The organism is Lentzea sp. NPDC092896 (assembly GCF_044754905.1).
In the GTDB taxonomy this organism is placed as follows: Bacteria; Actinomycetota; Actinomycetes; order Mycobacteriales; family Pseudonocardiaceae; genus Lentzea.
On record NZ_JBIVPX010000017.1, the window covers coordinates 1 to 57,671 of the forward strand.

A 57,671-nucleotide genomic window follows, 5' to 3' on the forward strand; every position below is an offset into this window, starting at 1 on the left:
CGCCGTGCTCGCCTCGCAACTGCGCAAGCCCACCCACGACAACGAGACCGGCTGACGCCCTAGTCCAGGGGAACTCGCCACGTCACCCGCGTGCCACCACCGGGTTCCTCGCCGACGGTGAGCGTTCCGTTCAGCCCGGCCGCGCGCTGTTCGAGGTTGCGCAGTCCGCTCCGCGCGACTTCCAGCGGCATCCCCCGGCCGTTGTCGACCATGGCGATGATCAACGCGTCGCCCGCCTCGACGGTCAGCGTCAGTTCCGTGGCGTGTGCGTGGCGCAGTGCGTTGCTCACGGTCTCGCGGACGACTGCCTCGGCGTGCTCGCCGATGTAGTCGGGCACCAGGCTGTCGATCGTGCCCGACATGCGGATCGCCGGGCTCAGCTCGGCGTCCTCGGTGATCTCGGCGACGATGGTGAGCAGCCTGCGCCGCAGCCCGGTGTCGCCGGAGTCCGCCTGCAGGTCGAAGATCGACGTGCGGATCTCCAGCACCGTCTGGTCCAGCTGGCTCACCGCCTTCGTCACCCGCCTGCGCGCCTCCGCGTGGGTCACCCAGGTCAACGCGCCCTGCAGGCTCATGCCGGTGGCGAACAGCCGCTGGATGACGTGGTCGTGCAGGTCACGCGCGATGCGGTCGCGATCCTCCAGCACGTCGACCAGGCGCTTGGCGCTCTGGTTCGCGGCGAACTCGATCGCGACCACCGCCTGATCGGCGAACGACGCCAGCAACGGCATCAGGTCGGCGCCGAACGGAGCGGCGTCCTTGTCCCGGACGGCGAGCAGGACACCGGTCACCGTGGTGCCGGCTCGCAGCGGCAACACCACCGCGGCGCCCGTCTTCGCGGGCAGGTCGCCCAGCTGGTCGTCCACTTCCTCGATCAACGCCGGTGCGGCCGTCTCCAGCACCTGCGCGAGCACCGGTGTGTCGGAGGAGAAGGCGTCGGGCACGGTCTCGTTGCCCGCGTACGCCGCTCTGCGGAGTTCCTTCCCATCGCGCATCAGCACCACCGCCCACGACGCCGACGCCAACTCCACGGTGCGTTGCGCGATCAACCGCAACGCGTCATCAGCCGTCGCGCCGGCGAGGAGCTGAGCGTTGATCTCCGCGGTCGCCTCCAACCACCGCTCGCGCGTCCGCGAGCGTTCGAAGAGGCGGGCGTTCTCCACCGCGACGCCGGCCGCTGCCGCCAGCGCTTCCAGCACGACCTCGTCGTCGGCGGTGAAGTCACCACCGCCGATCTTCTCGGTCATGTACAGGTTTCCGAACACCTCGTCCCGCACCCGCAGCGGAGCGCCGAGGAAACTGTGCATCGGCGGGTGGTTGGGCGGGAAGCCGACCGACGCCACATGCGCGGACAGGTCGTGCAACCGGATCGACCTCGGGTCCTTGATCAGCAGCCCGAGCAGGCCCTTGCCCTCGGGCAGGTGACCCATGTGCGCGCGGGTCTCCGGGGCGATGCCGACGTAGACGAACTGCGACAGGTTGTGCCGCGAACCGAGCACACCCAGCGCACCATAGCGGGCGCCCACGAGCTCCACGGCCGCCTGCACGATGCGCTGCAGCGTCGAGTCCAGCTCCAGCCCGGCACCGACCGCCAGCACCGCGTCGAGCAGGCTCTGCATCTTGTCCCTGGTGGACCCGATCTCAGCGAGCCGGTCGCGCATCTCGTCGAGCAGATCGTCCAGCCGCAACCCGCCCAGCAGACTGCGTGGCGGTGGGTCCTGAGGGTCGCCCATGGATCAAGCCTTTCACGGGGTCGCGGCAACACCAAGCAGTCCCGGCGAGGTCGGGACCTTCGACGGTGGGACCACCCGGCGGTTGCGCAGAAGGTGGAGCGAACAGGAGTTCCACCGGCAACACGACGGGGTGAAGGACATGGCCGAGGTGACCGCGGCGCTGGGACTGGGGCCCGAGCAGGTCGAGCGGGTGCTGAAGGCGGCCTCGCTCGCGCCGTCTGTGCACAACACCCAGCCGTGGCGCTTCCGCGTCCGGCCCGATCGCATCGAACTGCACCCGGACACCTCCCGCAGACTGGCGGCGACCGATCCCGAGGACCGTGAACTGCGGCTGTCGTGCGGCGCGGCGCTGTACAACGTGCGGCTGGCGTTGCAGGACATGGGAGTGCGCCCGCTCGTGACGATGCTGCCCGGTCAGGACGCGCCCGGCGCGCTCGCGATCGTGCGCAAGGGCGGCACGATCAAGCCCGACGACGAGAACAGGGCGCTGCTCGACGCCGTGCCCCACCGGCGCACCAACCGCCATCCGTTCCACGAGGCCCGCGTCGACTCTCGTCAGCGTCACTCCCTGGTGCGGGCGGCCGAGCTGGAACGCTCGTGGCTGCACGTGGTCACGACCCCCGAGGGCCGGGCCCAGCTCAAGCGACTCGTCCAGCGGGCGCACCAGATCCAGCTGGGCGACGGGGACGTGCAGGCGGAGCTGGCCGCCTTCACCGGCCCCCGCCCGGACGCGGCCGACGGCGTGCCACCCGCGTCGGCGGGGGTCCGGCCGGCGCCACAGGACGAGTGGACGTTCCGCGACTTCCGCGGCCCCGAACGCCACCAAGGCAAGGACTACGAGTCCGACCCGCTCGTGGTGGTGCTCTGCTCGTTCTACGACGGTCCGCTCGGCGAACTGCAGGCAGGCCAGGCACTGCAACGCGTGCTGCTCACCGCGACCACGCACGGGCTGTCCGCGTCGTTCCTGTCCCAGCCGGTCGAGGTCCGGCCCGTCCGCGACGAACTGCGGCGCTCGCTCGGCGGGATGCTCGTCCCGCAGACGGTGCTGCGCCTGGGGTTCAGCACGCCGGTCCCCGCCACGCCACGACGCCGCGTGGCCGAGCTCCTGATGGACGCCAAGGATCGCGCCGGGTGCTAGGCCACTCCATGCCCTGTCCGGATCACCACGTAGAAGCCCCCGAACGAGGAGCACGAGATGTCGAACGCCGACCTGGAGCTCGTCGACGCGTACTGGCGAGCCGCCAACTACCTGTCGGCAGGCCAGATCTACCTGATGGACAACCCACTGCTGACCGAACCCGTGGCACCGGAACACATCAAGCCCCGGCTGCTCGGCCACTGGGGCACCACGCCGGGCCTGAACTTCCTCTACGCGCACCTCAACCGGATCATCCGCGACCGTGACCTCGACATGCTGTTCGTGACCGGCCCCGGCCACGGCGGCCCCGCGTTGCTGGCCAACACGTGGCTGGAGGGCACCTACAGCGAGACGTACCCGGACGTGCCGCGCGACGCCGTGGGCATGCGAAGGCTCTTCCGGCAGTTCTCCTTCCCCGGCGGCGTGCCGAGCCACGTCGCGCCCGAGGTGCCCGGCTCCATCCACGAGGGCGGCGAGCTGGGTTACTCGCTGGCGCACGCGTTCGGCGCGGCGTTCGACAACCCCGGTCTGATCGTCGCGTGCGTGGTCGGTGACGGCGAGGCCGAAACCGGACCGCTCGCCACCAGCTGGCACGCCGGCAAGTTCCTCAACCCCCAGAGCGACGGCACGGTGCTGCCGATCCTGCACCTCAACGGCTACAAGATCGCCAACCCGAGCCTGCTCTCCCGCATCCCGCACGACGAGCTGGACGCGTTGTTGCGCGGCTACGGCTACGCGCCGTTCTACGTCGAGGGCGACGACCCGGAGGTGATGCACGCCCGCATGGCCGAGGTGCTCGACCAGGTCTTCGACGAGATCAACCGCATCAAGAGCAGCACAGACCGGCCGAGGTGGCCGATGATCGTGCTGCGCAGCCCGAAGGGCTGGACCGGTCCGTCCGAAGTGGATGGCGTGCCGGTCGAGAACACCTGGCGCGCGCACCAGGTCCCGCTGGCCGGTGTGCGGGACAACCCGGACCACCTGCGGCAGCTCGAGGAATGGCTGAAGAGCTACCGGCCAGAAGAGCTGTTCGACGCCGACGGCACGCCCCGCGCGGATCTGAACGCCCTGGTGCCCCTTGGCACGAAACGAATGGGCGCGACCCCGCACGCCAACGGCGGCCTGTTGTTGCGCGAACTGAAGATGCCCGGCATCCGCGCACACGCAGCCGAAGTCATCAAGCACGGCTCCACGCACTCCGAACCGACCAGGGTGCTCGGCCGCATGTTGCGCGACGTCATCACGCTCAACGCCGACGCGCGATCGTTCCGGATCTTCGGGCCGGACGAGACGGCGTCCAACCGGCTCGACGCCGTGTACGAGGTGACCGGAAAGCAGTGGCAGGCCGAGACTCTGCCGGTCGACGAGCACCTGGTCCACGACGGCCGCGTGATCGAGGTGCTGTCCGAACATCTCTGCCAGGGCATGCTGGAGGGCTACCTGCTCACCGGCAGACACGGGCTGTTCAACTGCTACGAGGCGTTCATCCACATCATCGACTCGATGTTCAACCAGCACGCCAAGTGGCTCAAGACCCACAAGAAGCTGGCATGGCGCAGGCCCGTCGCGTCGCTGAACTACCTGCTCAGCTCGCACGTGTGGCGCCAGGACCACAACGGCTTCTCCCACCAAGACCCCGGCTTCATCGACCACGTCATGAACAAGAAGGCCGAGGTCGTCCGCGTCTACCTGCCACCGGACACCAACACGCTGCTCTCGGTCGCGGACCACTGCCTGCGCAGCAAGGACTACGTCAACGTCATCGTGGCCGGCAAGAACGAGACACCGGACTGGCTCGACGTAGACGAGGCGATCCTGCACTGCACCCGCGGCGCGGGCATCTGGGAGTGGGCCAGCAACGACGACAGCATCGAGGAACCGGACGTCGTACTGGCCTGCGCCGGCGACGCCCCCACCGTCGAGGTGCTCGCCGCCACGAAACTCCTGCGCGAACACCTGCCGTCACTGCGAATCCGCGTGGTCAACGTCGTGGACCTGATGCGCCTGCAGCCCGACACCGAACACCCGCACGGCATGCCCGACCGCGAGTTCGACGCGCTGTTCACGGCGGATCGGCCGGTGATCTTCGCCTACCACGGCTACCCGTGGCTGATCCACCGCCTGACCTACCGCCGCACCAACCACCACAACCTGCACGTCCGCGGCTACAAAGAAGAAGGGACCACGACCACGCCGTTCGACATGCTCGTGCTCAACGACATGGACCGCTACCGCCTCGTCATCGACGTCATCGACCGCGTCCCCGGACTCGGCCCCAAAGCGGCCCGGCTGCGCCAGCACATGCAGGACCAACGCACCCGCCACCACAACTGGATCCGCGAGCACGGCGAGGACATGCCCGAGATCCGCGACTGGACCTGGCAATGAACGTGCTCGTGGTGAACGCGGGCTCTTCCAGCCTCAAGCTCCGGGTGCTCGGCGAGGACAACACAGTCCTCGCCGATACCACCGTGGAACGCTGGTCAGGAGAGATGGGCCCGCTGGAAGACTTCCTGCGCGGCGCACCGCCCGTCGACGCCGTCGGTCACCGCGTCGTGCACGGCGGCTCCGCCTTCACCACCGCCACCGCGATCGACGACGACGTGCGTGCCCAGATCGACGCTCTCATCGGGCTGGCGCCGCTGCACCAGCCCCGCGCGCTCGCCGGCATCGACGCGGCGCGCCGGTTGCTGCCCGACGTGCCGCAGGTGGCGTGCTTCGACACCGCGTTCCACACCACGATGCCCGCGTCCGCCACGACCTATGCCGTTCCCGCGTCATGGCGGCGCAAGTGGGACCTGCGCAGGTACGGGTTCCACGGCCTCTCCCACGCCTATGCGTCCCGACGAGCCGCTGAACTCGCCGGTATGCCCGGTGCCAGGGTCGTGAGCTGCCACCTCGGTTCCGGTGCGTCGCTCGCCGCTGTCGCGAATGGACGGTCAGTGGACACGACTATGGGTTTCACCCCGTTGGCGGGCCTCGTGATGGCCACCCGGAGCGGTGACGTCGACCCCGGCCTCCTGGTCTGGCTGCAGCGAGCCGGGCTGACGCTGGACGAGCTCGAGGACGGACTGGAACACCACTCCGGACTCGCCGGGCTCTCCGACATCGGCGGTGACCTGCGGGATGTGCGCCAGGCTGCGGAGAACGGTGACCAAAACGCGATTCTCGCGCTCCAAGTGTACGTGCACCGGTTACGTCAGGGCATCGCGGCGATGGCGGCTTCGTTGGGAGGGATCGACGTGCTCGTGTTCACCGGCGGTGTCGGCGAGCACGACGCCGCGTTGCGCGCGGACACCACCGCTGGGCTTGCCTTTCTCGGCACCGGTCCGAGCAGCACCGCTGTGGCGGTCGTGGTCGTCGCGGCACGAGAGGACGTCGAGATCGCCACCCAGACCCGAACGCTGCTGAAGGAAACGAGCTAGAGGAGGGATGACCGTGACCAGACCGGTGGTCGTGGGACTCGACGGATCGAAAACCGCAACACACGCAGTGCAATGGGCAGCCGAAGAGGCGGCCAGGCGCAAGACCGGACTGGTGATCACGCACTCCTGCGTGCTGGTTCCGGCGCGCACGCTCGACCTGATCGCGCCTGCCGAGTCCTACGCCGACAGTGTTCTCGACGAAGGCAGGCAGTGGCTCACCGAAGCAGCAGCGACAGCGCTGAAGGCAGGTCCTCAGATCGACGTGAAGACCGAACTGAGCGCCGGCAACGCGGCGGAACAACTCATCGGCCGTTCCGCGTCGGCCGATCTGCTGGTGGTGGGCTCACACGGCCAGGGAGGCTTTGCCGGCCTGCTAGCGGGTTCGACCGCAATCGCCGTGACTACGCACGCGCACTGCCCCGTCGTCGTGATTCGCAGTACCGAACCGGATCCGCCCTCGAGCGCTCCCGTCCTCGTAGGTGTGGACGGATCACCCGCCAGCGATGCGGCTCTGGCGTTCGCCTTCAAGGCGGCCGCACTGCGCGGTGTCGCACTGCACGCCGTGCGGACGTGGTGGGACCTCACCGCCGAAACCGCGTGGCAACGCGGTCTGACCGCAACGAACCTCGCGTCGATCGAGGCCGCGGAACAACGGCTGCTGGCCGAACAGGTCGCGGAGCATTCGGTCGCGTATCCCGATGTGCCCGTGCAGCAGCTCCTCGCGCGCGATCGCCCCGCTCGCACTCTCGTCAAGCACTCGGCGAACGCGCAGCTGGTCGTGGTCGGCACTCGAGGACGCGGTGGTTTCCGCGGTCTGTTGCTCGGATCGACCAGCCAAGCACTGATCCATCACGCACATTGCCCAGTCGGCGTAGTTCCGCTGGCACAACAGTGATTCAAACGATCGGGACGTGAAGAAGGCGAGCGCTCGATGAGCACACTCAGATCAACCAACGCGACGCGCCCGCTGCGGGCGTGGTGGACCAACGGGGTCTCGTGGTCGCTCGCCCTCGTCCTCACAGCGGCGACGCTGTACGGCCTCTTCTCCGACCGCGCATACCGGCTGGACCGCACACCACATCTCGAGTCGATGGCGCAGGACGTCCTCACGTTGGCGATCGTGCCGATCCTGATCTGGGCAGGCCGCCACAGCAGTGCTGGATCGCTGCGCGGGCACCTGCTGTGGCTCGGACTGCTCGGCTACATCGCCTACACGTACCTGATCTACGCCTTCGGCGTACCGCACAACTCAGCGTTCCTGCTCTACATCGCGGCGCTCACGCTGTCGCTCGCCGCACTCATCGACGGCATAGCGCGAATCGATGTGCGCAAAGTGCCTCTCAGCACACACGTCGGCGTCGGCTGGTTCCTGATCGTGATCGGTCTCGCGTTCGCCGGCTTGTGGCTCTCCGACATCGTGCCGACCATCGGGGGTGGTCTGCCCGGCACGCTCAACGTGGGCGAGCTGCCGTACCCGGTCTACGTCGCCGATCTGGCCTTCGCGCTACCCGCCGTCATCGCGACAGGTGTCGCACTCGTCCGCGGCCACGTGGCCGCGCCCGTCTTGGGCGCGGTCGTCCTGGTCAAGGTGCTGACCATGGGCCTCGCCATCTGGGCGATGGCGATCGCCTTGCTCGTCAACGGCCAACCGCCCAACTGGCCCGTCGCGGGATTGTTCGCCGTGATGATCACCGTGTGTGCGACCGTCCTCTGGCGAGGCGCCCGAGAACTGGGAACCCCTGCTCCCGGCTGGCTTCGTCCCTCCCTCTGGAACTGAACGAATTCCTCGACAGCGCAAGGCATTGCGCACTAGCCAGATGAGGACGTTGGTCCCTGAAATTCGAACAGCTCAGAGCGCAACGTTGAACCATGAGAACCGAACTGGCCGCGCGCGACCTCTGGCAGTCGTGGTTCCGCTGGACCACAGCAGGTGAGTTCGCGGGGTTCCTCACGCCGGCACTCGCAGGCGCGCTCAGCTCGTCCCCGCAGCTGCTCGTCCTGGCAGGAGTGGTCGAGGGCGCAGTGCTCGGCGCGGCACAAGCCGTGGTGCTGCGCCGCGTCGACCGCACCATCCCCGCACGCGGCTGGATCGGCGCCACCGCACTGGCAGCGGGATTCGCGTGGGCGATCGCGATGCTCGCGGTACACAGCGGCGACCGGCTGAACACACTCCCTCTCGCCGTCGTACTGCCCATCGCCGCTGTCGCAGGCACCGGCGTGCTGCTGTCGCTGGGAACCGCGCAATGGTTCATCCTGCGCAACCACTTCCCCAACGCCCACTTGTGGATCTGGGCCAACACCCTGGCGTGGGGCGCCGGTCTGCTGGTGTTCACCGCTGTCGCCACTCCCCTGTGGCAACCAGGCCAGTCGACCGAACTCATCGCTCTGATCGGCGCCTTGGGCGGCCTGCTGATGGCGGCCACGATGGCAGCCATCACGGGCTCGGCACTCACCCGGCTCTTGAGGAGAGCCTGACATGGGCGCCAAGGCGAAGCTGATCGCACATCCGTGGATCACCCTGTTCATCGCCGCGATCGCAGTGTCCGCGTGGGCAGGGGTCGCCGGATTGGGAACGGGAACAGTCGAACTCGGACCTGTCGTCACAGCGAGGCTGCCGTTCCACAGCAGCACCGTCGCCGCTACCGCACTGAGCTTAGTCGTCGCGCTACCGATGTCACTGGCTGCGTGGTTGTGCGGAGCAAACCGTCCACAATGGAGATTTGCGGCCGCGGGCGCAGGAGCGCTCCTCGTCGGATGGATCCTGGTCCAGGTCACGATCATTCGCACGTTCAGCTGGCTCCAGCCGGTGATGGCGTTGGCAGGACTCGCCGTTCTGGTCTGTGCGGCCACCGGGACCAAGGTCCTCACTCGGAAGCGACTTTCCTAACTGCACCCTCCCGGGCCTGAACGCGCAAGCTCAGAGGTGATCGGGACACGGACAGCCGATGCGCACTCCGGTTCCGCCCAGCACCCATCGTCGAGGAGACACCTGTGCTTTCAGCTGCTTCGGCCGCCGTGGTCCGCGCGACCCTGCCCGTCGTGCGCGACCATGCCGCCGAGATCACGGCCGAGTTCTACCCGTCGATGTTCGCCGCACACCCGGAACTGCTGAACCTCTTCAACAGCGGCAACCAGGCCAGCGGCAAGCAGCAGATCGCACTGGCATCCGCAGTGATCGCCTACGCCCAGCACCTGCTCGACGGAACACCGTTCGGCCCGATCGCGGAACGCATCGCCCACAAGCACGTCTCGCTCGGAGTTCGGCCCGACCAGTACCCGGTCGTCGGCGAACACCTCATCGGCGCCGTGGCCACCGTGCTTGGCGACGCCGTGACACCGGAGGTCGCGGCCGCATGGGACGAGGTCTACTGGTTGTTCGCGGTGTCGCTGATCGCCGCCGAGGCACGTCTGTTCCAGACCGCGGGCGTCACCCCGGACACGTTGTGGCGTCCCTGGCGCGTGGCGAAGCGCGACGACGAGGCGGTCGACACCGTGTCGTTCACCCTGGTGCCCGACGACGGCGGTCCGGTACCGACGTTCGAACCAGGCCAGTACGTGTCCATCGCGGTCGACCTGCCGGACGGACACCGGCAGCCACGCCAGTACTCACTGTCGCAGGCGCCCGGCCGCAGCGAACTGCGGATCACCGTACGACGGGTTCGCGGTGCCGATGGCGCCCCAGACGGTGCGGTGTCGAACTTCCTGCACGACCACGTGCACGCCGACGGCACCCTGCTGATCGGTCCTCCGGCAGGTGAGGTCACGGTCGAGCACGGCGACCGTCCCGTGGTGCTGATCAGCGCCGGCATCGGCATCACCCCGATGTTGTCGATGCTCGACCACATCTCCGCCGCTCAGCCGGAACGCACGATCGTCGCTGTGCACGCGGAAGACTCAGCTGAGCGGCACGCTCACCGTGCGGAGTACGCCCGCCTCGCGGGATTCCAGCACCTGACCTGGTACGAGAACGGTGACGACGACGGGCGGGCCGGCCGCATCGATGTCGACGCGATCCCGTTGCCAGCAGACGCCATCGCGTACCTGTGCGGCCCGATCCCCTTCATGCGGGACATGCGGGCAGGACTCCTGCGCCGTGGCGTGCACTCCGACGACATCAAGTACGAGGTCTTCGGACCAGGCATGCTCTAGGGAGGAGCGCACGTCATGACGGTTCTCTCATGCTCTGGCCTGAGCCGCCGGTTTGGCGAGGTCCTGGCCGTCGACGACGTGTCGTTCACCGTCGCCGAAGGCGAGACCTACGGGTTGCTCGGCCCGAACGGCGCGGGCAAGACCACCACGATCTCGATGATCACCGGTGTGCTCACGCCCGACGCGGGCGAGGTGCTCGTGGCGGGACAGCCGATGTCGACACGGGCAATCGCCGCGAAACGGCTCGTCGGCTACGTCCCGCAGGAGCTCGCGCTGTACCCGGACCTGAGCGGACGGGAGAATCTGCGGTTCTTCGCGAGCCTCTACGGTGCCAAGCGGTCTCGTGTCGACCACGTGCTCGACGTCGTGGGTCTGAGCGAACGCGCCAATGATCTGGCACGCGAGTACTCAGGTGGGATGAAGCGGCGGCTCAACGTGGCCATCGGGCTGCTGCACGAGCCGAAGCTGCTGGTGCTCGACGAGCCGACCGCCGGCGTCGATCCGCAGAGCCGCAACCAGATCATGGACAACGTGCGCGCGCTCGCCGCGGACGGCATGGCGATCCTCTACACCACGCACTACATGGAGGAGGCCGAGCGGCTCTGCGACCGCGTCGGCATCGTCGACGCGGGTCGTCTTGTCGCTGAGGGCACGCAACGCGAACTGGTCGAGCGGCTGGGCGAACGGGACCGGATCTCGTTGCTCCTGGACGGAGACCTCTCGCACGCCGCCACCTTGCTCGGTGCGGTTCAGCACGTCCGCCAGGTGGCCACGCACGGACAGGGCATCGAGCTTGTGGTCGACGACGCGCGCGAATGCCTGCCCGTGGTGCTGGCGGCGATCTCGTCCGACGGCGTCGTGGTGCGGTCCGTCGAGGTGACCGAACCCGACCTCGAGACCGTTTTCCTGCACCTCACCGGCAAAGCGCTGCGGGAGTGACCATGCGCCACGCACTGCTGATCGCCGCGCGAGACCTACGCGAACGGGCACGAGACCGGACGGCCTACGTCCTCGCTCTCGTTCTCCCGCTGGGGCTCGCCGGCATCTTCACGCTCATCCTGGGCAACGTCGGCGGCAACAGCGAGTTGTTCCGCTACGCCGTGGTGGACTCCGACCGTGGTCTGATCGCCCAGACCTTCACCGGCGAGGTCCTTCGGGGTGCCACCGACTCCGGAGCGATCGAGATCCGGACGGTGTCCTCCGACCAGGAGGCCCGCTCGCTGGTGGACAAAGGTGAGGCGACGGCAGCGTTCCTCTTGCCTGCCAGCCTGACCGAGGACGTGCTCGCGGGCCGTGCCGCGCGGATCGAGGTCGTCGGCGATGTTGACGCGCCCACCGGCACTCAGGTGGCGCGGTCACTGGCGCAGGCTTACATGGACCGACTCACCGCAGCGCGCCAGGCCGTCGCCACGACCCTCCACTCCGGAGTGATCGCGTCGCCTGAAGCACTTGCCGCCGAGGCCGCCGCTTCCCTGCCACGCGTGGCCATCACGCAGGACACCACGACCGTCAGGCAGCTGGACGCGAAGACCGGCTATGCCGCAGGTATGGCGGTGTTCTTCTTGTTCTTCGCTGTGCAGCTGGGCGTGACCGGCCTGCTGGAGGAACGCCGCCTCGGCACGATGGCGCGGTTGCTCGCGGCACCGGTACGGCGGTCGTCGATCCTCGCGGGCAAACTGCTGACCAGTGTGGCGATCGGCGTGCTGAGCATGACCGTGCTGATCGTGGCGAGCTCGTTCTTGATGGGTGCGCGCTGGGGAAATCCCGTGGGCGTGGCTCTGCTCGTGGTCTCCGGTGTGCTCGCCGCGACCGGGGCGATGGCGGTGGTCGCGGCGATGGCGAAGACCGCGGACCAGGCCGGTGGCTGGCAGGCGGTCGTCGCGATCGTGCTCGGCTCGCTGGGCGGCGCGTTCTTCCCGGTGGCACAAGCAGGAGGGGTCCTGGAGACCCTCAGTCTGGTGGCACCGCACCGGTGGTTCCTCCGCGGCCTCGCCGACCTTGCGGGCGGCGACGTCACGGCCGTGTTCCCATCGGTCGCTGCCATGACCGCGTTCGCCGCGGTCACGTGCGCGACCGCCGTGTTGCTGTTCCGGAAGGCGGTGCAGACGTGAAGGTCTGGTCGATCGCCTGGATCAACCTCCGGCGCGCTCTGCGTGACCGCACCGGGCTGTTCTTCCTCGTAGCGCTGCCTTTGCTGCTGGTGTTCATCATCGGCGCCGCCTTCGGCGGTGCGAGCACGCCGGTGCTCGGCGTGGTCGGCCAGGCCGGCGCGCTGAGCACGGAGTCCGGGATCCGGGTCAGGGACTTCGCGAACGAGGCTTCTTTGCGCACCGCGGTGGAACACGGCGAGGTCAGCGCCGGCCTCATCCGCACCGCGGAGGAGACGCCCCGGCTGCTGGTGCGTCCCGACCGCACCGGGCAGCAGTTGCAGATGCTCGTCACCACCGTGCTGACGCGAGAAGCCAACCGGCTCGCGGTGGGCGAGTTCGTCTCCTCGCACACCGGGCTCGACCGCAGCTCTGCACTGTCCTTCGTGGACTCGACCCGCGTGGAACCGGTCGACGTGAGCGTGACGACGACCGGCGAGGCGCTGTTCCCCGAGGGCTACTCGGGATTCGACCTGGGCGCGGCCAGCCAGCTGATCGTGTTCACCTTCCTCAACGCGCTCACCGCGGCGGCCGCCCTGGTCGAGACCCGCACACTCGGTGTCACCCGGCGCATGCTCGCCACTCCCACCCCAGCGCGGACGATCATCGCGGGCGAGGCGCTCGGCCGCGTGGCGATCGCGTTGCTGCAGGGCCTCATCGTGATCATCGGTTCGGCGTTGCTGTTCGGTGTGCGGTGGGGCGACCCGATCGGGGCCGCCGCACTCCTGTGCGCGTTCGCGCTCGTGTCCGGCGGGGCCGGGCTGCTCCTCGGGGCGCTGTGCCGCACGCAGCAGCAGTCCACGGGCGCGGGCATCCTGCTCGGGCTGGGCCTCGCCGCGTTCGGCGGGTGCATGGTGCCGATCGAGTTCTTCAGCCCGACCCTGCGCACGGTCGCGTTCGCCACCCCGCACGGCTGGGCGAACGACGCGTTCGCCGTGCTGACGCGGCACGGCGGCAACCTGCTCAACGTGCTGCCGCACCTGGGTGTGCTGCTGGGGTTCGCGGTAGTGCTGTTCACGCTCGGCGCGTGGAGGCTGCGCCGCGCCGTGACGACATGAAGTTCAGTTTCCGGCGACGGACGGTTCCCTTGCGGCGCTGAGCAAAGCGGCCAAAGCATCCTGAACCGCGGTCGCGAGCACGTCGACATCGGGAGTGCTGTCGCGGTCAGCGGTGATGCCGACCGCCAGCCGGTCGGTGTAGGACAGGACGGCGATCCCGGTCCGGATCCGGACGGCGATCGGAACGTAGGGCAGGATCTCGAGGATCCGGCGTCCGAGCACCCGCAACGGCTTCCGCGGGCCGGGCACGTTCGTGGTGACCGTGACGATGCTGCGCTGCGGCAACCCGGCACCGAGACGAACACCCCAGGCCAGCGGTGCGAACGGCTCGTGTCGCGCGAGCTCGGTCAGCGCGTGCCCGGTCTCCGCCTCATGCCCCTTCTTGAGTGAGGCGAACCGCTCATGCACCATGCGCAGCGCCTCGACCGCGCTCTCCAACTCGACCGGCAGGAACCCCAGCCGCAGGCTGACCTGGTTGTCCAGCCGCCGATCACCGCGCACCGACACCGGAACCATCGTTCGCACGCTGTCCCGCGCTGGATGTTCACCACGCTCCAGCATGACCGCCCGGTAGGCCTGGCTGACCACGGCCAGCACGACGTCGTTCACCGTGACGCCGAACGCATGGGCCACTTCCTTCACCTCAGGCAAGGACGCACGCACGACGCGGTAGAGCCTGGGGGACCCGATGTGGCCGGACAGCGATGAGGGGCGCACCGGCAACAAGGACCACGCGAAGGACGCCAAGCCGCCGGCGATCGCCAGCGGCGCCCGCACGAGGTTGCCCAGCAACGACAACAAGCTCATCTCGTGACCACTGGTCGCAGGTTCCGGCACGGGCGCATCGCCGTACATGACGTCGTAGAGCATCGTGCCGCTCAAGCCATCGGCCATGCAGTGGTGCAGCTTCGTCAGCACAGCCCACCGGCCGCCTTCGAGACCTTCAACGACCCAGCTCTCCCACAGCGGCCGGTCGCGATCCAGGCGCTGACCCATGATCCGCGCGACCAGCGCGCACAACTCCGCATCGCCTCCCGGCGCGGGCAAAGCCGTCCGGCGCACGTGATAGGTGAGGTCGAAGGACGGATCGTCCTGCCAGACGGGTGTGCTCAGATCCAGCGTGGCGCGCACGACCTTCTGCCGGACTCGCGGCAACACCGGCAACTTCGTCCTCATCAGTGCGAGGAACTCGTCGTGACTCGGCGCCGGCCCCTCGGCCACCGCCACCGAGGCGATCGCGAGCGACGCGTGCGGGTCGGCGTCCTCCAGTTCGAGGAACGCGGCGTCCAACGGGCTGAGCTCGTCCATCCACCCAGTGCAGCACCGGAAGTGCCGCCAGCACACGGCCCGGTGTCCCGCTGTCACCGAGCACTTCGGCCCTGCCCGTGACGCGATGGAACCCGCATCGTCATTGACGTCCTGAGCCGCGGAGGCGTCGACGAGCTCACGAAGAATCCCGACCTGGCGCAGACTCGCGTGTGGGGTGCCAAACATGGCTCAAACGGTCTTGACCTGCAGATCAAGCGGCTGCAGGTTCGTACTCGTTGATCAAGCCGCCGAGCACGCGCCGACGACGTACGGATTTGCAACCTGGGTCTCCGGTCGGATGATCGGTCGTGGCGCGGTGTGCTGCAGCGCTCGGTGTGGTCGCCGGTGGTTGTAGTGGGAGACGTAGCGGTTCAGCGCTGACTTCAGGTGACGCTCATTGATGATCAGCAGTCGGTCGGTGAGCTCTCGTCGAACAGTGCCGACAAAGCGTTCCGCGTAGCAGTTGGCCCGCGGACGTCGCGGTGGGATCTTCACAACGTCGATGCCGGCGTCCGCGAGAACGGAATCGAACGACACCGTGAACTGACCAGCCCTGTCACGAACCAGAAACCGAAACTTGTCGGCCGGCCGTCCAGCTCCACGGGGAAGTTGCGGGCCTGCTCGTCGACCAGTCCGGCGACGGTGAGAAGCCTGGTTGGCGCCTGGCGTCCGTGCACGCCGCCACCGATCTCGATGGCACGCCACCGACTGCGGGGATCGAGTCGGTCACCGGCTGTGCTTGAGGAAATGACGAGTCATGTCGAACATCGAACTCGTCGCGGCCGTCGCCCTCGGCGTGGCGATCGCAGTTGTATGTCCAACGCTGTACCGGTACGTGCGCAAGCAGTTTCCTCCGGAAGCCGACGGCGCGTTGCTGCCCACCTGGATGACTGCTGCGCTGACGAAGTACGGTGCGCTGTTCGTCTTCAGCTTGCTGACCGCGGTGGTATTGATCGGGGTCTACCGCACGGCGAATCCGGACACCGTGTTCGGCTTTGGGGAGGCCGTAGCTCTGGGGTTCGGCTTCGAGGCCAGTCTGGAGAAGTTCGTCTTCCCGAAGACCGACAGCGGGTCACGAGCCGCCAGTGACTCTTCTGCGGCCGCTCCGCGCCGAGTCGGCCCGACCGAACTGGGGAAGTGACGTCCCTGGCGATGGTCAGTGGTGGCCAAGGCGTTGGTCGTGACTGACCAGCCCTGGTGTTGGGAACCGTTGTGGCCAGATCGCCAAACGCAGCTCCGCCCTGCTCGTGCGTGGCGTCCTCGAACGCGACCATGGCTCGGTCGACCTTCCCGCGGACCGGCTCGGCCAGCTCACCCTGAGATGACAGCGTCAACCCGTCGAGATGACCATGTCATCAGCTTGCGCCGCGCACCCACCGTCCGGACTGCACCACGGCCATCGGCGGGGTGCCGACAGGCCCCGGCCCCAGCAGCAGAAAGTCGGCCGGTCCGCCCACGCGCAACTCCCCCGCACCCGGTCGTCCGCCCGGGATCAGGCGTGCCGGGTTCCTGGTCGCGAGGTTCAGGGCCGCGGCCGGGGTGAGCGAGGTGTTCGCGGCGACGTTGCGGACACCGTCCAGCAGGGTCGCCGCGGCTCCCGCGAGCAGATCGCTCCCTACTTCCGACAGGCGCAGGTGTGCGTTCAGCTCCACCTCCGCGCCCACAGCGGTGCGGTAGCGGCCCGCTGGCCGGCCGCCTATCTCGGTCGTGTCCGAGACGAGGAAGGCGCGGCCCGGTCCCTTCGCGCGGAGCATCACCTCCAGCGTGTCGAACGGCAGGTGGTGGCCGTCCGCGATGAGACCCGCGCTCAACCGGTTGTCGGCCAGCTGCCGCCAGATCACGTTGGGGTGCCGGGGAAGTGTCGTGGAGATCCCGTTGCCCAGGTGTGTGGAGAGGGTGGCGCCCCCGTCCACGGCCGCCGTCACCTCGTCCGGGGTGGCGTGCGTGTGTCCTATCGCGACGGTTATGCCGCTGGCCACGATTTCGCGCACCAGCGTGGGAGTTCCCTCGCCGTGCGGGGAGATCGTGACGATGCCGACGGGGCCCGCCCGCTGCCAGCGGGCTACCTCGGCGGGGTCGAGCGGGCGCACGAACGTCGGGTCGTGCACGCCCCGCGCTCCCTGCCGGTCGGAGATGAACGGGCCTTCCACGTGCGTGGTCGGTACAGCGCGGGCGACCACGGGATCAGCGTCGCGGGCTTGGGCGACACACCGCAGGGCGTGGGTGATGCGGTCCTCGCTCGCCGTGATGATGGTCGGCAACCACGTGGTGACGCCGTGCGACGCGAGCAGGTGCGACAGCCCGACGATGGTGTCCGGCGTTACGGTCTCGGCGTTCACGTCGAGGCCGTTGTAGCCGTTGACCTGGAGGTCGACCAGACCCGGTGCCAGCAGCGGCAGGTCGGACTCGGTGTCGATCGGGCTGATCGACGTGATGACGTCGTCCCGCCAGGACACCCGCACGGCACCGGTGGCGGTGCGGCCGGCCACTTCGGACGGTTTCACAGCTGCGGCACCCTTCCCCTGACCCGCTCGGCGGCCCGTGCGTTGTGCGCGTCGCCTCCATCGGTGTAGCTGGACCTCCACACGGTCGTCCCCGGTGCCCGTTCGACCGCGGCGGCGAACACCGCGTGCAGCACGAACGAGTTCAGCACCGTCGACACACCACCCATCTCAACACCAGGTGCCGCGCAGAGCACGACGTCACCGGGCGGAACGTGCGTGTCGATGTGCACGTCGGCGTGAGAAGGCAGATCACCCGCACGGGCCGGGTGGCCCGACGGCAGTCCCGACGCAGCTGCCCGCGACGACAGCGCGATCACCCGCGCGCCCTGTGCCCGGGCCGTCGCGGCCGCACTGACGCAGGCCGCGTTGACACCGAACGCGTTCACGACGACGAGCAGGTCACCCTCGGCCAGACCGGCCACGACCGACGCACGGCCACGCTCGCGTTCGGTCGCGGTCGAGCTCAGCGCACCACCGAGCAACGACGTGCCGGGGTCGACGAGCGGGGCGATGTTCACCGGGCAGCCGGCACGGTAGAAGACGTCCTGGACGGCCAGGGCGGAGTGTCCGCCGGGGCCGTGGACGTGCACCAGGCCGTCACGGCGCAGTTGCTCGGCGACGAGCGCGGCCGCTGCCGCGATCGACTCCGCCTCATCCTGGACGATCGCGTCAACGGCCGCGCACAACCGGTCCGCGTACGTCCGCAGGAGCGGGGTCATCGCGGATCGGATTCCGCGTCGACGTACAGGATCACGTCCGGGTGCGTGCGCAGGGCCGTACCGGGGTGCATTGGGCCGATCGGCTCGTGCAGCGTCTGCCCCACCGCCGCCCGCTTGGCCCGGCCCGGCACGGAGGCGATCACGACGCCCGCGTTGAGCAGCCTCGGGATCGTCACGGTGACAGCGGTCGCGGGGACGTCGCCGAACGTCGCGAAGTGCCCCTCCTGGACCTGCTGCGTGCGGCTGGTCTCGTCCAAGGTGACGACGCGGGCACCACGTGGGTCGTCGAAGTCCGCGGGCGGGTCGTTGAACGCCAGGTGCCCGTTCACGCCCAGGCCCAGCAGCACGAGGTCGAACGGCTCGTCGCCCAGCAGCGCCTCGTACCGCGCTGCCTCGGCCTCCGCGTCACCGGACGGGTCGATCGCGTGCAACACCGCGCCGGGCAGGTGCCGCACGAAGTTCGTCGTCAACCACGTCGCGAAACCCTGCGGCGCGCCCGGAGGCAGCCCGACGTACTCGTCCATGTGGAACAGCTCGACACGGGTCCAGTCGACGTCCTCCCTGGCGAGCGCGGCCAGGGTCGCGCTCTGGCTGGGCGCCGCCGCGAGCATCACCCGTGCCGTGGCACGCTCCGCGAGAACGTCGCGCAGCACCCGGCCCGCGTGGGCGCCGGCGCGCTCGCCCATCTCCTCGCGCGTCGGCGCGCCGACGACCGTCATCGAACTCTCGGCCCTGATGGGCATGGACCCTCCGTGTGGTAGCAATGGCACGTGGACTTGTGCAAACGTTTGAACACCAGCGCGCGGCTGGCGATCGTCGGGCTCGACAGCTCACGTCCCGCGCGGCTGCGGGCATTCCTCGGCGACTCGGTGCCGCTGGTCGAGCCGCTGGACGCGGGCGGACTGGCCGGGCAGGTCGACGCGGTGCTGCTGTGCACGCGGGACGGCCGTGAGCACGCGGCGCAGGCGTTGCCGCTGCTCAGGGCGGGTATCTCGGTGTGGGTCGACAAGCCGCTGGCCACCCGCGAGGACGACGCGCGGGCCATGGTCGACGCGGCCCGGACCGCCGGAGTGGTGCTCGCCTGCCGTTCCGGCCTGCGCGACGCGACCGCGACACGCGAGACCGCGGGGTGGCTGCGCAGCCAGGAAGGACCGGTGGTCGTCACGATCGAGGGCCCGGCCGACCCGGACAGCCCATACGGAGGACTCGCGCACTACGGCATCCACCACGTCGAACTGGCCTGCGAGATCGCCGTACGACCGTTGGCCGTGCACAGCACCCGCGGCACCAAGGCCCGGCTCACCGGCGAGAGCCTGGCCATCGACCTGGTCTTCCGCCGCGACGCCGCCGGCTTCAGCATCACCGCCGACCGGAAACGCCAGGTCGAGACCCCCGCCACCTACCTGGAGGACCAGGTCGCCGACTTCCTCCACGCCGTGGAGCGAGGACTCGGCACCAGTGACCCGGAGGAGCTCGTCGGGCCGGTCCGGTTGCTCGAACGCCTCCTGGGCTGACCTCATCGCAGCACCTCGGCCACGGCCGCGACGGCGGCGCGCGAAACGATCCCGAACGCGTCGACCGCCGGCACGCTGACCGAGGGTCCGGACACTCGCAGGTCTGCGGCCGCACAGGTGGAGTTGACCACCGCCACGACGTCTTGACCAGCGGCGCGAGCACTGCGGACGGCCTGGGCGAACGCCTCGGAGTCGCGTCCGCCGTCCACGGGCAGCGGGCAGGTCACCGCCACGACCGCGACTCCTGGCCGGGTCAGCGCGCCGGGCTCCTCCGGCGGAGCCGCGACGTGAGCGGCATCCAGCCGGACGGCCACCTGTGCCGCCAGCTCGCTGTCCCCCACCACCACGACCGGCCCTGCAAGTCGGCTGGCCTGCGCGTTCACCGTTCGCGCCCGCTCGGGGTCCTCCCAGTCCGCACCGGCGTCGAGCGAGCGGCAGAGGTCGAGGTCGATGCCGTGCCCGCGGTGCAGGCTGAGCCACGTCCGGGCGTGCAGCAGCCGCGTCACGGACCGGTCGAGCTCGTCGTGGTCCAGCACGCCGGCCGACAGCGCCTCTTCCAGCACGTCCAGCAGGGCGGGCACCTCCGCCGCCGGGCACTTCACGTTGGCCACGTCCGCCCCCGCCGCCAGCGCCATCACCGCGGCGTCGGCGGTGTTCCAGCGCCCCGCGATCGCCCCCATCCGCAGCGAGTCCGTGACGATCAGCCCGTCGAAGCCCAGGTCCTCGCGCAGCCACACCCGGTTGACCAGCGCAGACAGGCTCGCCGGACCGTCCACGCCGAGCGCGGGCAGGGCCACGTGCGCCACCATGACCGACGCGACCCCGGCGGCCACGGCGTCGCGGAACGGCGGCAGGTGCAGCCGTTCGTGGTCCTCGCGGGTCCTCGCCAGCACGGAGGACTCGGAGTGGGTGTCCTGCGCGCTGTCCCCGTGTCCCGGGTAGTGCTTCGCGGTCGCCAGCAGGCCGCCCGACTGGTAGCCCCGCACCTGGGCGGCACCGAGCTGACCGGCGCGTTCGGCGTCGACGCCGAACGCCCGCACGCCGAGGATCGGGTCGTCCGGGTTCGTCAGGACGTCGACGCACGGGCTGAACGTCCAGTGAAACCCGACCGCCCGCGCCTCCCGCGCCGCGGCCTCCGCCACGCGCCGGGCGAGTTCCGCTGATCCGCTGAACCCGACACCACGCGGATACGGGAAGTCCGTGCCGCCTCCTCCGAGCGTGTAGCCGATGCCGGACTCGAGGTTGGCTCCCACGAGCACGGGCGGAACGCCCAGCTCAGCGCACAGGTCGCCGACCTCGGCGTGGTAGCGGCCCGCGCCGGACACCGAGATCGAGGTCAGGCCGTGCAGCACGCCCACACCGGCGGCGAGCGCGCCCCGCACCGCGTCGTCGGGACAGCCTTCGCCGGTCTGACCGGGCAGGACGACGAGCCGTTGGGCGAGCTTCTGCCGAGGTGTGAGCTTCCCGAGCCACCGGTCGACCCACGTCTCCGCTTCGTCGCCGAGCGGATCGGCGGCAGGGGCTTGACGATTGCCAGAACGCATATCTAGTTTCTATCAAACGTTTGCACGACCAGTAAACACCGACTTCACATCGGAGGGACCATGGCTCGCAGAAAGGCGTTCCGGCTGTTCACCGCCGCCGTCGGCGCACTGGCCCTGGCCGGGTGCGGGCTCGGCGAGGGCCCCCAGACCGGCACGGCCGTGGACACCTCCGGCGAGGTCAAGGGCGACATCACGTTCCAGACCCTGCAGTTGTCGCCCACGTTCGACGGCTACCTGCGCGGGGTCATCGCCGAGTTCGAGAAGCAGCACCCCGGCACCAAGGTGACGTGGACCGACATCCCCAGCAACTCGGCCGCCCGCAAGACCAACGCGGACGCCGTCGCGGGGTCGCTGCCGGACGTGATGGACCTCGACACCGGCACGCTCGCGCCGATCGCCCGCAAGGGCCTCGTGGTCGACATGGGCGCCGCGGCGGGTGACCTGAAGAGCGGGTTCGTCGAGTCCGCCTGGAAATCGGTCACCTTCGGCGGCGCGTCGGCCTCGGCCCTGCCCTGGTACCTCAACACGCCGGTGCTGATGAAGAACTCGGCGTTGCTGGAGCAGGCGAACCTCGCGTCCGCGCCCGACCCGACGAGCTACCCCGAACTGGTGGAGGTGTCCGCGAAGATCGCCGCCGCCACCGGCAAGGCCGGCTTCCAACCGACCCAGCTCGGGTTCCACACCTACCTGCGCAGCCTCGGCGTGCCGCTCGTGAACGACCAGGGCACCGAGGCGGTCGTGCACACGCCCGAAGCCGCGGCGTTCGTCGACTCGCTCGCGAAGCTGCAGAAGTCCGGCGGCATCCCCGCCGACGCCGTGTCCGCCCAGCAACGCGGTGAGATCGAGACGTTCCAGGAGGGCATGACGGCCTACCTGGAGACCGGCGGGTCGCGGTTGAAGATCATCCAGCAGAACGCGCCCGGCGTGTACGCGCAGACGGCGCTCGCGAAACCGTTGGCGGTCAACGGCAAGGGTACGTGGGTGGTGGCGCACGGGGTCGCCGTGCCGAAGGCGTCGAGGAACCTGCCGACAGCGGTCGCGTTCGCCAAGTTCCTGACCTCACCTGAAAACCAGCTCGCCCTGGCGAAGCAGTCGAGCGTGTTCCCCAGCACGGCGAAGTCCCTCGAAGACGCCTTCTTCACCGCCGAGGGCACGGACCTGGTGTCGAAGGCGCGCGCCATCTCCGCCGCCAGCCTGAAGAACGGCACCACGAACCCGACCCCGGCCGCAGTCGACTCCGAGTTCACGACCGCATTGTGGTCGAGCGTCCAGCGCGCGATCGTCGGCGAGGTGTCCGCGGACCAGGCGCTGCAGGACGCGGAGACGAAGCTGAACTCGATCCTCAAGGCGCGCCAGTGACGGCGGCCCGCCACCGGTGGTACGTGCCGCTGCTGTTCGTGGGTCCCGTCCTGGTGCTGCAGTGCGCTTTCCTGTTCACCCCGCTGCTCAACACGTTCGTGCTGGCGTTCACCAACGCCAGCACGGTCGGAGGCGGGCGCTTCACCGGGCTGGACAACTTCGCCACGCTGTTCGCGGACGACGACTTCTGGGCCGCCGCCGGCCGGACGTTCGTCTACGCGCTGGTCACGGTCCCGTTGATCGTGGCGATCTCCACGTCGCTGGCGGTCCTCGTCAACACCTCGTTGCGGGGGTCGGCGATCGTCCGGTCGCTGCTGTTCTCCCCGATGGTGATGCCGCTCGCGACCGTGGCGGTGATGTTCCAGTTCGTGCTGCGCTCGGACGGCCTCGCGAACCGGGTGCTGCAGGGCCTGAACGTGATCAGCGCCCCGCTGCCGTTCCTGACCAGTTCGCACCTCGCGCTGATCAGCCTGACCGTCGTCTCGGTGTGGCGCGGGTGTGCGCTGGCGACGCTGATCACGTTGGCGGCGCTGCAGAACGTCTCCCGTGAGCAGGACGAGGCGGCGCGGATCGACGGTGCCGGCTGGCTGCGCCGGACGTGGAGCGTGACGCTGCCGCAGATCCGCGGGACGACCCTGCTCGTGGCGGTGCTGACCTCGATCAGCGCGCTGCGGGTGTTCACCGAGCCCTACGTCATGACCGGCGGCGGGCCGGGTGACGCGACGGAGACGATCGTGCTCTACCTCTTCGAAAAGGGTGTCGCGCCCGGCACGCAGGCGGGCTACGCCTCAGCGATCAGCCTGGTGCTGTTCGTGTTCGTGCTGGCGGCCGCCGCCGTCACCTGGAGCGCGAGCCGCAGGAGGACCGCATGAACGAGCAGTCCGTCTCGCGCGGTGAGGCCCTGCTGCGGTGGGCGCTCATGCTCCTCGCCTCGGCCGTGGTGCTCGGCCCGCTGCTGTGGCAGCTCAGCACCGCCCTCAAAGGACCGGGCGAGTCGACCACCGGGTTCCTCAGCGGCCTCGTGCCGAGCGATCCCACCCTCGACAACTTCGTCACCGCGTTCACCCAGATCCCGCTGGCCGGGTACTTGCTGAACTCCGCGGGCATCGCCGCGCTCGGCGTGACGACGAACCTCCTGCTGGCCACGCTGACCGGCTACGCGCTCGCCCGCGTCCCGTTCCGCGGCCGCGGTCTCTACATGGCGGCGCTGCTCGCCACCGCCGCGCTGCCGTTCGAGGTGATCCTCGTGTCGACCCTGCTGGTCACCCGGAACCTCGGGCTGCAGGACACCCTGCTCGGCGTGGTGCTGCCACAGGCGGTGTCGATCACCTCGATCTTCGTGATGCGCCAGGCGTTCCGCGCCATCCCGGACGAACTGGAGGAGGCCGCGGTGATCGACGGCGCGGGCCCGGTGCGGACGTTCCTGCGGATCATGCTGCCGAACGTGAAGGGCTCGCTCGCGGTGGTGACCGTGCTGGGGTTCCTCGACTCGTGGGACCACTTCATCTGGCCGCTGGTCATCCTGAGCAGCCCCGACAAGTACCCCGTGAACGTCGGCGTGCAGTACCTGTCCGGTGCCTTCTCCGCCGACCAGCGGGTCATCTCGGCGGCGGCGCTCGTCGTGATCGTCCCGCCGCTGCTGGTGTACCTGCTGCTGCAACGGCACGTGTTCTCGGGCCTCGCGGGAGGGGCGCTCAAAGGATGAACAACACGGTTCTGGCCGGTACCGGCGGCTTCGGGCTGCGGCACCTGCGCAGCCTGCTCGACCTGCAGGCCGCAGGGCGGATTCGCCTGGTGGGCCTCGTCGACGTGCACGCGGGGGATCCAGCGACGCGCCTGCTCACCGAATACGGCAGCACACCGTCGTGGCACTCGGACCTGGGGCTGGCATTGGCCGAGCACGACGTCGACAGCGTCGTCATCGCGACTCCACCGCACACGCACTTCGGCCTCGCCAGGACGGCGATCGGCGCGGGAACGGCGGTGTACCTGGAAAAGCCGCCCGTCACGTTGCTGCAGGACCTCGACGAACTGGCCGGCCTGCTCGCGGTCAGGCGCGTCGAGGTCGGGTTCCAGACGGCCCGCTCGACGGTCGGAGCGCTGCACCGGGCGTGGACGGCGCTCGGCATGCCACCGGTCCACGACGTGGTGGCGCACGGCGCGTTGTCGCGGCCGGACGAGTACTACGGGCGCGGCCGGTGGGCCGGCACGTGGTTCCTCGACGGTCAGGCCGTGCTGGACGGACCGCTGTTCAACCCGCTGGCGCACGTCGTGCAGGCGGCGCTGCTGTTCGCAAGTCAGGTGGAACGGGGCTGGGCACCGGCGTCGGTGCGGGCCGAGTGCTTCCACGCTCGGCCGATCGAGGGCGACGACGTCTCCGCAGTGCGCGTCGTCCCGCATCGCGGGCCGCGCGTGCTGGCGGTGGGCACGACGTCGACCGACGTGGTGGTGCGTCCCGGAGTCCTGGCGCACACGGAGAACGGCATGATCCACGTGACGGACGGAGGGCAGCGGGTGATCGCGTACCAGGGCAGGAGAAGGGTTCCGGTGCCGTCGGCCGCCGTGGCGGCACCGTCGCTGGAACGCGCGGTGACCGACCCGCTCGGCCCGGCCGACCCGCTGCTGTCCCTGGCCGCCACCAGGCACCTCGTGCTCACGACCAACGCCGTGGTCCAGGCCGTCGGATCGCCGTCGCCCGCTCCGTCCACATGGGACGGCAGGCGGGTGCTGGGCCTCGGGCGGCTCGTCGCCGCGTGCGCGCGCCGTGCGGCGATGCTGTCCGAGGTGGATCCCGCGTGGGCGGGTTCGGCCGGATCGATCGACGTCGCCGGGTACCGTGGCCTGATGCACCCCGAACTGGTTGCGGCATGACCGGGCACGGCCGCAAGACCAAGCTCGCCGACGTGGCGGCCGAGGCCGGGGTCTCCATCTCCACGGTGTCCAGGGTGTTCTCCAACCCGGAGTTGCTCTCGCCCGAGACCGTCCGCAAAGTGCGGGAGGTCGCGGCCCGGCTGCGCTACACGCCGAACCCGATGGCGCGGGCGTTGCGCGCGGGCGACTCGCCGTACATCGGCATCGTGGTGCCGGACATCAGCAACCCGTACATGACGATGCTGCTCAAGGCCGCGCAGGCGCGGTCGCGGTCACGCGGCATCGGCGTGTTCGTGGCCGACACCGACGACGCGGCGGACATCGAACGCCAGGTGTGCGAGCAGTTCGCCCGGCAGACCCGCGGCATCCTGCTGTGCGCGCCCCGGATGAGCGTGTCGCACATCCGCGAGATCGCGGACATGATCCCGTTGATGCTGGTGAACCGTCCGGTGGACGGGATTCCGGGCGTCTACACCGATTCCTCGGCCTCGGTCGCGGAGCTCGTCGACCGGCTGTGCGAACTCGGTCACGAGAGGATCGCCTACCTGCCTGGCCCGACGGGGTCGTGGGCGAACAAGGTCCGCGGTCGCACGGTGTCCGATCGGGTGCGCAAGCACGGCGTCACGTTGGTCAAGCTCGAACCGACGGCCGCCCGGCACGAGGACGGCGTCGCGGCGGCTCGCGTGGTGGCAGGCGAGGGTGCGACCGCGGTCGTCGCGTTCGACGACGTGCTCGCGGCCGGGCTGGTCGAGGGCTTCCGCCAACTCGGCCTCTCGGTGCCGGACGACGTCAGCGTCGCCGGGCACGACGACGTCATGGCCGGGCTGGTGCAACCGGGGCTCACGACCGTCGAGGGGCTGAGCGCGCGCGTGGGCCAGCTGGCCGTCGACCGTCTGCTGGAGGCCGGTGAACCCGGCATCACGGCCGACCCGCACCACCTCGGCGTCGGCACGAAGGTGATCTGGCGCGCGAGCGTCGGCAAGCCCCGGACCTGATTCTCTCCCTTCCCATCTCACGCATTTTCGCGCTCCGCTATGCAAACGTTTGAATGGAAGGATCTTGATGCAGACCACCGCGCGGCGACCGGCTCCCGCAGACGAGAAACAGTTGGAGGACCTGCTCTCCACGCCGCTGGAGGGAGTGGGCGCCGACCTGGCCGCGCTCGGCGGTGACGTGGTGCTGCTCGGCGCCGGCGGCAAGATCGGCCCGACGATGACCGTGATGGCCAAACGCGCCCTGGAGGCGGCCGGTTCGGCCGCGACCGTGCACGCCGTGTCACGCTGGTCCGAAGTGGACGTTCGAGAGTCGTTGGAAAAGCAGGGAATCCGCACGCACAGCGCCGAGCTCGGCGACCCGGCGGCGTACTCGGCACTGCCCGACGCCGCCGCCGTGTACTACCTCGCGGCCATGAAGTTCGGCACGACCGGCGCCGAGCACCGCATGTGGTGGGCGAACGCCGCCATGCCCGCGCTCGTCGCGTCCCGCTACCGCGGCGTGCCGACCGTCGTGTACTCCAGCGGCAACGTCTACCCGTTCACACCGCTCGCGCACGGCGGGTGTACCGAGCAGGACGCCCCGCTCCCCCGCGGTGAGTACGCCCAATCGTGCCTGGCGCGCGAACGGATCTTCGCGGGCGCGTCGGAGCGGTGGGGCACGCCGTCGCTGATGTTCCGGCTGAACTACGCGTGCGAGCTGCGTTACGGCGTGGTCGCGGACATCGCGACGCGGATCGCGGAGGGACGTCTTGTCGACGTCACGATGCCCGCGGTGAACGTGGTGTGGCAGCAGGACGTGTCAGCGTGGGCGTTGCGCAGCGTCCTGCTCGCGGACCCGTCGGCGCCGGTGCTCAACGCTACCGGGCCGGAGACGATTCCGGTGCGCCGCATCGCGTTGCTGCTGGGCGAGGCGATGGGCCGCGAGGTCGAGTTCACCGGCACCGAGGCCGCCGACGCGCTGCTGAACGACGCGGGCGACTGCTTCGCGCGCTTCGGCTACCCGAGCCTCGCGGCGCGCACGTTGATCGACTGGACCGCCGAGTGGGTCTCCGCCGGTGGCCGTCAGCTCGGCAAGGCCACCAAGTTCGAGCAGCGCCAGGGGAGGTACTGATGGCCACCGACGTGCGGACCCGGCTGCTCGCGGGTGTCACGATCCCGGCCCACCCGCTCGCGCTGACCCCAGGACGCGCTGTCGACGAACGGGCTCAGCGCGCACTCACCAGGTACTACCTGGCATCCGAAGTGGACGGTCTGGCGGTGGGCGTGCACACCACCCAGTTCGAGCTGCACGACGACCTGGGCATGCTCGCGGCGGTGCTCGCACTGGCGGCGACCCCAGGACCCCTGTTGATCGCCGGAGTCGTCGGCGACACCGCCCAAGCCGTCCGGGAGGCGGAGGTGGCGGCCAGGACCGGGTACGACGCGGTGTTGCTGTGCCCGTTCGGGATGAGCGACTCCGGGCCGGACGCCCAGCTGGCCCGGGCCCGCGCGGTCGGCGAGGTGCTGCCCGTCATCGGATTCGCGTTGCAGGAGGCGGTAGGCGGACGCCCGCTGCCCAGGTCGTACTGGAGCAGGCTGTTCGACCTGGACGCGGTCGTCGGCGTGAAGGCGGCTCCGTTCGACCGGTATCGCACCAACGACATCGCTCGCGCGCTGCTGGAGCACGACCGCTGGGACCGGATCGCGCTGCTCACCGGTAACGACGACACCATCGTCACCGACCTCGTCACGCCGTGGCGGGCCGTGGTGGGCGGCGAGGAGCGGACGCTGCGGGTGTCGGGCGGGCTGCTCGGCCAGTGGGCCGTCGGCACGCGGGCAGCGGTCGCGGTGCGCCGCCGGGCAATCGACCTCACCGACGAACTCCTCGCGACCGGAGCCGACCTGGTCGAGGTGAACGCGGCGGTCTTCGACGTGGCGCACGGCTTCGCCGGCTGCGTGGCCGGGGTGAACGAGGTGCTGCGGCAGCAGGGCCTGCTCGCGTCGTCGCTCTGCCTGGCGGAGGACGAGGTGCTGTCACCGGGTCAGTCGGAGCTGATCGCCGACGTCCGGAAGCGGTTCCCCGCCCTGCTGGACGAGGAATTCGTGGAGGAGCACCGCAATGCCTGGCTCGACTGACCGGCCACCGGTCCGGATCGTCCACATCGGACTCGGCGCATTCCACCGCGCCCACCAGGTGTGGTTCACCCAGCTCGGCGACCCGGACTGGGGCGTGGCGGCGTTCAGCGGCCGGTCGACCCGGCTGGCCGGGACGCTGACCGCGCAGGACTGCCGGTACACGCTCGTCGAGCGGGGGCCCGAGCAGGACGTGCACCACCGGATGACCTCGCTCGTCGCCGCGTACGGCGCGGACCGGCAGGACGAGCTGGACAGGCTGGTGGCCTCCCCCGAGGTCGCGGTGCTGACCCTGACCATCACGGAGGTGGGCTACGCGGATCCGACCGCGCCGCGGCGGCTCGTGCGGGCGCTCGACGCCCGGCGGCGCTCCGGTGCCGGGCCGATCGCGGTGGTGCCGTGCGACAACGTGCGCGCGAACGGCGCACGGGCCCGCTCGGCGCTGCTGTCGGTGGCGGACAGGGAACTGGCGCGGTGGATAGGTGACCACGTGTCGTTCGTCGACACGGTGTCGGACCGCATCACCCCCGCCACCACCGAGGCCGACATCGCCGGGCTCGGGGGCGCGGACCGCGCCCCCGTGGTCACCGAACCGTTCGCCGAGTGGGTGCTGGCCGGCGAGTTCCCCGCCGGGCGGCCCGCGTGGGAACGGGCAGGTGCCGTCTTCACCGACGACATCGCGCCGTTCGAGCGGCGCAAACTGCGGCTGCTCAACGGCGCCCACCTGCTGCTCGCAATGGCCGGTCTCGGCCGGGGGCACGGCACGGTCGCGGACGCGATGGCGGATCCGATGCTCACCGCTCGGCTGGAGGAGTACTGGGCGGTGGCGTCCCGACGAGGCGTGCCGGACGCGACCGCGTACCTCCGGCAGTTGCGCACCCGCTTCACCAACGGCCGGATCCGGCACGCGCTGGCCCAGATCTCGCTGGACGCCGAACACAAGCTCCGCGAGCGAATCGTCCCGCTCGTCGAGGAGTTGCTCGCGGACGACGTCGACCCCGCGCCGGCACTCCGGGTCGTCGAGGACTGGCTGGTCCACACAGGACAGACCACCGCCGCGCTCGACCGCCTCGCCGCGGGCTGGGCAGCGGACACCAGGCTTCACCTCAACGGAAGGTGCAGATCATGAGAAGGACGCTCATCGCCGTCGTCGCTGCCGCGCTGCTCGCCGGCGCCTCCCCCGCGTCGGCCCGCCCGTTGCCCTGCGGGTACGACGCCACCGTGCTGGCGGACTCCCCCGTCGCGTACTGGCGGATGTCCGGCGCCGTCGCACCGTCCGAACAGGACGCCAGTGGCCACGGCCGCACCGGCACATACACGGGCGGCCGTTCGGTCGCGTTCCTGCCCAACGGCGACCGGGCCACCGACTTCGACGGCGCCACGGGCTACCTCCAGGTGCCCGACAGCGACGCGCTGAGTCCCGCGACCACGGGCGCGTTCACCCTCGAGGCTTGGATGCGGCCGGACATCCTGGAGTTCCCGCACGCCGAGTCCTCCGGGTACGTGCACTGGATGGGCAAGGGCGCGCCGGGCCAGCACGAGTACGTGTCGCGGATGTACTCGAAGACCAACACGGAGAACCGTCCCAACCGGATCTCCGGGTACGCGTTCAACAGCGACGGCGGCCTGGGGGCGGGCTCCTACTTCCAGGACCCGGTCGCAGAGGGGCAGTGGATCCACTACGCCCTCGTCATCAACCCCGCCGCTGTCAGCGCCGAGTACCCGCACGGCTACGTCAAGATCTACCGCGACGGCGTCCTGCGAGACCAGGATCAGCTCGTGATCCGCGACATCGTCATCACGCCCGAGGGCGGCACCGCCCCGTTCCGCGTGGGCACCAGGGACTTCGGCTCGTGGTTCGCCGGCGCGATCGGCAAGGTCGCCGTCTACGACCGCGAACTGCCGGTCGAGCGCATTTCCGCGCACACAGCGGCCATGACCACCACCTTCCCGCACCGGGGGTTCCCACGATGACCGACTTCGACGACATGGGCACGCGGATCGTCTCCGCCGAGGTCCTGGTCTCCTCACCGGGCCGCAACTTCGTGACCCTGCGCCTGCGGACCGCCGACGGCGTGACCGGCCTCGGCGACGCCACGGTGAACGGCCGCGAGCTCGCGGTGGTGTCCTACCTCCAGGACCACGTCACCCCCTTGCTGATCGGCAGGGACGCGCACGCGATCGAGGACACCTGGCAGTACCTCTACCGGGGCGCCTACTGGCGGCGCGGGCCGATCACCATGGCCGCCATCGCCGCGGTGGACACGGCGTTGTGGGACATCAAGGCGAAGATGGCCGGAATGCCGCTCTACCAACTGCTCGGCGGCCGCAGCCGACGTGGTTGCCTGACCTACGGCCACGCGAGCGGCGCCGAACTCCCGGAGCTGTTCGACTCCATCCGCGCCCACCTGGACCAGGGCTACCGCGCCATCCGCATCCAGACCGGCGTTCCCGGCCTCGGCTCGGTCTACGGCGTCGCGTCCAGCGCCAACGCCGTGGTGGGCGGCTCCGGCGCGAGCGCGCGCTACGACCACGAGCCCGCGCGTCGTGCCGCCGTCCCGGTCGAGGAGGAGTGGGACACGAGGGCCTACCTGCGGCACGCCCCGAGCGTCTTCGAGGCCGTCCGCAACGAGTTCGGCCCGGAACTGCCGCTGCTGCACGACGCCCACCACCGCCTGACCCCGATCCAGGCCGCGAAGCTCGGCAAGGAGCTCGAACCGTACGACCTGTTCTGGCTGGAAGACGTCACCCCCGCCGAGAACACGGCCGTGCTGCGCCGCGTCCGCGAGCACACGACGACACCGCTCGCCATCGGCGAGGTGTTCAACACGATCTGGGACTACCGCGAACTGTTCGAGGAACAGCTGATCGACTACGTCCGCTCCCCCGTCACCCACGCGGGCGGCATCACGGCGCTGCGCCGCATCTTCGACTACGCCGCCGTCTACCAGATCAAGTCCGGTGTGCACGGACCGACCGACATCTCCCCGGTCGGCCTCGCCGCGGCGCTGCACCTCGGCGTCGCGATCCCGAACTTCGGCATCCAGGAGTACATGAAGCACACCGAGGACACCGACCAGGTCTTCCGCCCCACGTACAGTTTCACCGACGGCCTGCTCGCCCCGTCCGACGAGCCGGGCCTGGGCGTGGACCACGACGACGCCGAGGCGGATCGGCACCCGTACACCCGCGCATACCTGCCGGTGAACCGGCTCAAGCTGGATGGGTCGATGCACGACTGGTGATCACACCATCGTCGGGATCGGTCCCGGTCGAGCCGGGAGCTTCGAGAGATCGTCATCTCGCACGTGGCGGGTCGCGCGGTCCAGCACGATCGCAGCGTTGCCAGATCGGCCGCATTGACAAGGCACTGCATCGAGCGATCTGAACAGCTGCCGGAATTTCCTGATCGGACCTTCGTACACGCGACGAGCTATCCATTTCCACTCGGCCACGGAATTACCCCACGAGAGCAATTTCCCGTGGGGTAATTGCTTTATCCGGGCATTTCTGGCGCTGCGCGTGCCGAAAACTGCATCCATGCAGGTTGAGCGGCATGGTGATACTCGTGGACGACTCCGCCGAGACGGTCCTGTCGATCTACGGCGAGGCGTTCGATCTGGGCGGGTTCGAGAGGCTGGGGCCAGGCTCGCAGGGGCGCTGCGGCGGCGAGTGACCGGTGGGTTCGGCGCTCCTTGTAGTGCCGCTCGTACTCGCGTAGTGCGTGCGTTAGGTGGGTCTGGTTCCAGATCAGCGTGCGGTCGAGCAGTTCGGCGCGAAGTGTCTTGACCCAGCGTTCGTGATGGAGTTCATGCGGGGCATCCGAACACCGGTCAGCAACGTAGCAATTCCCGCGGTGCCGAGGATCTTGTCGATCAACGCAGGGTATTTGGCGTCGCGGTCACGAATGAGGAACTTGAGCTGCGCGAGGTGTCCGGTGTCCTCGAGGTCCATGAGCAGGTTGCGGACGGCCTGGGTGACCCTGTGGGGTGCCAAAACATGGCTCAACATGCCTGACCTGCGGATCACGCTGCCGCAGGCTCGTACTCGTTGATCAAGCCGCCAAGCACTCGCCGACGACGTACGGATCTACCTCCTGGCCCTCTGCCGGCGCCCAACCCCGCAAGGTGGCGCGGGTCAGGCGTTCGTGACGTCGTAGGTGTGCCCGGCGAGCCGCAGGCGATCGATCAGAGGCCGGCCCATGGCCGTCGCGGGCGTGAGCGAGCCGGACCGCTGCGGGAGGTCGTCGAGGGCCAGGCAGAGGGCGCTCTGCCCGAGCATGACGGCCGTGGCGGCGTAACCGGGATCGCCCGGCCCGGCGACCGTGGCCCGGTAGCGGCGCCCCGAACTGGTGGTGGCGTGCAACACCGAACGGAACCAACCCTTCGCACGAGCCTGTTCGCTGGGCCCGGTACCGGGCGCGGGCAGCACCCGGTCGAGCAGGCCGCGGACCGGCTTGACCGACATCGCGCCGACCAGCCCGGCCAGCCCTGTGCGTGCCGAAAATTACGTCCACACAGGTCAAGCGGCATGCCGATACTCGTGGAGGACTCCACCGAGACGGTCCCGTCCGAGTACCGCGAGACGTTCGATCCGGTCAGGTCCGAGGGGGTGGTGCCGGGCTCGCAAGGGTGCTGCGGCGGCGAGTGATCGGTGGGTGCGGTGCTCGTTGTAGTGCCGCTCGTACTCGCGCAACACGTGGCGTAGGTGGGTCTGGTTCCAGATCAGCGTGCGGTCCAGCAGTTCGGCGCGAAGGGTCTTGACCCAGCGTTCGATGATGGAGTTCATACGGGGCACTCGGACACCGGTCGGCACCGTAATGATTCCCGCGGAGCCGCGGATCTCGTCGATCAACGCGGGGTACTTGGCGTCCCGGTCCCGAATGAGGAATCTGATTCGCGCGAGGTGTCCAGCATCCTCGACGTCCATGAGCAGGTTGCGGATGGCCTGGGTGACCCAGGCATGGGTGGGGTGTGCGGTGGCGCCGAGGATGCGCACACGTCGGCTGGCGTGGTGGATGGCGGCGAGAATGTACTGGCGCTGACCGGTCAGCGTGACCGTCTCGATGAAGTCCACCGCCAAGATCGCCTCAGCCTGCGAGCGCAGGAACTCGGCCCAGGTAACGGTTGTTCGGCGGGGCGCTGGATCGATGCCGGCGGTCTTGAGGATCTCCCACACCGTGGAGGCGGCGGTCGCGACACCGAGAAGCGCGAGTTCGCCGTGGATGCGTCGATATCCCCACGAGGGTTCTCGTTTGCCAGGCGCAGGACGAGACGGCGGATGGAAGCGACAGTGCGCGGACGCCCAGGCCGACGGTTCACGCTCATGCGGGCATGGCGGCGTTTGATCAGGTCGCGATGCCACCTCAGCACCGTGTCCGGGCTGACCAGCAGCCGGATCCGGCGTAACGTCGTGCGGGCCAACGGCACAAGTAAGGCTGCGAGCAACGCCCTGTCCTCTGGCCGCAATCGTGGGCGCTGATCGCCGAGTTGCCGGTGCAGGACCGCGAGTTGGTGGCGTAGCGCGAGGATCTCGACGTCCTTCTCCTGATCAGTCATGCGCAAGAGCCATAGCGCGGCGAAGGCTTGAGAGACAGCGAGGTAGGCGAAGCGGACCAGCGCGGCCGCGATCATGCCGGATGATGACCGCTACCTAACGATGCCCGTTGACCTGCACGGACGTACTTACCGGCACGCACAGGACCAGCACGGCCGCGATCATGCCCGACGACCGCCAGACACGCGCCGAGGTCCGCGACCTACACGGACGTACTTTTCGGCACGCACAGGGTGCTGATTTCTGGCACCCCACACCCATTTGGGGCACTGCAGCAAATTCTTGGTGTACCGTCAATCGAGACGAGAACACTTTGACTCAGGCAGCAGGTCAGCTTCCGGAACACTGAGATCAACACGGAAGGCTGCCTCGACACTTCGTCTCGCACGTATCAACTCAGCATGCCCTCCGGACGGATGCACTGCCCCATTATCGCTAGCGCGCAGCTCACCCTGCCGTACGACATGGTAGCTCACTGCCGAGTGCAGATAGTACGCATCACTGGTCGTCTTTCGCACTTCCTCTGACGCAATAAGAAGAATTCGACCTAACGCCGCACGCGCACGACGAGTGATCTCAGTAGTTCGTTCTCCAACTTCGACGCTCACGACTTCACCAGACAAGACGTCCACAAGAGGACCTCGAAGAAGCTCCTGCCACTCATCGAGTAACGCCATGTACTCCCCGTAATAGTTGAGTCGCTTCTCTCTCCAATGCAGCACGTCCTGATGCACAGACTTCACTTGTTCGCGCTCATTTTCTCGACGCCACCGGAGGTCCTCGCGCTCGTTCTCACGTCGCCAGCGTCGGTCTTCGCGCCACGCATTGACGAGTTGCCCGCCGATGACACCTGCGATGCCGAGCACGCCGACGATCATCGGTACCCACACCGACACCTGTCCCGATGGCATAGGCGGACCATAGCTTCCCGCTTGCCTGCCGTGACTCCACCTGGACGACTTCACTCCACTGGAGGCAATCACCTTGATCATCACCAACAAGGAGCAGGTGGCCCTTCGACCAATACTTAAGGCCCAGCGCCCGATCGCCTAATGCCTGCGGCATGTCAGAACACGGCCGAGTACCCTGACCTGCACATCAGGCTGCGACGGGCTCGTAGCCGTGGATCAAGCCTTCTATGATTGATGGCAGCACAGGGACTAGCGACACGACTCTACGGTCCGCGTGACCGAATCCTGGTTGCCACCTCGATGTGATCGATGACAGCTCTTTTCTCGACGAAAGCGACACCAAAAACTTCATGTCAGTCTCGCTGTAGAATAAATGTAGCTATCCGGTAGCCACCTTCGACCGTGTACGTGTGGGACACTACCTTCCCGTTGCCGAAGGCTCGGCCAAGTTCCGGGTACCGGCGCGACAAACTACTTTGAGTCAGATCTACCGCACTGACGGAACCGTATTCCAAGCTATTGGGATAGGCATCGAAGGGTAGACACCAGGTCACCATCCACTGCTCCATCGCGTCTCCATTCACTTAATCAGAAGAGGACTCTGCAGATCAACTATAGATACTGTGCGAGCGAGTGGAAAGGTGGTTTCGGCCCTGCGCGTGCCGAAATCGCGTCCGCACAGGTCAAGCGGCATGCCGATACTCGTGGAGGACTCCGCCGAGTCGGTCCCGTCGGAGTACCGCGAGGCGTTCGATCTGGTCAGGTCCAAGGGGTTGTAGTCGGTCTCACAAGGGTGTTGCGGCGACGAGGGATCGGTGGGTGCGGTGCTTGTTGTAATGCCGCTCGTACTCGCGCAGCGCGTGCCGTGGGTGATTCCAGATCAGCGTGCCACCCCGATCACACAGGATCTCGACCTACCCGATCAACTCACTCGACCTCATGTGCGGAGACGGGGCTAGCTGCTGAACATGCTGCCCTGATGCGAACCGAGCACCGAGTCGGCGCCGACGCACACAAACGGCCGCCGCAACGGATCACCCGCCACGGCCTCGGCCAGCGCGGCCGCCGCGCTGAGACCGCCCAGCATGCCGCGGTGAAGCTCCTCCATCGCGGCGCGAGCGGCGAGTTCGCCAACGCTGCTCACCGCCACCACGACGGTGCTGGTACCGACGCTCAGCAGTCCGCCGGCGAACCCGAGGAGTTCGTCATCGGGCCGGATGTCGCTCAACGCCAACCCGCACGCGGCGAGCACGACCTGCCGGGGTGGCCGGTCCAAGCGCCCGAAGTCGTGCGCGTGGAGCGGGGCGTCGGCCAGTTCGAGCCGGGAAAACAACGCGTTGTCGGGCTCGTGGCGGCCGTGACACGCAAGATGCACAAAATCAGACGTTCGCAGCGCATCGCGCACGGCTGTGAGCGAGGCGTCGTCGTTGGCGATCGAGACGGCGTTGGGGTGCAGGCGAGCGAGCCGTTCGTCTTCCGCGGCAGCACCCACGCCGGGGCCGACGACCACCAGAGCGGGGCCCAGGCGCACGTCCTGAGCGCTGTTCAGAGCGCGGAACCATGACGTCGCCGACGGTGCGATCACGACGGGACGGCCGCGCAGGCTCGGCAGGCTGCCCCACGGAACTCCGTAGAGCTGCCCGACGGGAACCACCACCAGGCCGCGGTCACCGATGATCCGCAGCAACGGCCGGACCAACTGCGTGTCCAGGCTCTCCAACCGGTTTTGGGCGGAGTAGGCGATCACCTTGCCGACCGGCTTCGGGACCTGGTCCGGCGCTATCGCGGCAAGGTCGAAGTGCAACTTGCGGGCCTGCTCGGTTATCTCCGACAACTGTCCGAGGGGGACCAGGTGCTCTGAGGAGCCCGCTACCACCACAGCGGCCAGCGTGTCACCGGAGGCCACGAACGACACGAAGGCCTTGCCCTCCAAGGCATCCGCAAGTTCATGCACACTGACCAACGCATCTGACCCCACGCAGGTCGTCGACCACCACCCGAGGTGGCTGACGCGCTGCAGCGCGATCTCGTGCCGTAACACCGCGTCAGCCTCGACCGGGCCGTTCACCCGTTGCTGCTGCACGGTGCGGGTGAGTCGGATGAAGTCGTCGATGGCCTCGGACACTGCGGGATCGGGGGAGGCGGCCGGCTGGTGGCGGTGCAGATGTGCGCGGCCGCGTTCGAGCCAGGTCAGCACATCCTCCGGCTGCGGGCTGTCACCCCGTTTCAACGCGATCCGCACCGCGAGGTCGCCGAGCTCACGACCGAACAACCCGGCGCCGCGCACTAGATCCGTTGCTCCGTAGCGGTCGAATGCAGCGAGCAGACGGTCGAGGCCCGACGACGCGCAGTCCAGTGCGTCGTCGAACTCGCCCCGTTCGGCGGCGAGTTCGGCCTTCACCAGCCAGCGGAAGACGACGTGGTCCAGCGGGGCACTGTCACGCGGGGCGGCGGTCTGTTCGACATAGCGCTGGGCAGCAGCAACGTCCCCGAACGACACTGAAAGCCGGGCTGCCCACAGCAATGCGTGGTCGGACTCCTCTGCGAGGCCCATCCCGCGGAGCTGCAAGGCGAGCTTCTCCGCGAACGCCGGCAGTTTGGCGGCAGGCAGGTCAGGCCAGGCCCTGGCCAGCGACATCGCGGCGCGCAAGGCCGTCAGCTCCGCGACCACGGCCGCCCGTCGGTCGCCGACCCGCCGGAACCGGATCGCAGCCTCCCGCGCCGCCTCGCTTGCGCGCTTGAAGTCTGACTGCAGGAGCGCGCACTGTGCGCGCACGTGCTCAACCTGCGCGATAAGGCGATCGTCTGCTGTTCGCGCGCTGTGCAGGAGGTCCACAGCCGACCGGATCGGCTCCGCCACTGGGTCCACGGAGGTGAGTATCACCGCGAGGTTCTGCTGCTCGGCACGCAGCCAGCGCCAGGCGGCCTCGCTGTCCGCGAAGCGAGGCGTCTCGATCTCATCGATGTGCCAGCCCGATCGGCGGTTCGGCAGGGCCGCGTCGACCGCACGGCACGCGGCCGTCAAGTAGTAGTGGAACAGCCGAGTCAAAGCCACATCTCGGTCGTCATCGATCTGTTGCAGCAGATCTGCCGCGTATGAACGCAACAGGTCGTGCGCACGCACGCGCCCGTTGCCGACGGGCTGCACTAAGTGCGCGCGCTCCAGCTCTGTCAGGGCCTTGCGCGCGTCGGCGATCGCCGTGCCGGTGAGCGCGGCAACTGCCCGAGCATCGACATCTCGTCCCGGTGCGATCGCGAGGTACCGGAACGCTTTGGCCGCCGCGAGGCTCAGGTGCCGATACGACCACGAGAACACCGCACGCACCGCAGTCCGCTCGTCGCCGACCTCCAGCAGATCGAGGCGGTCGGCGCCAGCGAGTTCTGCCATCAGCGTGGTCAGGCTCTCGTGCGGCCTGGCATTGACCATCTCTGCGGTGATTCGGAGGGCCAGCGGGAGATACGTGCTCCACTCGCACAGCCTCTGCGCCGCTTCGGGGTCGACCCGAGCCCGCTCCCCCACCAGCGACGCGAACAGCCCAAGCGCCTCGTCCGGTTCGAGCAGCCCGAGGTGCACGCGGCTCGCTCCGTCGCGGACCATCAGCCCACCGAGCGAGTCCCGGCTCGTGACCACGACAAACGTCGAGCCCGCCCCCGGCAGCAACGGCCTCACCTGCTCGACACTGCGCGCGTTGTCCAGCACGATCAGCATGCGTCGTTCGGCCACCAGCGTACGAAATAGCCGGCTGCGATCGGACAGAGTCGTGGGCACAGGCTCGGCCGCCCCGACCAGGCTGCGCAACAACTCACCCAGCGCGTCCTCGGAGCTGACCGGCTGATTCGGATCATATCCCCGCAGGTCGATGTAGAGGTCGCCGTCCGGGTACGCGCCGCGGACCCTATGCGCCCAGTGCACAGCGAGAGCGGTCTTGCCAACCCCAGCCGTGCCGGAGACCGCAGAGATCACCACCGCGCCGGAGGCATCCTCGCGCAACCGGTCCAGCTCGGCGAGTTCCTCCTCGCGGCCGGCGAAGTCCGCGACGTCGAGCGGAAGTTCCCGTGGCACGCGGGCGACCGGCGACGCCTGCTGCCCGACGTTGAGCACCAGGTTGCCCGCCACGTCGCGGGCCTGCACCACATTGCCGGAGACGGTGTCGACAACGTTGGCGGACTCCACACGCGAGCCTTGACCGTCGTCCACCGCACCACACTAGCGACGGCCGCACACGTCTATTCGGACGTGCAGGCAGCGCCGACCAGTGTCAACGAGGTTGGCCTTGAATTGGCAACCTTCACCACACCGTTGAACCCGAGTGAGACCTGTGCATGCCGAAAAGTCGTCCTCACAGGTCAAGCGGTATGCCGATCCTCGTGGAGGACTCCATCGAGACTGTCCCGTCGGAGTACCACGAGGCGTTGGATTCGATCAGTTCAAAGGGCGCGTGCGAAAACTGCGTCCATGCAGGTCAAGGCTCATGGCGGTACTCATGGATGACTCAGCCGAGAAGATCATGTCTGTCTATGATTAGTCGTAATATGAGCGGGTTTGCCAGGATGAGGCAAGCCCTGCCGGGAGTGGCGCGCCAGCGAGCGATCGGCGGGCTGGGTGCTTGCTGTAGCGCCACTCGTACTCGCGCAGCGCGTGACGCAGATGAGCCTGGTTTCAGATCAGCACGCGGTCGAACAGGCCGCCACGAAACTTCTTGCTCAAGTCGATATAACTCAGCGGCGAAAGATTGATTAGTGTCGACTGGCCCTCTATACTGGATTCGAGCTATCCAATAGCGCATGGACACGCGAACTGCGCACGCTTGCTACGTATGGGAACTCAAGTCTCGGACATTCTCTTACCCCACGGGATTCACCAGAATCCCGTGGGGTAATTCATATTTCGACAAATTTCGTGTCATCACACCAATCCAACGCGAGCGTCGACTGAACTGGGCGACGGGCAGTTTCCACAGCCTTGAGCGTTAGCGGTGCAGGTCGAATTTCAAGACGCTGGTCACTGTAGTGAATCTGCAAATGTTGCTCGCGGACTTGATCGACCAGGTTTTCGCCCACACCTGATTCCGCAGGTCTCACGGCCCGCCCGAGCAGGTGTGGCAGTGCATCGAGAAGGTGGTCTTCTCGGACGTAGAGGTTCCGCGGTTCGCCGTCGGAACGTCGCTTGACGCTGGTGAAGCCGTGCCGGCAGCGATAGCCCGCTCGCCCATGAACCCAGTGCCCGTCCATCCGTCGGCCACACAGTCCGCACACGACGAACCCCGCCAGCAGGTAGCGCCGTACCTTGCCGTCTTTTGCAGGCTTTGCCACCCGCAGGCCCTGAACTGCGACGAACGTCTCGTCATCCACGAGCGGTTCGTGCACGATCCGTTCGGAGACCTCCCACTCGCTGACCGGGTTCCAGCGCAGCACACCTGAACCACGGCCGCCGAGACGGCCTCCAGGCCCGTGACCCGTTGTGCTGCTTCGGTTCCACACTTGCCGACCGGTGTAGCGCGGGTTCTCCAGGATCATCGCCACCGTCCGGACGATCCACCGCTCCCCCAACCGGTGCGCGTTCCGCTCGGGATCGGCACCCGACGGGCACACCACGCCACGCTCGTTGAGTTCGCGCGCCAATGACGCCACCGTCCGACCCCGAGCACGTTCCGCGAACATCCATCACACCCACTGTGCTGTCGCCGGGTCCGGCGACAGCACCTGTACCCGCCGACCCCACCGCCCATGCACAGGATTCGGATGCCGACCACCATCAACAAGCCGATACCCATACGGCGGACGACCACCCAGAAACCGCCCCTGCACACGCGTCTGCGCCCGCATCGCCGCCAATACCCGATGCCGTGCCCGAGCCACCTCACGCTGCGCCTGCGCGCCCAGCAACACCATCAGGGCCTCGTGCACAGCACTGCCGAGCTCGACCGGTCCGCCCGCCTCCGGTAGCCACACGGCAACACCAAGCGCGTTGAGCCCAGTCACCACTTCACGGAACTGATCACCGTGAAACGCCCGCTCGTACTCACCAACCACGACCGCATCGAACTCGCGACCAGGGTCTGCCGCAGCGGCCAGCAACGCCGCCGCCTTCGGACGTTCCGGCCACGACCAACGCCTCGACACACCCACGTCGAAGAACTCCGCGACGACCGAGCCAACGCTCTCGATCAACTCATCCGACACGCTGCGCTGCCACGAACGAGACGTCTGCACATCCTGAAACGTGCTCGTCGACATCCGGCCGTAGAACGCAAAGCGCAGGCCAGGCTCCTCACACGGTGCCGCTGAACGGCGACGTCCCGTCAACGCGGCAACCAGTTCGGCGTTCGTCAACGTGGCCACAGTCAGCTCCCTCGGTCAAAACCGAGACCCAGCTGCCAAAGGCATCGTGACGACATCTTGGTCCATCTCCACCCGAATAGCCCAAGAGCAAGCCACACCAGACATCAGGCCGACTCACCATCGCGGCAAGTTAACTCAGATGACAACGAGGAAACTCTCGCGGCCGTCGGCGACGGCACGGCCGAGCTCGTGCGCCAGGCCGTGCCAGCGCTAGGCGAGCTCAAGCAACGCGTCGCCGATGAGCTCGCGGTGAGCCTGAACGCGCTGCGGCGGGCCAACCAGGAGTACACAGTTCGCCGTTGGAGCCCCGGCAAGCTCCACCCCGCACGCGGACGCGTTGTGGCGCACGACCACCGGCTACCTGGACCTGTTGAACGCGTAGCACTCCGCGGATCCTTCACGGCCACCACCGCTGGATGTCGTGCAGAGTCCGCCGCACCTCGGCGACCCCGCTCGCTCCGAGGATCCGGGACAGGAAGGGAGCCGTGCCCACGAGCGCCTCGAGCGCGGGGTGTGTCCAGCCTGCCTGCTTCCTGAGCAGATCGACGAGAACCTCGTCGGCCTCCGCCGTCCCGATCTCGCCGACCGCCACGAGGACCGGGGTCACCGGGCGCGCCGAATAGGGTCGCGCGATGCCACACAGCTCCGAATCCCGGACCGTACCGCCTTCGAGCGTGGGAACTCGGGTGTTGTTGCCCAGGTTGTAGTAGACGTCGAGGCCGATCTTCGCCGCTTCCTGGAGGCCTTCCGTGACCAGGTCCGCCCTGCCTGCCGCGTGTGCCAGGCGAAGGAGGGCCAACGCGCGCGGGCTCACCTGGTCCAACGAGCGTGCGATCTCGATCGCGCGTGCGAACGCCGGTCCCGCGAGGAGCGCAGCCATCGCGACCAGAGCGAGCGCCCTTTCCTCCTGCCGATCGATCTCGGTCACCGTGTTCAGGATGTCGTTCGAGGTCAACGAGAACGCGGGGTGCCCAGCGAGTTGGGTCAGCGTCATCGCCACGTCCGTCGCAGTGCCGGGTTCCGACCTCGTGCGCAGCGCCTGCTCGACCTGATCGGCGGACATCTGGTCGGCGAGGGTTGACAGGACGACGTGCCGTTCGGTCGACCCGCAGGCGTTGACGGCGTCCAAGGCCAGTGCGACGTGGCCGACCCGATCCGCAGGACTGAGGTGCCGCCCTAGGACGGCCAGCGCGACTCCGCGATCGAACGGCTTGGGAGTTCGCGAGACGATGTCGAAGGCGCGCTCCGGGTCGGGAAGGTGAGGGGCGAGCCGCAGCAGGGGCGCGAGTTTGCCCGTTTCGGCGAGCTCGAACGCGTTGCTGACGTCGGCCGCGATCTCGAGGTCGGTGCGGTCGCTCTCGATCGTCGGCTGAAGAGCTGCCAACGTCGACGAGAAGGAGAGCGCGGAGTAGCGGTTGCTCCTCGCCGCGGCCAGCACCTCGTTGATGAACTCGAGGCGGTTCTCCGGCAGGACGACGTCGATGAAATCGGCGAGGCGTCCGGCGTGGCCGAGGTCCGCGTCGCGAATCGAGTTCAGGACGAGGTCGAGTGCCGCGGACCTGATCTCGGGCGGCGCTGTACGCAAGGCGGGTCGGAGCAGTTCGAAATAGCTCGATTCGAGCGCGCACAGCTCATCGACGACCTGGAGCAGAGCCTCGTGAGGTATGTGGCGCAGCAGCTGCTCGAGCTCCGCCTCGATCAGGCTGTTGTGCCGGAAGTCCGTCGTGGCGGCCAGGATCGCCTCGCCTCTGACCCCAGGGGCGGCACGACCGACGAGCGCCGCGACCGCGATCAACCTGCTCCACCGGTTGCTCATCCTCATCGCAGGGCCGAGCGCACGGGTGGCCGCGGCCGGTTCGAGGTGCTCGCCCAGGACAGCCAGGCAATCAGCACTGCGGTGATCGGAAAGTGCGGCGATGTCGTCCAGGAGACTCGTCGCCGTCGCCACGTCGTACGTACCGGAGTCGATCAGGTCGGCGCAGCGCCGTTCCACGCCCTCGAGACTCGACTTCGCCGCGGCCAGCGCATCGATGGCGACGTGCCGGTACTTCGCCGGTGATCGGTCCTGGACCTGCGACAACAGGCCGTACCGCGCCCAGTCCGAGAGTTTCGGTGAGTCGGAGATCAGCTTCGCGACCAGAGGCACCCAGACCGTACGCGCGGAGACGGCCAGCTTCCGCACCCGAGACCGGTGGCCGCTCAGATGCGAAATGCGTTCGATGTCTTCGAAGAGCGGCAGCAGCACCTTCCCCTGTTGTGCCGCCGACAGGTGCGGAAACAGCCCGAGCTCCGCCGTCACCCGGTGATCCGTCTTGCGCATCTTCTTCCACGTGTGCGCGAGAGCCCGGTCGAGCAGTTCCGGCGGCAGGCACGAAGCCATCGCCTCGATCGCCTCTCCCTCCAGCCAGTCGGAGTCCAGCGCGAGAACCGCGTCCAGTGCTCGGGGGAGCAGCTCCTCGGGGAGTTCGTGCGCCACTTCGCCCAGCGTTCGCGGTGCGCGCAACGCGTTCGCGAACACCCGCTCCAACGGCCAGACGCCGTACTTGAGCAGTGCTACCAGCAGCGTTCCCGGGTAGGAGCTGCTGGAGATCTCGACCGCCGACTCGATCAACCTGCAGCGGAGTTCCACCGCAAGGTCCGGCGTGCTGTCCCGCAGGACCTTGCGGTCCTCGACGAAGCCGGTCGGGTCGTTGTTCTTCGCAGTCAGCCACGTGTTCACCACGCGGTTGCCGCTGGCCCGGTGCTCCATGCGCAGGAGGCCGTCGAGGTTGTCCGGTCGGCCGGCACCGACCAGATGAGCGGCCAGGTGCCGCAGCGCGTAGCCCTCGTCGACCTGCGCTGTGGCAAGATCGTTCCCCAGGTCGGCGAACAGGGTCAGGTAGCGGTCGGCGATTCGGTCGTGGCACGCCACGGCTTCTTCGGCCAGGGTTTCCGCCAACGACGCCGCCAGGTCGTCGGCGCCTGCGGGCGGTGCGCCGGTGAGCAGTTCGCGGAAGCTGGCGTGGTGGATCGAGAACCTGCGCGGGGTGCCGGCCGACGCGGTGAGGAACGGGCGGAGCGTGTTGACGCACCAGCCGCGCACCGATCCTTCAGGTTCACCCGACAGCGCTGCCGCCACCTTGACGGTGAGCGGCTCGCGCGCGACCGCCAGGGTCGAGAGCAGCGTGCGGACACCCGGCTCGGTCCAGCGTTCCAGGTGCTCCGCGTAGTAGGCGCCCAGGCTCGCGGGCAGGCTCGCGATGTCGTCCGCGCGGCGGTGACCCAGCCGCACCTCGGCCAGGACGTACCTCAGGTACACCCAGACGCCACCGCACCGTTCGGACAGTGCCGTGACGAAGTCGGCGGCGCCGATGTTAGCCGCGGCCAGCCGTTCGGCGAGCGCTTTCTCCTGCACCACATGGCTCAGGTGGCGGGTCAGGTCGTCTCGGTTGCGCGGGTCGTCGGCGGCGATCGGGAGGACCGCGGAGGGCGAGTCGACCCGGCCAGGCCGATGACCCGTGCGGCATGTACCGACGACGAACACCCCTGGCGGGAGGACGCGGGGCAGACCCCACGGGAGCATGCCCTCCACGGCGTCGGCCTCGTCCAGTCCGTCGACCACGAGCACCAACGGCCCGCCCGACGTCTTCGCCGCCTCGGTGAGCAGCGCCTCGAAAGCCTCCGGGGTGACCGTCTCCGTTACCGGCGCGAGCCGGCAGCGGAACGCCAGCTGCGCGGCGAGGTTGCCCAGCGCGCTCGCCGACTCACGCCCCCTCGCGTAGCGGGTGAAGTGCGACAGCCAGCCTCGTTCCCGGACCAGATGCGCCGCCAGGGACGTCTTGCCGAGGCCTGCTTCCGCGTCGATCCAGACGAAGCCGCTGGGGTGGGTGGCGATGAACTCGTCGATCGCGTCCAGCACCCACGCCCGGCCCGTGAAGCCGTCCGCCAGGACCTCGGCGAAGATCGGCTCCGGATCTTTGCCCCTGAGCGTGGGGCGGGCCGCGAGCAAGCGCTCGACCCAGGCCTCGTGCTCGGCCTTGCGCCTCCTCAGCAGAGCGACCGTGAAGTGACCAGGCTGGTCATCAACCCTCTTGTGATCCACCCGGCACAGCAGGATCAGATTGCTGTAGTCGTCCACCAGGCCCGGAGGGCACTGCCCGTGGCGGGGCCCTCCCGGTGACCGAGCAGCGATGTGGGCCTCATCCCCGACCACGGCGGCTCCGTCCGCGGGCGTTTCGGCGGCGACGAGCGGTTCGCGGCACAGCGCGCACCTGTTGCCCGACCGCCCCCAAAGGATCTTCGGTCCTTGTCGCTGATCGTCACCGGGTCATCCTGCCGGACGGCACCGACAGAAAGGGCCACCCGGATCGTTCGGTGGCCCCCCGTTCCCGAGTCACTGTCGACCGCCTTCGGCCAGCATGCTTCGCCATCCTTCGCGACCAAGCACACATCTGCCGGTTGTCTCTACTCCTGCTCGCTCAGTTCGACCTCAGCTGATGCGGACACAGCCACATGTGGGCGACCACCGCAACGCCCTGATTACCGTCCTCGATCAGGCGCAGCGCGAGATCTGACCCACCGCGTGCCGACTCGGCGTTCGGCGACCGACGCCAGCCCCGGCCTCCCTCAGCGCGAGGAAGGCCGGGCCGCCGTCCTGGCCGGCGTCGCGGGTCAAAAGGTGTCTTCCCGGACCTCCATGAAGCCGAAGCGGTGCGCCATCTCGGCCAGCACCGACCGGAGCACGCGACGCCGCGAGTCCGCCTCCAGCCCCGGCACCGAGGGCACCGAGACGAACAGCCCGGTCAGCTGATCACGGCGATCGCTCGGCCCCAACGGGTCGAGGTCGAGAACGTCGGCCAACACCAGCTGATCCCCGGTCGGCTGATCATGTCGCGACTCAGCGCCGATCGACAGCTCGACCTGCGGAACTCCGCCCCACCCGACCCGCGTCGACGAGCCGTTCTCGACGCCATCGATCAGCTGGGGCAGCAGCTCGGTCGCGGTGTCCCAGGCCGCGACGAAGAACTCGACCAGGTCGTCCACCGACCAGCGCAGATCTGAAACGGGATTGCGCAGGGCCTTCGCCCAGGCGTCGAAGTTCTCGATGCGCACCTCGGCGCAGGTGACGACCGCGGAACTGCGCGACGTCGGCGGCAGCGTCATCATCACCTCGGCCGACAGCACGAGCTCCCCGTTCGGTCCGGTGATTTCGCAGGTGTAGCTGAGCCGGTCGCTGGCGTTGCCGTTGGCGCCCGGCAGCCACACGCCCGCGGGCAACTCGCCGCCACGCCGGCGCGACAGGTTCGTGGTGAACCCGTTCAGCGCGCTGAACGGCAGCCTGGGGAGCACCGCGGCCAGCCGGTCGGGGGTGATCCTGGCGGAGTCGGCGTCGGCGAACGGCAGGATCGCCAGCACCCGCGCCCGCAGCTGCGGCGGAGTCGGCGAGCCGGTCCAGTTGCGCGTCGCCGCCGACGTCGTCGTGCTGGCGACTGGGTCGGGTGCCCACTGCCAGCCCCGCCCGCCGGGGACAGCGTCGCGCACCAGCCGACCACGGCCCCAGCGGCCGCCGGTCAAGGGCACCGCCGGGACGTCCCGGTCGACGACGTTGGTGACCGCGGCAACTCCGGCGGGGAATCCGAGCGCGCCCAGCGCGTCGCCGTCCGGAGCATCGCTGCCCTGCTCGCACAGCGCCTGCCAGATCTCTTCGGCGACCGCGACGGGCTGGTGCCGGGGCTGGGCGCACAACACCCAGCCCGCCTGTTGCCCCGGCGCTCGGAAGTGCTGCGCCACGCCGGGGCCGATCGGGTCGGCATCGGATACAGGGGCGCCGAGCGTCACGCCGTGCTTGGCTAGGTCGCGGACGGCCTGCTGGAATATCCGGGCCCATACGGGAGCTCCGCCGCCGACGGTGTATCTCGGCTTCTCCTCGCGAGGGGCCTGGATGGCCGCGAGCGCGGCAGCCAGCTTGTCGGCCCCGTCGCCGGAGTTGGCGTAACCCAGCCCGATGAAGTGCTGGATCTCGTACGGCCGCAGCCAGGTCGTGCCGTCGCCGCGGCGGACCGGGACACTGACGGCGTTCTTGCTCACCTCGGTGGTCCCGGTCGACGCCGGCACGGCGAACAGCAGACTCGATCGCGGCTGGACCGGGATGTCGATGACCAGCACGCCCGTGTCGTTCCCGCGGTCGATCCATTCGACCGTCACCTCGCGCAGCGCGGGCAGCACCCGCGTGGCGATGATCTGGCGGTACTGGTCGAGGTTGACCAGCGTGCGGGGAACCGGGCGGAGAGCGTCGACGATCTCCTCGCCGTGTTCCTTCCTGGCGGCGAAACCCACCACCAGCAGACCACCGTGCGGGGTGTTCGCGAACGCCGCCACGTCCTTGGCAAGCTCTTCGGGCCCCTTGGGCTTGTCCAGCGGGTAGATGCGCTCTTTCACGTCAAGCCAGGCGCATTCCCGCTCGCCGAGCAGCGCCTCAGCGTCGCCCCGATGAAGAGCCTGCCGCGCGCGTTCTAGGCCAGAAGCCGTCATGCGCGTTATCATCCCGCGCACCACGCGAGGCCCGGTTCGCCGGGCACCGTCGGTGCGGAACGCCGGATCACCTGATCGCGGCGAGAAGGACCTCACGCTGGCGCTGGCCGAGACCACCGACGCGTCGGCTTTCGGCGATCTCGGCCCGCTCGATCAGCTGGTGTGCCCGGACGTCCCCGATGCCCGGCAACACCCTCACCACCGCCAGCACCTTGTTCTTCTTCACGATCTCGTCGCCGCCTTCGGCCTGGATCAGGACCTCGGCGCGAGCGTCGTCTCGCCGGCCTTGAGGGCGCGCATCAGTTCCGGGCGCGCCGTGCGGGCTTCAGCGGCCTTGGCGAGCGCGGCCTGGCGCTGTTCGGGATTGAGGGTGGGCAGTGCCATTCAGGTAATCCCCTTGTCAGTCGGTCGAGGCGCTGGTCGCGCCCCGTTTCCTGACCCTGCACGTGCCGAAACCATGTTTACGCAGGTCGAGTGACATTACGATGCCCATGGATGACTCCGCCGCGAAGGTCTTCGATCACTGGTGAGGCACTCGATCTGATGGGGTTCTACAGGCTGAAACTGACCCACAGGAGTGCTGCGCCGTGCCGGCCGTGGACCTGTGGGGTGCCAAAAATGGCTCAACGGGCCTGACCTGCGGATCACGCTGCTGCAGGTTCGTACTCGTTGATCAAGCCGCCAAGCACTCGCCGACGACGTACGGATTTGCGGCCTGGGTCTCCGGTGGACCACCCCAGCGCCGCTTCAATCTGACTGATGCATTCCTAAATGGTTCTAAACACACCTACGACGGCGATCCCGCATCCGCTGTCACGCAAAGGAACAAGCACCGAGCCAAGATCGCTACCAGGTGGGTGGCAGGCACAGTGCTCGATGCAGTCGACGCGATTCCGGCCGAGAAAGAATAACTGCGGCCGCCCGACAATCACTCGTTTGGCCGGTAGTGCTGCGTTGCCTCAGACCGATTGGACTGCTGTGACAGAACCGACCGCAGCATCATCGAGCATCGTGAGCGAGGCGCCCGAAGGCCCACGGCGGCTGCCGCTGCCGCGATGGACCGTGCCAGTGGTCGGTGGAGTCGTCCTGCTCGTGGCCGGCGTGGCGCTGATGGTGATGTGGCGATGGGTCGACAGCCTCGCGCTGGCCGACCCCGAGAAGAAGGCCACGACACAGCTTGAGGTCATCAAGGCGGCATCCGGGATCGCGATCGGCGGCGGCGGGTTGTTCGCGCTTTACCTCGCCGCGCGCCGACAGCGCACCCAGGAGCTGGAGCTGGAGGTGCGGCACGACGAGCTGCGCAACCGGCAAGTGGAGCTCGTTCAGCGCGACCGGACCCAGGAGCACGCTGAGCGCACCGCGGAGGTCACCCGACTGCACGCCGAGCAGGTGGCGGCGGACGCGCGGCACGACGCCGCCGAGCGCCGGCTGACGGAGCTGTACACGAAGGCCGCCGAGCAGTTCGGGTCGGACAACGTCGCGGTGCAGCTCGCGGGCCTCTACGGGTTCGAGCGCCTCGCCAACGACCACCCGGAGCTGCGGCAGACCGTGGTCAACGTGATCTGCTCGCTTCTCAGGATGCCCGCCCCCTCGGCGGATGACGCCGCCACGATGAGCAAGAGCTCTCAGGTGCGTGGTGCGGCGCTGCGCATCCTGCAGGAGCACCTCACCCAGGGCGCCGGGAAGTACTGGGCGGTCGGGATCGATCTTTCGGGAGCCAGGCTAAAGAACCTCGACCTGGCGGGTTGGCGTGTCGAGAAGGGCCTGTTCGTCGAGTCGGTCTTCGTCGACGCGTGTGACATCACCGGCCTGAGCACGGTCGAGGAGCTCAACCTCACCGGCGCGACGTTCGAGGGAGTCTTGATGGCGACGCAGGTGCACATCGGTGGTGCCCTGGCGCTCGACGGTGTGAAGTTCCTGGCCGACGTGGACTTCGGCGGGTCCGGCATCGTGGGGCCGGTGTCGCTGGCGGAGACGACCTTTTCGGGGTTCACCTCGTTCGCCGGCTGTCGCTTCGGCGGGTCCGCGCGGTGCTCGGACTCCGGGTTCTTCGGCCCGGTGGAGTTCACCGGTGTGACGTTCAACGATGCCGTCGAGATCAGGTCGACCAGTTTCGAGGGCGAGGTCAGCTTCCGGGGAACGTATTTCGAAGGGCCCACCCGGATCTCGGACGTCACGTTCCTCGACGAGGTGTGGTTCAACAACTCGGAATTCACCGGGAGCACCCCGTTGCTGGCCGCTGTCCAGTTCAGGAGTGACGCCTGGTTCCACGGCGTCGGCCTGTCGACCGGCATCCTTTTCCACAACGTGTGGTTCGAAGGCGCCGCCGATCTCGGCGACTGCGACGACGCCGGTGCCAGTGACGTCCGGGCTCGGCGGGTGCCGCTGTTCCAGCAGTGGCCGACCAACTGGGAGGAGAGCGAGGGCAGTGATGGGGAATGGCGGTACTTCGCCGACAACGCAGGGTCCCGGGAGCTTGAATTCGCCGCCGTGCTGTGGAACTTCGCGCAGGACTAACACGGAGCAGTGAATGCTAGAACGAGATAGTCGCCAACCTGGCGCCATCGAGCTTGTAACGCCACTCACAACCAGCTAGTCAGACTACTGCTTACAGAAGCAAGACCGGAGACTAACTCGATGTCCCAGGACGAGCAAACTAGCGCGCCAGAGAGAAAAGCAGATCACGTTTGGAGGCCGACTGGAATTCTTGCCGATGTAGCAGCAGTAATTACACTTACCGCCAGCGGTCATTCAACAATCGCAGCGGTACTTGCACTAGTAGCATTCCTGGCTGCACTTGTGAGCCTTCAAGGCAATTGGAAGAAGAGATTCACTGCCAGAACCGCAGCCTCGGTAGCTACGCTGACGATTTCCGCCGTCGTCCTTTCTAGCATAGCGACAAATTCGTTAACGCAAGCACAAAACAGAACCGAAGCCCAGGCTGCGGACGGAGATGCATACACAACAGAGACAGGGCGGCAATATCACCCAGCCGCGTTTGCGGCATCTAGCGAAGTATCCATATCCATAGACAGCATCGAGGTAACCGCACATCTGGTTAAATTGACAGCTACGGCAAGATCTACGAGCCAGAGCGTAAACTTGCCTTCCCGCGGCAGTCAACTGACCCTTCCAGATGGAACCACCCTTACACCTTACCCTCTCAGCGATTGGTTCGAAACCATTCCAGCAGGACAGAGCAGGAAAGGTACGATAAACTTTCACCGAAAAGGACTCTACGAAATAAGGACCGCTACTCTAACCTTTACCGAAGGGGATGGATACGAAAAGCCGCTTGCCGTACACAATATCGTGCTATATTGAGATCATCCTCGCTGCCATTACGTCACCACAGCGCAATCCTGCGGGGTGCCAAAACACGGTCCGGTGACACTGACCTGGTCTATCAGGCTGCCGCAGGTTCATACTCGTTGATCAAGCCGCCGAGTACTTTCCAGCGTCGCACGGACTCAAGGCTGGGCATTGCGTTCGGGTGATGGGGTCACGGTGGGGTGTGGTGTCGCGCTTGATGTGGCCGCCGATGGTTGTAGTGGACACATAGCGGCTCAGCACTGACTTGAGGTGGGTCCCAGACGTGCGTCTCATCGCTTCCCCGTGTGCACGGTAGCCCTGCGCGAGCCGGTCAGCGAGGATCGCCTCATCCAGGGCATCGCGGCCTCCGCCTGCAGCGTGTCGCATCGCGGCAGCAACGCCGGCAGACCGGTGTGGTCGGCGGCCTGGTGGGATGAGCCCTTACCGGTTGCTGCGTGTGTTCAGAGGTGGGCGAGCAAGGACGCGAGCGCGTCTTCGGTCAATTGGTCAAGGCGGGCGATCACGTGCGGTGGCGGCGGGGTCCGGCCATGGTGGAAGGTCACCCCGACCGTGATCTGGTTGTGCTGCAACGAAACCACACGGCTCAGGGTGACGTGCGTGAGCTGGTACCCCTTGATCGTGCCCTTGCTGGTGATGATCAGACGGCGTTCTTGGTGAGCGCCGCTGGTCGGCTTGCTAGAAGCCCACGCACAGTTGAGGTAGCCACCGTCATATGTGTTGTCTGGCTGGAGAAAGCTGCTGCACGGTCGTAGGGCATCGTCGAACGCGGAGAGGTCGCCCGCTTCCTGCTCGTATGACGTGACAGTGGCGACCAGTGTCGCTCCGAGGGGCAGCCACTCGGGCGTGAACGTGAAGTCACGCCTGGCCTCCGCAGTGCGGGAGAGTTGTCGCTCGGCGGAGTCGTAGCCGTTCACCGAGTCTCCGCACGTTGGCGGAGCTGTCCGCATGTCGGCCTCAAGTTCTTCCCGCGACGGTGCGGCCGTGGCCAGAGCCGAGGCCGGCAACAGCGTGGGAAGGTGATCGAGCGCGGTCGTGGCTGCGGTCTGGGACAGTGCACGGCCGGGATTCTTGGGCGAGGCTGGCAGGGCTGGAGGTTCGGGGATCGCGATGGCGTTGATCAGCCTGGTGGTGTGCTGGACGTCGCGCTCGCTGATCTTGATCGCCGACAGTGCACCGCTGAGCAGTGCCGCGGTCAGCACAACCGTGCCAGCGATTGCCCCACCTGCGCGGAATGGCGTGCCTAGCCGCGGATTCCGTTGGGACACGAGCAACAGAGGGAGCAGGAGCAAGGGCAGCGTCGTGATCGCCCCGACCACGAACAGCCAGCCGGGCAGCCGCAAGGTTTGTTCGAAGAAGTTCGACATCTCGCCGACGCCGCGGGTGAGGATCACCGCGTACTGCACGCCTCCCGCCAGCACCGCGGCGAGCAGCCCGTGCAGGATGCAGAGGGGCACGCGTGCCGCAAGGCACTCCTCCTCGCGGGCCCTGTGGGCGAGCGCCACGGCTACTGCGGCGGCCAGACCGGCGAACGCGCAGATCAACCAGCGCTCGTGGGTCAGCGCGGAGGTAACTTCGTCCGGCTGCTGCCCTTCCGTGCGGCGCAGCAACCAGACCAGCGAACCCAGCACTCCACCGGTAAGCCCGGCGGCGAGAGGAACCACGACGCCGGTCATGTGGGGGGAACGCAGGGTCAGCAGAACAAGGCCCAGCACCAGCAACGGTCCGGCGTAAGTCCACCCCGGCGAGGCACTGAGGACATGTGCGCGCAGAGCGGCGAGGTCCCCGCGGAAGGACACGTACGCCGTGGCGGCCGTCGTCGCGGCGACGAGCGCGGAGGTAAGTGCGGCCGTGACGGCGACAGTGCCGCCCGCCGCACTCAAGCGTCCGCGGAGGACGCTGTCGGAGGGCTGCGTGAGCCTTGCGGCCACACCGCTGGTCAGGACGACCACGGCGAACACCGCCAGCATCAACGCCGCGACCAGATAGATCAGGTCGAGCTTGTAGAACTCCACGGTGATCTGGGTGGCGCCAGGGGGTTTCACGCAGTAGCCGACGGTCAGGCCGATCACCGCTCCCGTCCACGCGGTGAACCACCGGGGCGTCGGCAACGCGGCCCGCCGGGTCCACGCGGGCAACAGCAGCGCCGCCCACAGGCCGCTGGTGACCGCCGCCGCGAGCTCGTCCGGCAGGCGGGAATCCACGCTCAGCCCGAGCAGTCCCGAGAGCACGGAATCCAGGGCGTGGTAGAGCCGCATCGAGATGATCCCGACCACCGCGGCGAAGACGAATCCGCCGTAGCCGCTGCTCACTTCGTGGGCCGCGTCGCGCAGCCGTCGTGCGGGACTCGGATGGGTCGCCAGCAGACGGCGTGGTGCGTCACCAGGGCGAGGTTTCAGGAACGCCGTGAGCGCATCCGGGCTTCCCGTCACCTCGACGACGTAGCGATCAGCGATCGTTTCGCGTCGTCGCAGCAACACAGCGCGGAGCACGAGCACGGACATCGTGCTCAGCACGGCAAGCAGCACAGCAGCCCCGTACAGGCGCCATGCGATCAGGGACGTCCAGAAGTCCCAAGACGTGAAGAACAGCGGAGCGAGCGCGAGCAGCAGCGACGGCACGGACAGCCATCCCGCCCACCACGCCGCTGACGCCCACGTGATGTCACGTGCGCGCACGTGGGCCAGTTCGTGCAGCACGACGGCGTCGAAGGCGGCCTCGTCCGCGTAGGCGTAGTTGAGCGGCATGACGACTCGGGGCCGTCCTCCCGGCAGCGCGGTCGTGAAAGCCTCCCTGAACCCCGTCGCGGGCAACGCAATGATGAGCTGCGGCCGGAGGCGCCCGCCGAGACCACGTTCGTCGCACAAGCGGTCGAACCGGGCGAACAACGCCGTGGCCGCCGGAGGCAGCGAATCGGCAGGCCGCACCCGCCACCGGACGACCAGCCCACCCACGATCATCAGCAGCCACGCCGCAGCGAGGAGCGACACTGCTCCTGTCAGCGCGGAGAGGGCAAGCACCCGCTGGGAGTTCTCGACACAGCCGAGAAACAACGGACTCGCGGCGAGCAGTACATCGGGCGCGGATTTGAGGTCGATGCCCTCGCTCACGAGGCATTTCGCGACTGCCTCGGCGTTTCCGAGATCGTGCGCGGCGAACCACGCCTCGCCGGCCCCGATGCCAGAGGTGGCCAAGGCGACGGCCACCGCCGTGTACACCCACCACTGGCCTCTGGCGGGGTTCACCGGTCGGTACCGGTCACGGCCCGGCGCAGCACGCCGTCCACCGCATCGCCGAGCATGGTCGCCTCCTGCTCGGACAGCCCCAGGGTCATCCCGTGCTCAATGCACACGGCACGCGCCTTGTCGATGCCCCCCACATCAATGGTGATCTGCGCCGTCTCGACGGACCGGCGGCGGCGCAAACCTCGCCTGCGCTGCAGCCGCGCGAACGTAGCGGCTCCCCAGACTTGCGCGACCGTGCCCGTCAGCAGCGTGATGATCACGTCGGCGACGACGGGCAACTCAGAACCCGACCCGATCGTCCCGCCCGTCCACGGCCGCCGGGTACCGGTCCCGTCCTTCAACAGGAGCTCGAAGTAGTCGGACTGCTCGGGCACGACCTCGTGGACGACATCACGCGCGAGATCCGCGATCACCACGTCGAGCTGTGCCGCGCGCAGGGCGTCGCCAACCGGAATTGCCTGATCTGTCATGGGCCACCGAGTTCTTTGTCGTCCGATGCTTTGATCGAGCTCGACGACTTTTCGACAGGTCCTGTCGTTTCGTTACAAAGAATCGCGGCAAGCTAAGCCGCGACCGCGCTCTCGCCCCGCGCTCAGATTTCAGACCCGCGCCAGGATTCGTCGCCCCTATGTCCATCGTGGACTGATCAAGTATTCGTTTTGGCTTGGAAATACTGCCCACGCTCGCTTCCTGCAGTGTGTAACACCATCCCTGGTTCGCCGATGGTGTCGTCACAACACGTCGTGGACAGGGGAACAGGTGGAACCAGTGGACGAGCCGTCGCGGGTGCGGGAGGCCGCCGCGCTCATTCGCGGGTGCCTCCCGGATCTAGTGTCGGCCGACGACGCCAACACGATCGACCGGGTCGTGTCGCACCTGCTCAACGACGCGGACATGGACCGCTCAGAGCTCGCCGTGCAGCTGATCCAAGTCCTCGACACCCATGCGCGTATCAGGACGTGGGTGCGCCGGGTCCTGGACGACGACAAGCTCCGACCGCCAGAAATCCAGGAAGTTGAAGAACGAGGCGTCGATCCGATTGGCTCTCCCCGACCGGTGCGTGCTCGCTGCTTCAAGTGCCCCTACGGCGATTTCATCTGGTACCAACGCACTGCTGCGCACACACCGCCCAATTGTCCAACCCATAGCGGTGCGCTGGTGGCGGCATGACGAAGTTCTGGGAGGCCATGGCGGGCAAGTTCGCCGACAGGTGGGCGGCACTGGCCGGATCGGCATTTGTGTTCTGGGCAGGTGCGGTGCTGGTAGTGGTGTATGCACGACGCCGGAACGGTGGCCTGGGCGCGCAGATGGATGTCGTGCTGAGGCAGCCCGTAGCCACCCAGGTCACCGTCTGCGTCGCTGCGCTTGTCGTGGCCAGCGGATCAGCGTTGTTCGTGCGCCGCGTCGCACCGCTGGTGCTGACCATTGTGCAGGGCCCATGGCGCGGTTGGGGACTGTCCAAGCTCTCCAGCGTCTTCGCAGACAAGGCGGCGGCGAAGGTCAAGCGGTGGGACGCGGAGTGGCTGGCGATCGCGGGCAAACTGCCTAACGCGACACCAGAGGAACGCGAGCACTACACCCGGCTGGACGCTCGGCTGCTCCGCTACCCGACTGCCGACTTTCTGCCGACTCCGGTCGGGAACGCCGTACGCGCCTCGGACTGCAGGATCGAGGAGAAGTACGGTCTGGGCGTCGCTGTGGTGTGGCCGCGGCTGTGGCTTCTACTGCCCCAACAGGTCCGCGACGAACTGAGTGTCGGCCGCGCGGCGGTCGACGCCGTCTGCTGCACGACGGTCTGGGGCGCAGCGTTCGCCCTGTTCGGTTTCTGGGCCTGGTGGGCAGTTCCCGCCGGGGCCGCGGTCGTGGCCGCCTCGGTGTGCTGGTGGCTGCCACCGCGGGTCAGCAACTTCAGCGACCTGACCGAGAGCGCGATCGACCTGCACCGCTTGTCGCTGTACGAGCAGTTGCGCCTTTCCTTGCCTACCAGCACCGCGGAGGAGCGCGACGACGGTGCCGCGCTGACCGAGTACCTCTACCGCGGCACCTCCCCGGACCGCGAGCTCAAGCCCAAGGCCACCTGATGACGACCTTCACTAAACAGAACGACCTGCATTTCGCGATCGTCGTGGGCATCGACCACTACCCGGCGCTGGCGGACCTGAAGAGCGCACGGCACGACGCGGCGCAGTTCTACGACTGGCTGGTCGACCCCGCTTTCGGCGCCGTGCCACCAGCCAACGTGATCACGGTTCAGGCGTCCGATCCGGTCATGTCGATCGATTCGGTCCTTCCTACGCAGAAGCAGATCATCAACGCGATGCACCACGTGCAGTGCACAGTGCGCCAGGCGGTCACGACCGACCCGGAGGCGTTCTCACGCACCCGGCTGTACGTCTTCGTGGCGGGCCACGGCATCACTCCGAGCGACGGCGCCGGTGGAGCGCTGCTCACCGCAGACGCGACGCCGCAACTGGGCTATCACGTCGACCTGAGGAAGTACGCGCGGTGGCACCGGAAGAACGGCTTGTTCCGGGAGGTGTTCGTGTTCGCCGACTGCTGCCGGGTGGCGTCCAACGTCCCATACGGCTTCGTGCCACCGTTCACCAACGAGCCGTCGGGAATGAGCACGGACGCGGTCGTCGCCTACGCCACGACCGCGGGTGGGAGCTCGATCGCGCAGATGTCAGGGTCTGGAGCGCGAGGACATTTCACTCGGGCGCTGCTGGAGGCGTTGCGAGGTGCGGCGGTCAACGAATCCAACGACATCACCTTGGCGAGCATCGAGAACTACGTGGGCCTCTGCCTGGGACAGGACCAGGTCGCCGACTTCCACCCCAAGAAGACCGCGTCGGTCGTGCTGAGCCTGCGCCCACCAGCCAGGGAGGTGCGGTTCGTCTTTCCCCGGCCGTTCTACGGCGTCGTGCAGGTCTTTCGCGGCGACGACACGGGAACCACGCATCCGGTCGCCGGCAACCACCTGGCGCTGACACTGCGGCCAGGCCTCTACCGCCGCGAAGGCAGGCGTCGTACTCCCGCGGCTGACCGGACTGGACGAGCCTCTTCGCGTCCTGGTCGTGCATCAGGACCTGTACCGCCTCACGGCGGACAACCTGCGCGAAGCGCTGGGCAGCAGGGACGACGTGAGCCTCGATCTGGTCCGCGGAAACGATGACGTGTACAAACGCTGCCTACGCAGCCCGC

At 68.2% G+C, this 57,671-nt stretch carries 49 protein-coding genes (1 of these 49 running past the window's edge); 29 read left to right on the plus strand and 20 right to left on the minus strand.

Annotated features, from left to right (window positions below):
• Nucleotides 1–59: 59 nt before the first annotated feature.
• A complete protein-coding gene (locus ACIQF0_RS45940; RefSeq protein WP_401041121.1) occupies nucleotides 60–1,733 on the minus strand; it encodes a GAF domain-containing protein in 1,674 nt (557 codons plus the stop codon).
• Between the two features lie 139 nt (nucleotides 1,734–1,872).
• Between ACIQF0_RS45940 and ACIQF0_RS45945 the strand changes: the two genes are divergently transcribed.
• The 11 genes from ACIQF0_RS45945 (at nucleotide 1,873) to ACIQF0_RS45995 (ending at nucleotide 13,650) form a co-directional block, all read left to right on the plus strand.
• Nucleotides 1,873–2,871, plus strand: a complete 999-nt coding sequence (locus ACIQF0_RS45945; RefSeq protein WP_401041122.1) for an Acg family FMN-binding oxidoreductase — start codon at nucleotides 1,873–1,875, stop codon at nucleotides 2,869–2,871.
• Nucleotides 2,872–2,928: 57 nt separating this feature from the next.
• Nucleotides 2,929–5,259 (plus strand): phosphoketolase, encoded by a 2,331-nt coding sequence (locus ACIQF0_RS45950; RefSeq protein WP_401041124.1) that lies wholly within the window; start codon nucleotides 2,929–2,931, stop codon nucleotides 5,257–5,259.
• On the plus strand, nucleotides 5,256–6,296 hold the full coding sequence (locus ACIQF0_RS45955) for an acetate/propionate family kinase (RefSeq protein WP_401041125.1): 1,041 nt from the start codon (nucleotides 5,256–5,258) through the stop codon (nucleotides 6,294–6,296). Before ACIQF0_RS45950 ends, ACIQF0_RS45955 begins: the two co-directional genes overlap by 4 nt.
• A gap of 7 nt (nucleotides 6,297–6,303) precedes the next feature.
• Entirely contained in the window at nucleotides 6,304–7,191 is an 888-nt protein-coding gene (locus ACIQF0_RS45960; RefSeq protein WP_401041127.1) for a universal stress protein, read from the plus strand.
• Nucleotides 7,192–7,227: 36 nt separating this feature from the next.
• Nucleotides 7,228–8,073, plus strand: a complete 846-nt coding sequence (locus ACIQF0_RS45965) for a hypothetical protein (RefSeq protein ID WP_401041129.1) — start codon at nucleotides 7,228–7,230, stop codon at nucleotides 8,071–8,073.
• Between the two features lie 92 nt (nucleotides 8,074–8,165).
• Complete coding sequence (locus ACIQF0_RS45970; protein ID WP_401041131.1) at nucleotides 8,166–8,771, plus strand: hypothetical protein; 606 nt, start codon at nucleotides 8,166–8,168, stop codon at nucleotides 8,769–8,771.
• A 1-nt stretch (nucleotide 8,772) separates the two neighbouring features.
• Nucleotides 8,773–9,183 (plus strand): hypothetical protein, encoded by a 411-nt coding sequence (locus ACIQF0_RS45975; RefSeq protein ID WP_401041132.1) that lies wholly within the window; start codon nucleotides 8,773–8,775, stop codon nucleotides 9,181–9,183.
• A 104-nt stretch (nucleotides 9,184–9,287) separates the two neighbouring features.
• Nucleotides 9,288–10,445 (plus strand): globin domain-containing protein, encoded by a 1,158-nt coding sequence (locus ACIQF0_RS45980; protein WP_401041133.1) that lies wholly within the window; start codon nucleotides 9,288–9,290, stop codon nucleotides 10,443–10,445.
• 15 nt (nucleotides 10,446–10,460) lie between these two features.
• Entirely contained in the window at nucleotides 10,461–11,384 is a 924-nt protein-coding gene (locus tag ACIQF0_RS45985; protein ID WP_401041135.1) for an ATP-binding cassette domain-containing protein, read from the plus strand.
• A gap of 2 nt (nucleotides 11,385–11,386) precedes the next feature.
• Nucleotides 11,387–12,556 carry an ABC transporter permease gene (locus ACIQF0_RS45990; protein WP_401041137.1) on the plus strand — a complete coding sequence of 390 codons (1,170 nt, stop codon included), beginning with the start codon at nucleotides 11,387–11,389 and terminating at the stop codon, nucleotides 12,554–12,556.
• Entirely contained in the window at nucleotides 12,553–13,650 is a 1,098-nt protein-coding gene (locus ACIQF0_RS45995; RefSeq protein WP_401041139.1) for an ABC transporter permease, read from the plus strand. Before ACIQF0_RS45990 ends, ACIQF0_RS45995 begins: the two co-directional genes overlap by 4 nt.
• Before the next feature lie 3 nt (nucleotides 13,651–13,653).
• Here the strand turns inward: ACIQF0_RS45995 and ACIQF0_RS46000 are convergent, their stop codons facing one another.
• Entirely contained in the window at nucleotides 13,654–14,958 is a 1,305-nt protein-coding gene (locus tag ACIQF0_RS46000) for a wax ester/triacylglycerol synthase family O-acyltransferase (protein ID WP_401041140.1), read from the minus strand.
• Nucleotides 14,959–15,198: 240 nt separating this feature from the next.
• The gene (locus ACIQF0_RS46005) at nucleotides 15,199–15,663 is read right to left on the minus strand and encodes an integrase core domain-containing protein (RefSeq protein WP_401041142.1); all 465 of its coding nucleotides are present in this window, start codon (nucleotides 15,661–15,663) and stop codon (nucleotides 15,199–15,201) included.
• Between the two features lie 52 nt (nucleotides 15,664–15,715).
• Here ACIQF0_RS46005 and ACIQF0_RS46010 point away from each other — a divergent pair, with 52 nt between their 5' ends.
• Nucleotides 15,716–16,099, plus strand: a complete 384-nt coding sequence (locus ACIQF0_RS46010) for a hypothetical protein (protein ID WP_401041144.1) — start codon at nucleotides 15,716–15,718, stop codon at nucleotides 16,097–16,099.
• 214 nt (nucleotides 16,100–16,313) lie between these two features.
• On the opposite strand, the gene ACIQF0_RS46015 is transcribed toward ACIQF0_RS46010, so the two are convergent.
• Genes ACIQF0_RS46015 through ACIQF0_RS46025 form a run of 3 tightly spaced genes read right to left on the minus strand, consistent with a single transcriptional unit; the run spans nucleotide 16,314 to nucleotide 18,924 of the window.
• Nucleotides 16,314–17,462, minus strand: a complete 1,149-nt coding sequence (locus tag ACIQF0_RS46015) for an N-acetylglucosamine-6-phosphate deacetylase (RefSeq protein ID WP_401041146.1) — start codon at nucleotides 17,460–17,462, stop codon at nucleotides 16,314–16,316.
• A complete protein-coding gene (locus ACIQF0_RS46020; protein ID WP_401041148.1) occupies nucleotides 17,459–18,181 on the minus strand; it encodes a sugar isomerase domain-containing protein in 723 nt (240 codons plus the stop codon). The genes ACIQF0_RS46015 and ACIQF0_RS46020 overlap by 4 nt, the downstream gene beginning before the upstream one ends.
• Nucleotides 18,178–18,924, minus strand: a complete 747-nt coding sequence (locus ACIQF0_RS46025) for a 6-phosphogluconolactonase (protein ID WP_401041150.1) — start codon at nucleotides 18,922–18,924, stop codon at nucleotides 18,178–18,180. The genes ACIQF0_RS46020 and ACIQF0_RS46025 overlap by 4 nt, the downstream gene beginning before the upstream one ends.
• 27 nt (nucleotides 18,925–18,951) lie before the next feature.
• Here ACIQF0_RS46025 and ACIQF0_RS46030 point away from each other — a divergent pair, with 27 nt between their 5' ends.
• Nucleotides 18,952–19,695 (plus strand): Gfo/Idh/MocA family oxidoreductase, encoded by a 744-nt coding sequence (locus ACIQF0_RS46030; RefSeq protein WP_401041151.1) that lies wholly within the window; start codon nucleotides 18,952–18,954, stop codon nucleotides 19,693–19,695.
• Between the two features lie 2 nt (nucleotides 19,696–19,697).
• Here ACIQF0_RS46030 and ACIQF0_RS46035 read toward each other — a convergent pair whose 3' ends face one another.
• Entirely contained in the window at nucleotides 19,698–21,239 is a 1,542-nt protein-coding gene (locus ACIQF0_RS46035) for a glycoside hydrolase family 3 N-terminal domain-containing protein (RefSeq protein WP_401041153.1), read from the minus strand.
• A 60-nt stretch (nucleotides 21,240–21,299) separates the two neighbouring features.
• On the opposite strand from ACIQF0_RS46035, the gene ACIQF0_RS46040 reads away from it, so the two are divergent.
• The 10 genes from ACIQF0_RS46040 to manD all read left to right on the plus strand — a co-directional run bounded on the left by ACIQF0_RS46040 (nucleotide 21,300) and on the right by manD (nucleotide 31,821).
• On the plus strand, nucleotides 21,300–22,598 hold the full coding sequence (locus ACIQF0_RS46040) for an extracellular solute-binding protein (protein ID WP_401041155.1): 1,299 nt from the start codon (nucleotides 21,300–21,302) through the stop codon (nucleotides 22,596–22,598).
• Complete coding sequence (locus ACIQF0_RS46045; protein ID WP_401041156.1) at nucleotides 22,595–23,470, plus strand: carbohydrate ABC transporter permease; 876 nt, start codon at nucleotides 22,595–22,597, stop codon at nucleotides 23,468–23,470. Before ACIQF0_RS46040 ends, ACIQF0_RS46045 begins: the two co-directional genes overlap by 4 nt.
• Nucleotides 23,467–24,303, plus strand: coding sequence for a carbohydrate ABC transporter permease (locus ACIQF0_RS46050; RefSeq protein WP_401041158.1), 837 nt, complete (start codon nucleotides 23,467–23,469; stop codon nucleotides 24,301–24,303). Before ACIQF0_RS46045 ends, ACIQF0_RS46050 begins: the two co-directional genes overlap by 4 nt.
• The gene (locus tag ACIQF0_RS46055) at nucleotides 24,300–25,469 is read left to right on the plus strand and encodes a Gfo/Idh/MocA family protein (RefSeq protein WP_401041159.1); all 1,170 of its coding nucleotides are present in this window, start codon (nucleotides 24,300–24,302) and stop codon (nucleotides 25,467–25,469) included. Before ACIQF0_RS46050 ends, ACIQF0_RS46055 begins: the two co-directional genes overlap by 4 nt.
• Nucleotides 25,466–26,464, plus strand: coding sequence for a LacI family DNA-binding transcriptional regulator (locus ACIQF0_RS46060; RefSeq protein ID WP_401041161.1), 999 nt, complete (start codon nucleotides 25,466–25,468; stop codon nucleotides 26,462–26,464). The genes ACIQF0_RS46055 and ACIQF0_RS46060 overlap by 4 nt, the downstream gene beginning before the upstream one ends.
• Before the next feature lie 67 nt (nucleotides 26,465–26,531).
• Complete coding sequence (locus ACIQF0_RS46065; protein WP_401041162.1) at nucleotides 26,532–27,575, plus strand: NAD-dependent epimerase/dehydratase family protein; 1,044 nt, start codon at nucleotides 26,532–26,534, stop codon at nucleotides 27,573–27,575.
• Entirely contained in the window at nucleotides 27,575–28,579 is a 1,005-nt protein-coding gene (locus tag ACIQF0_RS46070) for a dihydrodipicolinate synthase family protein (protein WP_401041163.1), read from the plus strand. The genes ACIQF0_RS46065 and ACIQF0_RS46070 overlap by 1 nt, the downstream gene beginning before the upstream one ends.
• Nucleotides 28,563–29,705: a mannitol dehydrogenase family protein gene (locus tag ACIQF0_RS46075; RefSeq protein ID WP_401041165.1), complete on the plus strand. Its 1,143-nt coding sequence runs from the start codon at nucleotides 28,563–28,565 to the stop codon at nucleotides 29,703–29,705. Before ACIQF0_RS46070 ends, ACIQF0_RS46075 begins: the two co-directional genes overlap by 17 nt.
• The gene (locus ACIQF0_RS46080; protein WP_401041166.1) at nucleotides 29,702–30,550 is read left to right on the plus strand and encodes a LamG domain-containing protein; all 849 of its coding nucleotides are present in this window, start codon (nucleotides 29,702–29,704) and stop codon (nucleotides 30,548–30,550) included. The genes ACIQF0_RS46075 and ACIQF0_RS46080 overlap by 4 nt, the downstream gene beginning before the upstream one ends.
• Entirely contained in the window at nucleotides 30,547–31,821 is a 1,275-nt protein-coding gene (manD, locus tag ACIQF0_RS46085; RefSeq protein WP_401041168.1) for a D-mannonate dehydratase ManD, read from the plus strand. The genes ACIQF0_RS46080 and manD overlap by 4 nt, the downstream gene beginning before the upstream one ends.
• Nucleotides 31,822–32,326: 505 nt before the next feature.
• On the opposite strand, the gene ACIQF0_RS46090 is transcribed toward manD, so the two are convergent.
• The 11 genes from ACIQF0_RS46090 to ACIQF0_RS46140 all read right to left on the minus strand — a co-directional run bounded on the left by ACIQF0_RS46090 (nucleotide 32,327) and on the right by ACIQF0_RS46140 (nucleotide 48,279).
• Nucleotides 32,327–32,605: a hypothetical protein gene (locus tag ACIQF0_RS46090; protein WP_401041169.1), complete on the minus strand. Its 279-nt coding sequence runs from the start codon at nucleotides 32,603–32,605 to the stop codon at nucleotides 32,327–32,329.
• 108 nt (nucleotides 32,606–32,713) lie between these two features.
• Complete coding sequence (locus ACIQF0_RS46095; protein WP_401041171.1) at nucleotides 32,714–33,043, minus strand: hypothetical protein; 330 nt, start codon at nucleotides 33,041–33,043, stop codon at nucleotides 32,714–32,716.
• Between the two features lie 54 nt (nucleotides 33,044–33,097).
• Nucleotides 33,098–33,940: an integrase core domain-containing protein gene (locus ACIQF0_RS46100; protein WP_401041173.1), complete on the minus strand. Its 843-nt coding sequence runs from the start codon at nucleotides 33,938–33,940 to the stop codon at nucleotides 33,098–33,100.
• A 485-nt stretch (nucleotides 33,941–34,425) separates the two neighbouring features.
• On the minus strand, nucleotides 34,426–35,010 hold the full coding sequence (locus tag ACIQF0_RS46105) for a hypothetical protein (protein WP_401041175.1): 585 nt from the start codon (nucleotides 35,008–35,010) through the stop codon (nucleotides 34,426–34,428).
• A 988-nt stretch (nucleotides 35,011–35,998) separates the two neighbouring features.
• A complete protein-coding gene (locus ACIQF0_RS46110) occupies nucleotides 35,999–39,241 on the minus strand; it encodes a CHAT domain-containing protein (RefSeq protein WP_401041176.1) in 3,243 nt (1,080 codons plus the stop codon).
• Nucleotides 39,242–39,924: 683 nt separating this feature from the next.
• Nucleotides 39,925–40,704, minus strand: coding sequence for a recombinase family protein (locus ACIQF0_RS46115; RefSeq protein WP_401041177.1), 780 nt, complete (start codon nucleotides 40,702–40,704; stop codon nucleotides 39,925–39,927).
• Nucleotides 40,705–40,707: 3 nt separating this feature from the next.
• Nucleotides 40,708–41,385, minus strand: coding sequence for a recombinase family protein (locus tag ACIQF0_RS46120; protein WP_401041179.1), 678 nt, complete (start codon nucleotides 41,383–41,385; stop codon nucleotides 40,708–40,710).
• Nucleotides 41,386–41,782: 397 nt separating this feature from the next.
• Nucleotides 41,783–45,577, minus strand: coding sequence for a hypothetical protein (locus tag ACIQF0_RS46125; protein WP_401041180.1), 3,795 nt, complete (start codon nucleotides 45,575–45,577; stop codon nucleotides 41,783–41,785).
• 458 nt (nucleotides 45,578–46,035) lie between these two features.
• Nucleotides 46,036–47,895, minus strand: coding sequence for a helix-turn-helix domain-containing protein (locus tag ACIQF0_RS46130; protein ID WP_401041181.1), 1,860 nt, complete (start codon nucleotides 47,893–47,895; stop codon nucleotides 46,036–46,038).
• Nucleotides 47,896–47,962: 67 nt separating this feature from the next.
• On the minus strand, nucleotides 47,963–48,121 hold the full coding sequence (locus ACIQF0_RS46135; protein WP_401041183.1) for a hypothetical protein: 159 nt from the start codon (nucleotides 48,119–48,121) through the stop codon (nucleotides 47,963–47,965).
• A gap of 26 nt (nucleotides 48,122–48,147) precedes the next feature.
• Entirely contained in the window at nucleotides 48,148–48,279 is a 132-nt protein-coding gene (locus tag ACIQF0_RS46140; protein WP_401041185.1) for a hypothetical protein, read from the minus strand.
• A gap of 627 nt (nucleotides 48,280–48,906) precedes the next feature.
• Between ACIQF0_RS46140 and ACIQF0_RS46145 the strand changes: the two genes are divergently transcribed.
• On the plus strand, nucleotides 48,907–50,412 hold the full coding sequence (locus tag ACIQF0_RS46145) for a pentapeptide repeat-containing protein (protein WP_401041187.1): 1,506 nt from the start codon (nucleotides 48,907–48,909) through the stop codon (nucleotides 50,410–50,412).
• A 120-nt stretch (nucleotides 50,413–50,532) separates the two neighbouring features.
• Complete coding sequence (locus ACIQF0_RS46150) at nucleotides 50,533–51,219, plus strand: hypothetical protein (RefSeq protein WP_401041189.1); 687 nt, start codon at nucleotides 50,533–50,535, stop codon at nucleotides 51,217–51,219.
• A gap of 449 nt (nucleotides 51,220–51,668) precedes the next feature.
• On the opposite strand, the gene ACIQF0_RS46155 is transcribed toward ACIQF0_RS46150, so the two are convergent.
• The gene (locus ACIQF0_RS46155) at nucleotides 51,669–54,470 is read right to left on the minus strand and encodes a M48 family metalloprotease (protein ID WP_401041191.1); all 2,802 of its coding nucleotides are present in this window, start codon (nucleotides 54,468–54,470) and stop codon (nucleotides 51,669–51,671) included.
• Nucleotides 54,467–54,940, minus strand: coding sequence for a hypothetical protein (locus ACIQF0_RS46160; protein ID WP_401041193.1), 474 nt, complete (start codon nucleotides 54,938–54,940; stop codon nucleotides 54,467–54,469). Before ACIQF0_RS46160 ends, ACIQF0_RS46155 begins: the two co-directional genes overlap by 4 nt.
• A gap of 298 nt (nucleotides 54,941–55,238) precedes the next feature.
• On the opposite strand from ACIQF0_RS46160, the gene ACIQF0_RS46165 reads away from it, so the two are divergent.
• The 4 genes in view from ACIQF0_RS46165 to ACIQF0_RS46180 are tightly spaced (each overlapping or abutting the next) and all read left to right on the plus strand, a layout consistent with a single transcriptional unit that may run on beyond the window.
• The gene (locus ACIQF0_RS46165) at nucleotides 55,239–55,640 is read left to right on the plus strand and encodes a hypothetical protein (protein WP_401041194.1); all 402 of its coding nucleotides are present in this window, start codon (nucleotides 55,239–55,241) and stop codon (nucleotides 55,638–55,640) included.
• Nucleotides 55,637–56,551 carry a hypothetical protein gene (locus tag ACIQF0_RS46170; protein ID WP_401041196.1) on the plus strand — a complete coding sequence of 305 codons (915 nt, stop codon included), beginning with the start codon at nucleotides 55,637–55,639 and terminating at the stop codon, nucleotides 56,549–56,551. Before ACIQF0_RS46165 ends, ACIQF0_RS46170 begins: the two co-directional genes overlap by 4 nt.
• Nucleotides 56,551–57,642, plus strand: coding sequence for a caspase family protein (locus ACIQF0_RS46175; protein WP_401041197.1), 1,092 nt, complete (start codon nucleotides 56,551–56,553; stop codon nucleotides 57,640–57,642). The genes ACIQF0_RS46170 and ACIQF0_RS46175 overlap by 1 nt, the downstream gene beginning before the upstream one ends.
• Nucleotides 57,545–57,671: the beginning of a hypothetical protein gene (locus ACIQF0_RS46180; RefSeq protein ID WP_401041198.1), read on the plus strand. It continues 1,058 nt past the right edge of the window; 127 of the gene's 1,185 nt are visible here — the first part of the coding sequence; it begins with the start codon at nucleotides 57,545–57,547; its stop codon lies off the right edge, out of view. Before ACIQF0_RS46175 ends, ACIQF0_RS46180 begins: the two co-directional genes overlap by 98 nt.

Bases quoted from the DNA above. Each gene is read 5' to 3' on its own strand.
- ACIQF0_RS45970 (WP_401041131.1), top strand. From the start codon at position 8,166: ATGAGAACCGAACTGGCCGCGCGCGACCTCTGGCAGTCGTGGTTCCGC.
- ACIQF0_RS45940 (WP_401041121.1), bottom strand. From the start codon at position 1,733: ATGGGCGACCCTCAGGACCCACCGCCACGCAGTCTGCTGGGCGGGTTG.
- ACIQF0_RS46065 (WP_401041162.1), top strand. From the start codon at position 26,532: ATGCAGACCACCGCGCGGCGACCGGCTCCCGCAGACGAGAAACAGTTG.
- ACIQF0_RS45950 (WP_401041124.1), top strand. From the start codon at position 2,929: ATGTCGAACGCCGACCTGGAGCTCGTCGACGCGTACTGGCGAGCCGCC.
- ACIQF0_RS46170 (WP_401041196.1), top strand. From the start codon at position 55,637: ATGACGAAGTTCTGGGAGGCCATGGCGGGCAAGTTCGCCGACAGGTGG.
- ACIQF0_RS45945 (WP_401041122.1), top strand. From the start codon at position 1,873: ATGGCCGAGGTGACCGCGGCGCTGGGACTGGGGCCCGAGCAGGTCGAG.
- ACIQF0_RS46140 (WP_401041185.1), bottom strand. From the start codon at position 48,279: ATGGCACTGCCCACCCTCAATCCCGAACAGCGCCAGGCCGCGCTCGCC.
- ACIQF0_RS46105 (WP_401041175.1), bottom strand. From the start codon at position 35,010: ATGATCGTCGGCGTGCTCGGCATCGCAGGTGTCATCGGCGGGCAACTC.
- ACIQF0_RS45990 (WP_401041137.1), top strand. From the start codon at position 11,387: ATGCGCCACGCACTGCTGATCGCCGCGCGAGACCTACGCGAACGGGCA.
- ACIQF0_RS46175 (WP_401041197.1), top strand. From the start codon at position 56,551: ATGACGACCTTCACTAAACAGAACGACCTGCATTTCGCGATCGTCGTG.
- ACIQF0_RS46060 (WP_401041161.1), top strand. From the start codon at position 25,466: ATGACCGGGCACGGCCGCAAGACCAAGCTCGCCGACGTGGCGGCCGAG.
- ACIQF0_RS46025 (WP_401041150.1), bottom strand. From the start codon at position 18,924: ATGCCCATCAGGGCCGAGAGTTCGATGACGGTCGTCGGCGCGCCGACG.
- ACIQF0_RS46130 (WP_401041181.1), bottom strand. From the start codon at position 47,895: ATGACGGCTTCTGGCCTAGAACGCGCGCGGCAGGCTCTTCATCGGGGC.
- ACIQF0_RS46020 (WP_401041148.1), bottom strand. From the start codon at position 18,181: ATGACCCCGCTCCTGCGGACGTACGCGGACCGGTTGTGCGCGGCCGTT.
- ACIQF0_RS46070 (WP_401041163.1), top strand. From the start codon at position 27,575: ATGGCCACCGACGTGCGGACCCGGCTGCTCGCGGGTGTCACGATCCCG.
- ACIQF0_RS46150 (WP_401041189.1), top strand. From the start codon at position 50,533: ATGTCCCAGGACGAGCAAACTAGCGCGCCAGAGAGAAAAGCAGATCAC.
- ACIQF0_RS45960 (WP_401041127.1), top strand. From the start codon at position 6,304: ATGACCGTGACCAGACCGGTGGTCGTGGGACTCGACGGATCGAAAACC.
- ACIQF0_RS45975 (WP_401041132.1), top strand. From the start codon at position 8,773: ATGGGCGCCAAGGCGAAGCTGATCGCACATCCGTGGATCACCCTGTTC.
- ACIQF0_RS46010 (WP_401041144.1), top strand. From the start codon at position 15,716: ATGTCGAACATCGAACTCGTCGCGGCCGTCGCCCTCGGCGTGGCGATC.
- ACIQF0_RS46055 (WP_401041159.1), top strand. From the start codon at position 24,300: ATGAACAACACGGTTCTGGCCGGTACCGGCGGCTTCGGGCTGCGGCAC.
- ACIQF0_RS46000 (WP_401041140.1), bottom strand. From the start codon at position 14,958: ATGGACGAGCTCAGCCCGTTGGACGCCGCGTTCCTCGAACTGGAGGAC.
- ACIQF0_RS46115 (WP_401041177.1), bottom strand. From the start codon at position 40,704: ATGTTCGCGGAACGTGCTCGGGGTCGGACGGTGGCGTCATTGGCGCGC.
- ACIQF0_RS46035 (WP_401041153.1), bottom strand. From the start codon at position 21,239: ATGCGTTCTGGCAATCGTCAAGCCCCTGCCGCCGATCCGCTCGGCGAC.
- ACIQF0_RS46160 (WP_401041193.1), bottom strand. From the start codon at position 54,940: ATGACAGATCAGGCAATTCCGGTTGGCGACGCCCTGCGCGCGGCACAG.
- ACIQF0_RS45985 (WP_401041135.1), top strand. From the start codon at position 10,461: ATGACGGTTCTCTCATGCTCTGGCCTGAGCCGCCGGTTTGGCGAGGTC.
- ACIQF0_RS46095 (WP_401041171.1), bottom strand. From the start codon at position 33,043: ATGTCGGTCAAGCCGGTCCGCGGCCTGCTCGACCGGGTGCTGCCCGCG.
- ACIQF0_RS46080 (WP_401041166.1), top strand. From the start codon at position 29,702: ATGAGAAGGACGCTCATCGCCGTCGTCGCTGCCGCGCTGCTCGCCGGC.
- ACIQF0_RS45965 (WP_401041129.1), top strand. From the start codon at position 7,228: ATGAGCACACTCAGATCAACCAACGCGACGCGCCCGCTGCGGGCGTGG.
- ACIQF0_RS46040 (WP_401041155.1), top strand. From the start codon at position 21,300: ATGGCTCGCAGAAAGGCGTTCCGGCTGTTCACCGCCGCCGTCGGCGCA.
- ACIQF0_RS46050 (WP_401041158.1), top strand. From the start codon at position 23,467: ATGAACGAGCAGTCCGTCTCGCGCGGTGAGGCCCTGCTGCGGTGGGCG.
- manD (WP_401041168.1), top strand. From the start codon at position 30,547: ATGACCGACTTCGACGACATGGGCACGCGGATCGTCTCCGCCGAGGTC.
- ACIQF0_RS45955 (WP_401041125.1), top strand. From the start codon at position 5,256: ATGAACGTGCTCGTGGTGAACGCGGGCTCTTCCAGCCTCAAGCTCCGG.
- ACIQF0_RS46075 (WP_401041165.1), top strand. From the start codon at position 28,563: ATGCCTGGCTCGACTGACCGGCCACCGGTCCGGATCGTCCACATCGGA.